This window comes from Bradyrhizobium sp. JR3.5, assembly GCF_054057015.1.
Map to the genome: position 1 here is coordinate 5,624,055 of NZ_JBSRYV010000002.1, position 57,671 is coordinate 5,681,725.

At 64.4% G+C, this 57,671-nt stretch carries 45 protein-coding genes and 7 pseudogenes (1 of these 52 only partly in view); 36 read left to right on the plus strand and 16 right to left on the minus strand.

The features are described 5' to 3' along the window. Positions 1–1,342, minus strand: a pseudogene (locus tag ACVWW1_RS43760) (ABC transporter substrate-binding protein); it reaches 258 nt to the left of the window's first position. Positions 1,343–1,740: 398 nt separating this feature from the next. On the opposite strand from ACVWW1_RS43760, the gene ACVWW1_RS43765 reads away from it, so the two are divergent. The 15 genes and pseudogenes from ACVWW1_RS43765 to ACVWW1_RS43835 all read left to right on the plus strand — a co-directional run bounded on the left by ACVWW1_RS43765 (position 1,741) and on the right by ACVWW1_RS43835 (position 19,434). Next, on the plus strand, positions 1,741–1,998 hold the full coding sequence (locus ACVWW1_RS43765) for a DUF6489 family protein (RefSeq protein WP_092125001.1): 258 nt from the start codon (positions 1,741–1,743) through the stop codon (positions 1,996–1,998). Then, positions 1,998–2,798, plus strand: a complete 801-nt coding sequence (locus ACVWW1_RS43770; RefSeq protein ID WP_207836235.1) for an alpha/beta fold hydrolase — start codon at positions 1,998–2,000, stop codon at positions 2,796–2,798. Before ACVWW1_RS43765 ends, ACVWW1_RS43770 begins: the two co-directional genes overlap by 1 nt. A 58-nt stretch (positions 2,799–2,856) precedes the next feature. After that, positions 2,857–4,408: pseudogene (locus tag ACVWW1_RS43775) on the plus strand (WS/DGAT/MGAT family O-acyltransferase). Between the two features lie 11 nt (positions 4,409–4,419). Continuing rightward, positions 4,420–5,415 (plus strand): alpha/beta fold hydrolase, encoded by a 996-nt coding sequence (locus ACVWW1_RS43780; RefSeq protein WP_456660164.1) that lies wholly within the window; start codon positions 4,420–4,422, stop codon positions 5,413–5,415. 133 nt (positions 5,416–5,548) lie between these two features. Continuing rightward, positions 5,549–8,783, plus strand: a pseudogene (locus ACVWW1_RS43785) (bifunctional cytochrome P450/NADPH--P450 reductase). Between the two features lie 45 nt (positions 8,784–8,828). Beyond that, positions 8,829–9,503 (plus strand): polyamine aminopropyltransferase, encoded by a 675-nt coding sequence (locus ACVWW1_RS43790; protein ID WP_176532695.1) that lies wholly within the window; start codon positions 8,829–8,831, stop codon positions 9,501–9,503. A 122-nt stretch (positions 9,504–9,625) separates the two neighbouring features. Beyond that, positions 9,626–10,513: a helix-turn-helix domain-containing protein gene (locus ACVWW1_RS43795; RefSeq protein WP_456660165.1), complete on the plus strand. Its 888-nt coding sequence runs from the start codon at positions 9,626–9,628 to the stop codon at positions 10,511–10,513. 175 nt (positions 10,514–10,688) lie between these two features. After that, complete coding sequence (locus tag ACVWW1_RS43800) at positions 10,689–11,810, plus strand: maleylacetate reductase (protein WP_456660811.1); 1,122 nt, start codon at positions 10,689–10,691, stop codon at positions 11,808–11,810. A 24-nt stretch (positions 11,811–11,834) separates the two neighbouring features. Beyond that, a complete protein-coding gene (locus ACVWW1_RS43805) occupies positions 11,835–12,737 on the plus strand; it encodes an intradiol ring-cleavage dioxygenase (protein WP_456660166.1) in 903 nt (300 codons plus the stop codon). A gap of 35 nt (positions 12,738–12,772) precedes the next feature. Further along, entirely contained in the window at positions 12,773–14,563 is a 1,791-nt protein-coding gene (locus tag ACVWW1_RS43810) for an FAD-dependent oxidoreductase (RefSeq protein ID WP_456660167.1), read from the plus strand. Between the two features lie 108 nt (positions 14,564–14,671). After that, positions 14,672–15,974 (plus strand): annotated as a pseudogene (locus ACVWW1_RS43815) (ABC transporter substrate-binding protein). An 80-nt stretch (positions 15,975–16,054) separates the two neighbouring features. Next, positions 16,055–16,768 carry an ABC transporter ATP-binding protein gene (locus ACVWW1_RS43820; RefSeq protein ID WP_456660812.1) on the plus strand — a complete coding sequence of 238 codons (714 nt, stop codon included), beginning with the start codon at positions 16,055–16,057 and terminating at the stop codon, positions 16,766–16,768. Then, positions 16,765–17,469, plus strand: a complete 705-nt coding sequence (locus ACVWW1_RS43825) for an ABC transporter ATP-binding protein (protein WP_456660168.1) — start codon at positions 16,765–16,767, stop codon at positions 17,467–17,469. Before ACVWW1_RS43820 ends, ACVWW1_RS43825 begins: the two co-directional genes overlap by 4 nt. 7 nt (positions 17,470–17,476) lie before the next feature. Further along, positions 17,477–18,343, plus strand: coding sequence for a branched-chain amino acid ABC transporter permease (locus tag ACVWW1_RS43830; protein ID WP_456660169.1), 867 nt, complete (start codon positions 17,477–17,479; stop codon positions 18,341–18,343). Further along, positions 18,340–19,434, plus strand: a complete 1,095-nt coding sequence (locus ACVWW1_RS43835) for a branched-chain amino acid ABC transporter permease (protein WP_456660170.1) — start codon at positions 18,340–18,342, stop codon at positions 19,432–19,434. The genes ACVWW1_RS43830 and ACVWW1_RS43835 overlap by 4 nt, the downstream gene beginning before the upstream one ends. A 153-nt stretch (positions 19,435–19,587) precedes the next feature. Here ACVWW1_RS43835 and ACVWW1_RS43840 read toward each other — a convergent pair whose 3' ends face one another. Both ACVWW1_RS43840 and ACVWW1_RS43845 read right to left on the minus strand, forming a co-directional pair. Continuing rightward, complete coding sequence (locus ACVWW1_RS43840) at positions 19,588–20,052, minus strand: nuclear transport factor 2 family protein (protein ID WP_456660171.1); 465 nt, start codon at positions 20,050–20,052, stop codon at positions 19,588–19,590. A gap of 220 nt (positions 20,053–20,272) precedes the next feature. Continuing rightward, positions 20,273–21,193, minus strand: a complete 921-nt coding sequence (locus ACVWW1_RS43845) for an alpha/beta fold hydrolase (RefSeq protein ID WP_456660172.1) — start codon at positions 21,191–21,193, stop codon at positions 20,273–20,275. A gap of 181 nt (positions 21,194–21,374) precedes the next feature. On the opposite strand from ACVWW1_RS43845, the gene ACVWW1_RS43850 reads away from it, so the two are divergent. The 16 genes and pseudogenes from ACVWW1_RS43850 (at position 21,375) to ACVWW1_RS43925 (ending at position 36,226) form a co-directional block, all read left to right on the plus strand. Beyond that, positions 21,375–21,758, plus strand: a complete 384-nt coding sequence (locus ACVWW1_RS43850) for a hypothetical protein (protein WP_207836260.1) — start codon at positions 21,375–21,377, stop codon at positions 21,756–21,758. After that, positions 21,755–22,838 (plus strand): annotated as a pseudogene (locus ACVWW1_RS43855) (PHA/PHB synthase family protein). Before ACVWW1_RS43850 ends, ACVWW1_RS43855 begins: the two are co-directional and overlap by 4 nt. A gap of 26 nt (positions 22,839–22,864) precedes the next feature. Beyond that, positions 22,865–23,461 carry a GNAT family N-acetyltransferase gene (locus tag ACVWW1_RS43860; protein WP_176532683.1) on the plus strand — a complete coding sequence of 199 codons (597 nt, stop codon included), beginning with the start codon at positions 22,865–22,867 and terminating at the stop codon, positions 23,459–23,461. Positions 23,462–23,642: 181 nt separating this feature from the next. Then, positions 23,643–24,119: a phasin gene (locus ACVWW1_RS43865; protein WP_176532682.1), complete on the plus strand. Its 477-nt coding sequence runs from the start codon at positions 23,643–23,645 to the stop codon at positions 24,117–24,119. Between the two features lie 220 nt (positions 24,120–24,339). Then, positions 24,340–25,623, plus strand: coding sequence for a DUF445 domain-containing protein (locus tag ACVWW1_RS43870; RefSeq protein ID WP_456660173.1), 1,284 nt, complete (start codon positions 24,340–24,342; stop codon positions 25,621–25,623). A gap of 203 nt (positions 25,624–25,826) precedes the next feature. Further along, positions 25,827–26,597 carry an esterase/lipase family protein gene (locus ACVWW1_RS43875; RefSeq protein ID WP_456660174.1) on the plus strand — a complete coding sequence of 257 codons (771 nt, stop codon included), beginning with the start codon at positions 25,827–25,829 and terminating at the stop codon, positions 26,595–26,597. 215 nt (positions 26,598–26,812) lie between these two features. After that, on the plus strand, positions 26,813–27,682 hold the full coding sequence (paaX, locus tag ACVWW1_RS43880; protein WP_456660175.1) for a phenylacetic acid degradation operon negative regulatory protein PaaX: 870 nt from the start codon (positions 26,813–26,815) through the stop codon (positions 27,680–27,682). 76 nt (positions 27,683–27,758) lie between these two features. Then, a complete protein-coding gene (gene paaA / locus ACVWW1_RS43885; RefSeq protein ID WP_456660176.1) occupies positions 27,759–28,751 on the plus strand; it encodes a 1,2-phenylacetyl-CoA epoxidase subunit PaaA in 993 nt (330 codons plus the stop codon). Positions 28,752–28,764: 13 nt separating this feature from the next. After that, on the plus strand, positions 28,765–29,052 hold the full coding sequence (gene paaB, locus ACVWW1_RS43890; RefSeq protein ID WP_024579339.1) for a 1,2-phenylacetyl-CoA epoxidase subunit PaaB: 288 nt from the start codon (positions 28,765–28,767) through the stop codon (positions 29,050–29,052). A 143-nt stretch (positions 29,053–29,195) separates the two neighbouring features. Next, positions 29,196–29,972 carry a 1,2-phenylacetyl-CoA epoxidase subunit PaaC gene (gene paaC / locus ACVWW1_RS43895; RefSeq protein ID WP_456660177.1) on the plus strand — a complete coding sequence of 259 codons (777 nt, stop codon included), beginning with the start codon at positions 29,196–29,198 and terminating at the stop codon, positions 29,970–29,972. Continuing rightward, a complete protein-coding gene (paaD, locus tag ACVWW1_RS43900) occupies positions 29,966–30,469 on the plus strand; it encodes a 1,2-phenylacetyl-CoA epoxidase subunit PaaD (protein WP_342710428.1) in 504 nt (167 codons plus the stop codon). Before paaC ends, paaD begins: the two co-directional genes overlap by 7 nt. Before the next feature lie 2 nt (positions 30,470–30,471). Further along, positions 30,472–31,548, plus strand: coding sequence for a 1,2-phenylacetyl-CoA epoxidase subunit PaaE (gene paaE, locus ACVWW1_RS43905; RefSeq protein ID WP_456660178.1), 1,077 nt, complete (start codon positions 30,472–30,474; stop codon positions 31,546–31,548). A gap of 94 nt (positions 31,549–31,642) precedes the next feature. Next, a complete protein-coding gene (paaI, locus tag ACVWW1_RS43910; protein ID WP_456660179.1) occupies positions 31,643–32,113 on the plus strand; it encodes a hydroxyphenylacetyl-CoA thioesterase PaaI in 471 nt (156 codons plus the stop codon). A 19-nt stretch (positions 32,114–32,132) separates the two neighbouring features. Next, complete coding sequence (gene paaK, locus ACVWW1_RS43915) at positions 32,133–33,464, plus strand: phenylacetate--CoA ligase PaaK (protein ID WP_456660180.1); 1,332 nt, start codon at positions 32,133–32,135, stop codon at positions 33,462–33,464. Between the two features lie 35 nt (positions 33,465–33,499). Further along, a complete protein-coding gene (iaaH, locus tag ACVWW1_RS43920; protein ID WP_456660181.1) occupies positions 33,500–34,930 on the plus strand; it encodes an indoleacetamide hydrolase in 1,431 nt (476 codons plus the stop codon). A 240-nt stretch (positions 34,931–35,170) separates the two neighbouring features. Further along, on the plus strand, positions 35,171–36,226 hold the full coding sequence (locus ACVWW1_RS43925; RefSeq protein WP_456660182.1) for a YeeE/YedE family protein: 1,056 nt from the start codon (positions 35,171–35,173) through the stop codon (positions 36,224–36,226). A 142-nt stretch (positions 36,227–36,368) separates the two neighbouring features. Here ACVWW1_RS43925 and ACVWW1_RS43930 read toward each other — a convergent pair. The 3 genes and pseudogenes from ACVWW1_RS43930 to opgC all read right to left on the minus strand — a co-directional run bounded on the left by ACVWW1_RS43930 (position 36,369) and on the right by opgC (position 39,923). Further along, positions 36,369–37,719, minus strand: a pseudogene (locus tag ACVWW1_RS43930) (IS701 family transposase). A 449-nt stretch (positions 37,720–38,168) separates the two neighbouring features. Then, entirely contained in the window at positions 38,169–38,387 is a 219-nt protein-coding gene (locus tag ACVWW1_RS43935) for a hypothetical protein (RefSeq protein WP_456660183.1), read from the minus strand. Between the two features lie 30 nt (positions 38,388–38,417). Further along, a complete protein-coding gene (opgC, locus tag ACVWW1_RS43940; RefSeq protein WP_456660184.1) occupies positions 38,418–39,923 on the minus strand; it encodes an OpgC domain-containing protein in 1,506 nt (501 codons plus the stop codon). Positions 39,924–40,374: 451 nt separating this feature from the next. Here opgC and ACVWW1_RS43945 point away from each other — a divergent pair, with 451 nt between their 5' ends. After that, positions 40,375–41,037 carry a response regulator gene (locus ACVWW1_RS43945; protein ID WP_456660185.1) on the plus strand — a complete coding sequence of 221 codons (663 nt, stop codon included), beginning with the start codon at positions 40,375–40,377 and terminating at the stop codon, positions 41,035–41,037. Here ACVWW1_RS43945 and ACVWW1_RS43950 read toward each other — a convergent pair. Both ACVWW1_RS43950 and ACVWW1_RS43955 read right to left on the minus strand, forming a co-directional pair. Then, positions 41,032–43,152 (minus strand): MASE1 domain-containing protein, encoded by a 2,121-nt coding sequence (locus ACVWW1_RS43950; RefSeq protein WP_456660186.1) that lies wholly within the window; start codon positions 43,150–43,152, stop codon positions 41,032–41,034. The genes ACVWW1_RS43945 and ACVWW1_RS43950 overlap by 6 nt on opposite strands. A 474-nt stretch (positions 43,153–43,626) precedes the next feature. Continuing rightward, positions 43,627–44,535: a DMT family transporter gene (locus tag ACVWW1_RS43955; RefSeq protein WP_456660187.1), complete on the minus strand. Its 909-nt coding sequence runs from the start codon at positions 44,533–44,535 to the stop codon at positions 43,627–43,629. Positions 44,536–44,616: 81 nt separating this feature from the next. Between ACVWW1_RS43955 and pdxR the strand changes: the two genes are divergently transcribed. Further along, the gene (pdxR, locus tag ACVWW1_RS43960) at positions 44,617–46,074 is read left to right on the plus strand and encodes a MocR-like pyridoxine biosynthesis transcription factor PdxR (RefSeq protein ID WP_456660188.1); all 1,458 of its coding nucleotides are present in this window, start codon (positions 44,617–44,619) and stop codon (positions 46,072–46,074) included. 211 nt (positions 46,075–46,285) lie between these two features. Here pdxR and ACVWW1_RS43965 read toward each other — a convergent pair whose 3' ends face one another. From ACVWW1_RS43965 to ACVWW1_RS43985, 5 genes are all read right to left on the minus strand, one after another. Further along, on the minus strand, positions 46,286–47,506 hold the full coding sequence (locus ACVWW1_RS43965; RefSeq protein WP_456660189.1) for a bifunctional alpha/beta hydrolase/OsmC family protein: 1,221 nt from the start codon (positions 47,504–47,506) through the stop codon (positions 46,286–46,288). Between the two features lie 161 nt (positions 47,507–47,667). Then, the gene (locus ACVWW1_RS43970; RefSeq protein ID WP_456660190.1) at positions 47,668–48,330 is read right to left on the minus strand and encodes a sulfite oxidase-like oxidoreductase; all 663 of its coding nucleotides are present in this window, start codon (positions 48,328–48,330) and stop codon (positions 47,668–47,670) included. Positions 48,331–48,343: 13 nt separating this feature from the next. Next, positions 48,344–49,666 (minus strand): MFS transporter, encoded by a 1,323-nt coding sequence (locus ACVWW1_RS43975; RefSeq protein WP_456660191.1) that lies wholly within the window; start codon positions 49,664–49,666, stop codon positions 48,344–48,346. Between the two features lie 85 nt (positions 49,667–49,751). Then, entirely contained in the window at positions 49,752–50,978 is a 1,227-nt protein-coding gene (locus tag ACVWW1_RS43980) for a cytochrome P450 (RefSeq protein WP_456660192.1), read from the minus strand. Between the two features lie 74 nt (positions 50,979–51,052). Beyond that, positions 51,053–51,259, minus strand: a complete 207-nt coding sequence (locus ACVWW1_RS43985) for a ferredoxin (RefSeq protein ID WP_456660193.1) — start codon at positions 51,257–51,259, stop codon at positions 51,053–51,055. Between the two features lie 176 nt (positions 51,260–51,435). Between ACVWW1_RS43985 and ACVWW1_RS43990 the strand changes: the two genes are divergently transcribed. Beyond that, positions 51,436–52,068: a TetR/AcrR family transcriptional regulator gene (locus ACVWW1_RS43990; protein ID WP_092125037.1), complete on the plus strand. Its 633-nt coding sequence runs from the start codon at positions 51,436–51,438 to the stop codon at positions 52,066–52,068. A 6-nt stretch (positions 52,069–52,074) separates the two neighbouring features. Here ACVWW1_RS43990 and ACVWW1_RS43995 read toward each other — a convergent pair whose 3' ends face one another. Beyond that, positions 52,075–53,496 (minus strand): amidase, encoded by a 1,422-nt coding sequence (locus tag ACVWW1_RS43995; RefSeq protein ID WP_456660194.1) that lies wholly within the window; start codon positions 53,494–53,496, stop codon positions 52,075–52,077. 88 nt (positions 53,497–53,584) lie between these two features. Here ACVWW1_RS43995 and ACVWW1_RS44000 point away from each other — a divergent pair, with 88 nt between their 5' ends. Next, positions 53,585–54,439, plus strand: coding sequence for an alpha/beta hydrolase (locus ACVWW1_RS44000; RefSeq protein WP_456660195.1), 855 nt, complete (start codon positions 53,585–53,587; stop codon positions 54,437–54,439). Positions 54,440–54,545: 106 nt separating this feature from the next. On the opposite strand, the pseudogene ACVWW1_RS44005 reads toward ACVWW1_RS44000, so the two are convergent. Beyond that, positions 54,546–55,323 (minus strand): annotated as a pseudogene (locus ACVWW1_RS44005) (SDR family oxidoreductase). 169 nt (positions 55,324–55,492) lie between these two features. Between ACVWW1_RS44005 and ACVWW1_RS44010 the strand changes: the two are divergent. Beyond that, the gene (locus ACVWW1_RS44010; protein WP_456660196.1) at positions 55,493–56,572 is read left to right on the plus strand and encodes a tartrate dehydrogenase; all 1,080 of its coding nucleotides are present in this window, start codon (positions 55,493–55,495) and stop codon (positions 56,570–56,572) included. Positions 56,573–56,739: 167 nt separating this feature from the next. On the opposite strand, the gene ACVWW1_RS44015 is transcribed toward ACVWW1_RS44010, so the two are convergent. Beyond that, positions 56,740–57,651, minus strand: coding sequence for an NAD(P)-dependent oxidoreductase (locus ACVWW1_RS44015; protein ID WP_456660197.1), 912 nt, complete (start codon positions 57,649–57,651; stop codon positions 56,740–56,742). Between the last annotated feature and the right edge of the window lie 20 nt (positions 57,652–57,671).

Here is a 57,671-nt window from a genome sequence, read left to right on the forward strand (position 1 = left end):
GTCCTTCGGATCGTCGCGGCAGCCGAGGATGTCGTGCAGCACGTTGTGGGAATCCGATGTCGCAGGCGTCCAGCCCAGCATGAACAACGAGGTCTGGTAGCCGCCGGGCTTCAGCACCTTGGCGAAATACTGTGCCTTCGGCTGCGCCAGCAGGTTCACCTTGACGCCGATGCGGGCCAGCATGCCGACCACCGCCTGGCAGATCGCAGCGTCGTTGACGTAGCGGTCGTTCGGGCAATCCATCGTGACTTCGAAGCCGTTCGGATAGCCGGCCTCGGCCAGCAGCTTCTTGGCGCCATCGGGATCGAGCTTCGGCCGGGTGAACTCCTTCGACAGCGGATAGAGTTCGGGCGCGATCATCAGCGTCGAGGGCGTCGACATGCCGCGCATGACGCGGGTCTTGATCAGATCGACGTCGATCGTCTTGTAGAAGGCTTCGCGGACCTTGATGTCCTTGAACGGATTCTTGCCCTTGACGTTGGAGTACAGCAGCTCGTCGCGCGCCATGTCCATGCCGATGAAGATAGTGCGGATCTCCGGCGCGGTCATGACGGTGGCGACGCCGCTGGAATTGACGCGCTGGATGTCCTGCAGCGGAACCGGCTCGATGACATCGACCTCGCCCGAGAGCAGCGCCGCAACGCGGGTGGCGTCGGAGCCGATCGGGGTGAATGATGATCTCCTGGAGATTATGCTCGGGCTTGCGCCAATAGCCTGGAAACGCCTTGAACACGGTCTTCACGCCGGGCTGGTGGCTCTCGATCGTGAAGGGGCCGGTGCCGTTCTCGTGCAGCGCCGCGTAGCTCGGCGTGGTCGCGGAGGCAGGCGTCGGTGCGACGGCGTTGTTCTCCTCGCACCACTTCTTGTCCATGATGTACCAGCTATCCCACTGTGAGGTCAGGATGGGATTGGGCGAGTCCAGCGTCACGTCGACCGTGTAGTCGTCGACCTTGGTGAACTTGGCGTCGGCCGGGACGTTGCTGAGGAAATTGGAGCCCTTGGCGCGGACGCGGTCGGCGGAGAACAGCACGTCGTCGGCGGTGAAGGGATCGCCATTGTGGAATTTCACGCCTTTGCGCAGGTGGAAGCGCCATTTGGTCGGGCTCAGCGTCTCCCAGCTTTCCGCCAGCGCCGGAATGATCTTGAGGTCCTTGTCGCGCGCGGTGAGGCCTTCGTAGACGTGGGCGTGGTGCGCGATCGTCGTGGTTTCCTTCAGCGTGTACGGATCCAGCGACTTCAGCTCGCCCTGATTGGCATATTTCAATGTCTGCGCCGATGCCGGCAAGGCAAGGGCGACCAGCGCGACGGCAGTCGCCGCAAACAAACTCCAACGTACCGACATGTGATCCCGCGTCCCCGTTTTTGTCCGCCGGCTGCTTTGTCCGGCTGGTATTATTGATGCATGTTGCCAGAGTTTACCGGCCGCGCAAGCGCGATTTGCCAAAGGGTAATCGGTTCGCGCGGGTGCAGCGCAATGAATGCGCTGGGAGAGTAGGCGGTTGGCGCGGGCGCGTGACATTCGACTTTCGGAGTGCTGCTTGCCGGTCACACGAATGATCGCTCGCGAGCCCGGCTGACGCCGGTCGCTCCAAACGGTTTGGAGCCGTCGTTCCAAACGGTTTGGTTGACCATAACCGATGATTGAGGCCGACTATCCATCGGGGCAGGTACGGCTCGCTTGCGTGACCGACCCCGTCCCGGCGATACTGAGGCGGGCCAGGCGCATTTGAGGAGGCGGATATGAAGGTCAACGTCGAGATAGATTGTACGCCCCTTGAAGCGCGGCAGTTCTTCGGCCTGCCGGACGTGGCACCGATGCAGAACGCGGTGATGGACAGGCTGCAACAGCAGATGCTGTCGAACATCGACAAGGTTTCGCCGGAAGCGTTGCTGCAAAGCTGGTTCACCTTCGATCCCAAGCTCGCCGAGCGCTTCCAGGACATGTTCGTGGCGATGGCCGGCTTCGGCGGCGGCGCGGGCAAGAAGGACAAGAAATAATGGCGGCCGCGAAACGGAGCGTCGATGCGACCGAACGCCGGTTGCGTCCGCCCAGCCTGTTCCTGATGCTGGCGGAAGCGCGCGGCGTGCTCGAGCTGAATTCGAGCCTGCTGCTGTCGCCCCTGCTGATGCAGGCGTCGAAGGGCGACGGTCATCCGGTGCTGGCGCTGCCCGGCTTCCTCGCCAGCGACCTTTCGATGGCGCCGATGCGGCGCTATCTGAAGGAGCTCGGCTATGACGCCTACGCCTGGAACATGGGCCGCAATTTCGGCGGGATCTCCAGCAGGCGAAGTGCGCTGCGCGACCTGCTGAAGCGGGTCCATGAGGCGTCGGGGCGCAAGGTCTCGATCATCGGCTGGAGCCTCGGCGGCGTCTATGCGCGCGACCTGGCGTCGCAGATGCCCGAGCTGGTGCGCTCCATCATCACGCTGGGCAGCCCGTTCGCCGACGATATCCGCGCCACCAACGCGACCCGGCTGTACGAGCTGCTGTCCGGCGAGGGGGTGGACGATATTCCCGAGATTCGCGCGGCGATCGCCGGCGACATGCCGGTGCCGGCAACCTCGATCTATTCCCGCACCGACGGCATCGTGAATTGGCGGACCTCACGGGTACGGCCGTCGGCGACCGCCGAGAACATCGAGGTGCATTTGGCCAGCCATCTCGGCCTCGGCGTCAACCCCGCGGCGCTGTGGGCGATCGCCGACCGGCTGGCACAGCCGGAAGGGGAGTTCCGGCATTTTGACCGCTCGGGCCCCTTTGCCATTGCCTATGGGCCGGCAGAACAGGCACTATCCTAACCAGACGACGAGAAGCGCCGCCAAGGCGCCCGCGTGAGTTGGCTCTCGGGAGGAGACCATGAGCGACGCCAAAAAGCTGTCCTCGCTGGACGCATCGTTTCTGTATCTGGAAACGCCGGAAATGCCGATGCATGTCGGCAGCATGGCGATCTTCCGGCTGCCCGACGGCTACAAGGGCGACTTCTTCGAGGAGTTCAAGGCGATGATCGCCTCGCGGCTGCACATCGCGCCGATCCTCAAGGCGCGCCTGCAGAAGGCGCCGCTCGACATCGATCACCCGTCCTGGGTCGAGGACGACCAGTTCGACATCGACCGCCACATCTTTCGCGCCAGCCTGCCTGCGCCGCACGACCGCGCGACGCTGGAGCGCATCGTCCGGCTGGATGCACGCCAAGCTGTTGAACCGCGCCCGCCCGCTCTGGGAGTTCTACGTCTTCGAGGGCATGAAGGACAACGAGATCGGGCTCTATTCCAAGATGCACCACGCCTGCATCGACGGTGGCGCCGGCGCGGCGCTGACCAGCATGATCTACGACCTCACGCCGGTGCCGCGGCAGATCGATCCGCCGAGTGCCAAAAAGGTCGCGCAGGAGCCGCGCGACATCGCGGCCAATTTGATCGACGCCTATCAGCAGCTCTGGACACAGCCGTTCGAGGCGGCCGCCGCCGCGCAAAAGAGCCTGGAACTGCCGCGCTCCGGCAAGAGCGACCTCGGCTCGATCCTGTTCGACAACGCCATGTTCCAGATCGAGAGCGCGGTGAAGTTCGCGGGCTCCATGCCGACCGTGCTCAAGAGCCTGTCCGACGTGGTCGCCAAGATCGCCGATCCCAGGTCGCGCGAGAGTCTGCAAGCGATGTCCTCGCCGCCGACCATCCTCAACAAGGCGATCTCGTCGGAGCGCAGCTTTGCCGGCACCTCGATCTCGCTGTCGCGCGCCAAGGCGCTGGCGAAAGCATCGGGCGGCAAGCTCAACGACGTCGTGCTGGCGCTCGCCTCGGGCGTGGTGCGGCGCTATCTGATCAGCCAGGGCGCGCTGCCGAACAAGTCGCTGACGGCAGGCGTGCCGATCTCGCTGCGCGAGGAAGGCAACGCCGAATCCAACAACCAGGTGTTCGGCATGATCTGCTCGATCGCGACCGACGTCGAGGACCCGAAGAAGCGGCTCGAAACCATCATCGCGCAATCCACCAAGTCCAAGGAGATGTCGCATCCGCTGCGCGCCCTGGTGCCGCAGGTCTCCAATATCTCGCTGCTCGGCGCGCCGATTCTGGTACAGGTCATGGCGCTGCTCTACAGCCGATCCGACCTGTCCAATGTGCTGCCGCCAGCCACCAACATCACGGTGTCGAACGTGCCGGGTCCGCGGCAGACGCTGTACGCGGCTGGCGCAGAGCTGCTGCACATCTTCCCGGTCTCGATCTCGACCCACGGGATCGCGCTCAACATCACCGTGCAGAGCTACCGAGATCAGCTTGATTTCGGCTTCATCGTCGGTGCCAACATCATTCCGCATGTGCAGGTGATGTGCGACATGCTGCCGCTCGAATTCGATGCACTTGAGGCGGCGTTCGCGCCGCCGCCTGCCGACATCAAGGGCGCGGCCGAATAGGAATCCTGTCAATGATCGAAATGCCACCGCTGCAGTTCGCCGAGACCAACGGCATCCGCATGGGGTTCTACGAAGCAGGCCCCAGGACCGACGCGCCGCCCGTGGTGCTGTGCCACGGCTGGCCTGAACTGGCGTTCTCCTGGCGCCATCAGATCAAGGCGCTGGGCGAGGCCGGCATCCGGGTGATCGCCCCGGATCAGCGCGGCTATGGCGCGACCGATCGGCCGGAGCCGGTTGAGGCCTACGACATGGAGCACCTGACCGGCGATCTCGTCGGCCTGCTCGACCATCTCAAGATCGACAAGGCGATCTTCGTCGGTCACGACTGGGGCGGCTTTGTCGTCTGGCAGATGCCGCTTAGGCATCCGTCGCGGGTCGCCGGCGTCGTCGGCGTCAACACGCCGCATTTGAACCGCGCGCCGATGGACCCGATCGCGCTGTTCCGCCAGCGTTTCGGCGACCAGATGTACATCGTCCAGTTCCAGGATCCGGCGCGCGAGCCCGACCGCATCTTCGGCAGCCGCGTGGAGCAGACCTTCGATGCCTTCATGCGCAAGCCGGCGGCGCGCCCGCCGGGCACGCCGGAGGAACAGCCGATCGCCGGCGTCGGCGCCTCGGCGCGGCTGAACCTGGCGTTCCCGCAGATGATCGCGAACTACGACGCCAAGCACGATCCGCGGACGCCGATCCTGTCGGCGGAGGAGAAGAAGGTGTTCGTCGACACCTTCAGCAAGACCGGGTTCACCGGCGGCATCAACTGGTATCGCAACTTCACCCGCAACTGGGAACGTTCGGCCGGGCTGGACCATCACGTGCGCGTGCCGTCGCTGATGATCATGGCCGAGAACGACGCGGTGCTGCCGCCGTCTGCCGCCGATGGCATGGAGAAGCTGGTGCCGGACCTCGAAAAATATCTGGTCCACGACAGCGGCCATTGGACACAGCAGGAAAAGCCGGACGAGGTCAGCGCCAAGCTGATCGAGTGGCGTAAGCGAAAATTCGGCTAGGCGTCATCCTGAGGTGCGCGCCGGCTTCGGCGCGCCTCGAAGGATGAGAGGGACTGGAGCAAGCGGCCATCCTTCGAGACGCGCGCGGTGCGCGCTCCTCAGGATGACGACGTAGTGAGGGGGCACTTCCGATATGGCGTCCGGCAACAGACTGAGTCCGATTCCGCATCCGCCGACGAAGCCGGTGGTCGGCAACATGCTGTCGCTGGACTCGACCGCGCCGGTGCAGCATCTGGTGAAGCTCTCCAAGGAGCTCGGGCCGATCTTCTGGCTCGACATGATGGGCGCGCCGATCGTGATCGTCTCCGGTCACGATCTGGTCGACGAGCTCTCCGACGAGAAGCGCTTCGACAAGGCGGTGCGCGGCTCGCTGCGCCGGGTGCGTGCGGTCGGCGGCGACGGGCTGTTCACCGCCGACACCAAGGAGCCGAACTGGAGCAAGGCGCACAACATCCTGATGCAGCCGTTCGGCAACCGCGCCATGCAGTCGTATCACCCGAGCATGGTCGATATCGCCGAGCAGCTGGTCAAGAAATGGGAGCGCCTCAACGCCGACGAGGAGATCGAGGTCGTCCACGACATGACGGCGCTGACCCTCGACACCATCGGGCTGTGCGGCTTCGACTACCGCTTCAATTCGTTCTACCGCCGCGACTACCACCCGTTCGTGGAATCGCTGGTGCGCTCGCTCGAGACCATCATGATGACCCGCGGCCTGCCGCTCGAGGGTCTGTGGATGCAGAAGCGGCGCAAGACGCTCGCCGACGACGTCGCCTTCATGAACAAGATGGTCGACGAGATCATCGCCGAACGTCGCGGCAATACCGACGTGACCAGCGACAAGAAGGACATGCTGGCCGCGATGATGACCGGCGTCGATCGTGCCACCGGCGAGCAGCTCGACGACGTCAACATCCGCTATCAGATCAACACCTTCCTGATCGCCGGCCACGAGACCACCAGCGGCCTGCTGTCGTGCACGATCTATGCGCTGTTGAAGCATCCCGAGGTGCTGAAGAAGGCCTATGAGGAGGTCGATCGCGTCCTTGGTCCCGACGTCGACGCGAGACCGACCTATCAGCAGGTGACGCAGCTCACCTACGTCACCCAATGCCTGAAGGAAGCGTTGCGGCTGTGGCCGCCGGCGCCGGCCTACGGCATCGCGCCGCTCAACGACGAGACGATCGGCGGCAAGTACAAGCTCAAGAAGAACACCTTCATCACCATCCTTGTGATGGCGCTGCACCGCGATCCCTCGGTCTGGGGCCCGAACCCCGATGTGTTCGATCCAGAGAATTTCAGCCGCGAGGCGGAGGCCAAGCGCCCGATCAACGCCTGGAAGCCGTTCGGCAACGGGCAGCGCGCCTGCATCGGCCGCGGTTTTGCCATGCACGAGGCGGCGCTCGCGATCGGCATGATCCTGCAGCGCTTCAGACTGCTCGACGTGCATCGCTACCAGATGCACCTGAAGGAGACGCTGACCGTCAAGCCCGACGGCTTCAGGATCAAGGTGCGGCCGCGCGACGACAAGGATCGCGGCGCGTTCGCCGGCAGCACGGGCGCCGTTGCGGTCGCGCCGAAGGCACCGCGCGCGCCGACCACGCGCCCCGGTCACAACACGCCGATGCTGGTGCTCTACGGCTCCAACCTCGGCTCGGCCGAGGAGCTGGCGACCCGCATGGCGGATCTGTCGGAGATCAACGGCTTCGCCACCCGGCTTGGTCCGCTGGACGACTATGTCGGCAAGCTGCCGGAGGAGGGGCGGCGTCCTGATCATCTGCGCCTCCTACAACGGCGCGGCGCCCGACAATGCGACGCAATTCGTCAAATGGCTGGAAGGCGACCTGCCGAAGGATGCCTTCGCCAAGGTGCGCTACGCGGTATTCGGCTGCGGCAACAGCGATTGGGCCGCGACCTACCAGTCGGTGCCGCGCTTCATCGACGAGCAGCTGACCAAGCACGGCGCGCGCGCCGTCTATCCGCGCGGCGAGGGCGATGCGCGCAGCGATCTCGACGGCCAGTTCCAGAAATGGTTCCCGGAGGCCGCGAAGGTCGCGACCAAGGAATTCGGCATCGACTGGAATTTCACCCGCACCGCCGAGGACGAGCCGCTCTACGCGATCGAGCCGGTGGCGCAGGGCGCGGTCAACACCATCGTGACGCAGGGTGGCGCGGTGCCGATGAAGGTGCTCGCCAACAACGAGCTGCAGACCAAGGAAGGTGCCCATCCGTCGGAACGCTCGACCCGGCATATCGAGGTCGAGCTGCCGGCCAGCCTGAAATATCGCGTCGGCGATCATCTCAGCGTGGTGCCGCGCAACGATCCGACCCTGGTCGATTCCGTTGCGCGCCGGTTCGGCTTCCTGCCGGCCGACCAGATCCGTCTGCAGGTGTCGGAAGGCCGCCGCGCGCAGCTGCCGGTCGGCAACGCCGTGTCGGTCGGGCGGCTGCTCACCGAGTTCGTCGAGTTGCAGCAGGTCGCGACCCGCAAGCAGATCCAGATCATGGCCGAGCACACCCGATGCCCGGTGACCAAGCCGAAGCTGATGGCCTATGTCGGCGACGATGAGGCTTCCGCCGGGCGCTATCGCGCCGAGGTGCTGGCCAGGCGCAAATCGGTGTTCGACCTGCTCGAGGAATATCCGGCCTGCGAGCTGCCGTTCCACCTTTACCTCGAAATGCTGTCGCTGCTGGCACCGCGCTATTACTCGATCTCGTCGTCTCCGGCCGGCGAGGCGCAGCGCTGCAGCGTCACCGTCGGCGTCGTCGAGGCGCCCGCGAGCTCTGGCCGCGGCATCTACAAGGGCGTCTGCTCGAACTATCTGGCGCGCCGCCGCGCCGGCGACACCATCCATGCCACGATCAAGGAGACCAAGGCCGGCTTCCGCCTGCCCGACGACAACGCCGTGCCGATCATCATGATCGGGCCGGGCACCGGGCTCGCACCGTTCCGCGGCTTCCTGCAGGAGCGCGCCGCGCGCAAGGCAAAAGGCGCGACGCTGGGCCCTGCGATGCTGTTCTTCGGCTGCCGCCATCCGGAGCAGGACTTCATCTATGCGGACGAGCTGAAGGCGTTCGCCGCCGATGGCGTCGGTGAACTCCACACCGCCTTCTCGCGCGCCGACGGGCCGAAGACCTATGTGCAGCAGCTCGTCGCCGGGCAGAAGGATCGGGTCTGGGCACTGATCGAGAAGGGCGCGATCGTCTATGTCTGCGGCGATGGCGGCAAGATGGAGCCTGACGTCAAGGCGACCCTGATGTCGATCTATCGCGACCGCACCGGTGCCGACACTGGCGCCGCCGCGCGCTGGATCGAGGAGATGGGAACCAGGAACCGCTACGTGCTCGACGTCTGGGCCGGAGGCTAGCCGCGCGCCTTCGGCAAGCGTGCCGGCCATGCTACAAGCCGCCGCATGATTCCCTGGGAAAAGATCGATACCGCGCGCATTCCTGGCACCGAAGGTGAATTGCGCCTGATGCGGCGCGGCCGCGAGTTCTCGATCATGCTCGGCACTAACGAGCTGATGAACAGCCGTCTGTCGGGCTCGGAAGCCGCGCTGGCGACGCTCGCCGCAAAGAAGATCGAGAAGGTCGCACGGCCGCGTTTTCTCATCGGCGGCCTCGGCATGGGCTTCACGCTGCGGGCGGCGCTCACCGTGCTTGGACCCGAGGCGGAAATCGTGGTGGCCGAGCTGGTGCCGGCAGTAGTCGCTTGGGCGAGGGGCCCGATGGCCGAGATCTTCGGCGACAGCCTGAACGATCCGCGCGTGAGCGTGCAGGAGGTCGATGTCGCCGATGTGATCGAGCGCAATCCGCGCACCTACGATGCCATTCTCCTCGATGTCGATAACGGCCCGGAAGGCCTGACCCGCAAGGCCAATGACGCGCTGTATGACATCTCAGGACTCAAGATCGCCCACACGGCGCTGCAGCGCGGCGGCGTGCTCGCCGTCTGGTCGTCCGGTCCGAACGCCAAGTTCCCGAAATCGCTGTCCCGCGCCGGGTTCGCCGTCAACGAAGTCGCCGTCCGCGCCACCGGCCAAGGCCGCGGCGTGCGCCACGTGATCTGGATCGCGGTCAAGGAGTAGCAGGCGCCGCTATTGCGACGCAGCAAGACCTCCAGAAGCGCCGTTCGGTTCGATTGTGTTGAAAATCGAGGGCCGTTGGGTTTCACTCGCGGCACCGAAGCCTCGAGCCCTTGGTCTGTCGGATGCAGGCGACGTCGAATTTTGGGGTGCAGGAGACGCACGGGATCCTGGACCGTTTCCAGGCCGAATTCCGCGGCTCGAGCGAAGGGCTCGGCTGGTCGTCCGCGTATGCCTCGGTCCAGCGTGAGCGGCCGTTTGACGGGCACTTCCACGCGCTCTCCGACAATCTGATGGTGTTGCACCGGGGTGGCCCGGTCGACATCACCTATGTGATGGACGGCAAGTCGGTTGCCCGGCAGATCCCGCGCGGAGGGGTGTTCTTCCTGCCGGCCGGGCACGCCAGCAACGTGGTGCTGCGCGAGGCGCTGGAATCCACCCACATCTATCTGCGCTCCGATCTGTTCGCGGGCCGGGACGGGGCGGCGAGCCTGATCGGTGGGCTCTCGCCGATGCTCGGCGATCAGGATGCCGTGCTGGAGCATCTCGCCGCGGCGATCGGCGACACCATCACCAGCGGCCTGCCGGCCTCGTCGCTGTTCGTCGACCCGATCGCGCAGGCGATCGCCAACCGCTTCGTCGCTATCAATTTCCACAAGCCGAGCGTTGAGGCCGGCAAGCATCCGAACCTGCTGAGCGTCAGGCAGATGGCGCGCATCCGCGAATTCGTCGACGCCAATCTCGATAGCGATATCCGGCTCGACCAACTGGCGGAGCTGTGCGGCCGCAGCACCGAATATTTCGTGCGCCTGTTCAAGGCGACCAGCGGCGTCTCGCCCTACCAATACGTGCTCAATCTGCGCATCGAGCGCGCCAGGGCGCTGCTTGCCGACGAGACGCAGAGCCTCGCCGACATCGCGCTGGCCTGCGGTTTCTCCCATCAGGAGCATTTTACGCGCATGTTCCGCCGCTTCACCGGCGTGACGCCGGGGCGATACCGGCGCAGCCATTAGCGGGCGGCTCGGACGGGCGGGGGCGCTAGCGCCAAGCCTGCGGATGATTTTTCCGGTTTCGTGCAGATTTTCTCCGGTTTCGTGCAGGCGCGCCGTGGCCGCCCGCCGCTAGCTTTCTCCCAACAAGACGAGATTGCCGGTTCGCCGGCTTGGGAGAAATGCCATGAGTGTCGCGATGCCGGATGCCGGAGGCGCATCCATTGCGTCCGTTGCGGCGGCCGGTGATGCCGGCCAGGGCACCTTTGCCTATTGCTCGCAGCAATATCGCGTGGTGTTCGGCACCGGCACCTCGGCGCGGCTTGGCGAGGAGAGCGAGCGCCTTGGCATCAAGCGGGCGCTGGTGCTGACCACGAGCGAGCAGCAGGACCTCGGGCGCCGGCTCGGCGCAGGCCTCCGCGACAGGCTTGCCGGACTGTTTGCAGGCGCACGCATGCATACGCCGGTCGAGGTCACCAATGAAGCGCTTCGCATGGTGGAGTCCAGCGACATCGATGGGCTGGTCGCGATCGGCGGCGGCTCGACGGTCGGGCTCGGCAAGGCACTGTCGCTGCGCACCGGGCTGCCGCATATCGCGATGCCGACCACTTATGCCGGTTCGGAGATGACGCCGATCCTTGGCGAAACCAGCAACGGCATCAAGACCACGCAGCATTCCCAGGATCTGGTGCCGGACACTGTCATCTACGACGTCGATCTCACCGTCAGCCTGCCGCCGCACATCTCCGCCGCCAGCGGCTTGAACGCAATCGCGCATGCCGTCGAGGCGCTTTATGCGCCTGATGCCAACCCGCTGACCTCGCTGATGGCGGAGGACGGCATCGCCGCGCTCGCCCGCGCATTGCCGCGCATCATGACGGCACCGGCCGATCCCGGCGCCCGCCGCGACGCGCTCTACGGCGCGTGGCTATGCGGCGTCTGCCTCGGTGCCGTCGGGATGTCGCTGCACCACAAGCTCTGCCACGTGCTGGGCGGCATGTTCAATCTGCCGCATGCCGAAACCCACGCAATCGTGCTGCCCCACGCGGCCGCCTACAACGCCGCCGCGGCGCCGGAGGCGATGACCCGTGTCGCACGAGCGTTGCACAGCGCCAATGCGCCGCAGGGCCTGTTTGACCTTGCCCGGCAACTCGAGCTGCCGCGCGCGCTTTCCGACATCGGGATGCCCGAGGAGGGCATCGCGCGCGCTGCCGAGATGGCGGTGCGCAACCCCTATGCCAACCCCAGACCGATCGATCGCGCCCCGATCGAGCAGTTGATCGCGGCAGCCTGGCGCGGCGACGCGCCCATCCAGCACTGACATCTCAAGATCAAGGACAACACGATGGCCAATTTCAACGAGCATGACCTCACCGACGAGGTGATCAGCAGCTTCGCCAATACGCCGAACAAGCGGCTGAAATTCCTCATCGAGGAGACGGTCAAGTCGCTGCATGATCTGGTGCGCCGCACCGAGCTCACGTTCGAGGAATGGAATCAGGCGATCGAATTCCTGACCCGCACCGGCCAGACCTGCACGCCGCTGCGCCAGGAGTTCATCCTGCTCTCCGACGTGCTCGGCGTCTCGATGCTGGTCGACGCGGTCAATCACCGCGAGCGCGAGGGCGCCACCGAGACCACGGTGCTCGGCCCGTTCTATGTCGGCGAGCACCGCGTCACACCGCACGGCGCCAGCATCTCGGAGGGCATCGACGGTGAAGTGATGTTCGTGCAGAGCCGCGTCACCGACCTAGCCGGAAAACCACTCGCCGGTGCCGAGATCGACGTCTGGCACGCCGACGACGACGGCTTCTACGATTCGCAGAAGGCGGACTATGCGGCTCATGGCCCATCGCTGCGCGCGCGCTTCGTCACCGATGCCGACGGCCGCTTCTCCTTCCGCACTATCCTGCCGTGCAGCTATCCGATCCCGACCGATGGCCCGGTCGGCGATCTCATCACCGCCACGCAACGCCATCCGATGCGGCCGGCGCACGTGCATTTCCTGGTCAAGGCCGAGGGCTATGAGCCGCTGATCACCCACGTCTTCCTCGATGGCGACGAATATCTGCGCAGCGACGTGGTGTTCGGCGTCAAGGACGAACTCATTGCGCGCGTCGAGCCGCGCAACGAACCGGCGTTGCCGAACGACGAGCGGGTTTCCGGCCGATGGCATCTGATGACTTACGACTTCCAGATGAAGCCAGGCGCGGGCCTGGTGCCGAAGCCCATGATGGCCGCGGAATGACGATCGCAACCAACAAGACGACCAAGGAGAGGACCATGACCAGCAAACCGATCGAGACCGACGTCCTTGTCGTCGGCAGTGGCCCGGCCGGCGCGACGGCGGCGGCGCTGCTCGGCATGTATGGCGTCAAGCACATCCTGGTGACGAAATATGGCTGGCTGGCCGATACGCCGCGCGCCCACATCACCAACCAGCGCGCGATGGAGGTGCTGCGCGATCTCGGCCTCGAGGAGAAGGCCGTCGCGCAGGCCGTGCCGCAGCATCTGATGGCCAACAACGTGTTCTGCGAGAGCCTCGCCGGCGAGGAGTTCGGCCGGCTGTATTCCTGGGGCAACCATCCCTCGCGCAAGGCTGATTACGATCTCGCCAGTCCCGCGCGCATCTGCGACCTGCCGCAGAATTTCCTCGAGCCGATCCTGATCGAGGCCGCCGGCCAGCGCGGCACCTCGCTGTGCTTCAACACCGAGTTCGTCGACCTGGTGCAGGATGCCGACGGCGTCACGGCGACCGTGAAGGATCGCCTGTCCGGTGAGACCTATCAGATCCGCGCCAAATATCTGATCGGCGCCGATGGTGGCCGCAGCCGGGTCGCCGAAGTGATCGGACTGCCGATGGAGGGCCAGATGGGCCGCGCCGGCAGCATGAACATCATCGTGCAGGCCGACTTGAGCAAGTACGTCGCGCATCGGCCGAGCGTGCTGTACTGGGTGCTGCAGCCCGGTGCCGAGATCGGCGGCATCGGTGCCGGCCTGATCCGAATGGTGCGGCCATGGAATGAGTGGCTGATCATCTGGGGCTACGATATGGAGCAGGGCGAGCGCAAGCTCAGCAATGACGAGGCGATCTCGATCGTGCGCAATCTCGTCGGCGACGAGACCCTCGAGGTCAAGGTGCGCTCCACCTCGACCTGGACCGTGAACGAGATGTATGCCGGCCACTATTCGTCCGGTCGCGTGTTCTGCGTCGGCGACGCCGTGCACCGCCATCCGCCGACCAACGGCCTCGGCTCCAACACCTCGATCCAGGATTCCTTCAATCTGTGCTGGAAGCTGAAACTGGTGCTCGAGGGTCACGCGGCGCCGTCGCTGCTGCAAACCTATTCGGCCGAGCGCCAGCCGGTCGGCAAGCAGATCGTGACCCGCGCCAACAAGAGCATCGGCGACTTCCCGCCGATCTTCGAGGCGGTGGGCCTCGTTGCTTCGACCGACCCGGTCGAGGCGCGCAAGGCGATCGCTGCGCGCAAGGCACCGACCGCCGAGGGCAAGGCGCGTCGCAAGAAGCTCTATGAGGCGATCGCCAACAAGAGCTACGAGTTCAACTGCCACGGCGTCGAGATGAACCAGCGCTACGGCTCGACCGCCGTGGTGTCCGATGGCACGCCGATGCCCGCCTTCGCTCGCGATCACGAGCTGTATTATCAGGCCACCACCTGGCCCGGCGCGCATTTGCCGCATGTCTGGGTCGAGCATCAGGGCGAGCGGAAGTCGACGCTCGATCTCACCGGCAAGGGCCGCTTCACGCTGCTCACCGGGATCGGCGGCGATGGCTGGAAGGCGGCCGCCGCCGCTGTCGAGAAGGCCTACGGCCTGCCGCTCGATGTGGTGACGATCGGCCCGCAAGGCTGCGATGCGCTCGACATCTATGCCGACTGGTATCGCCAGAGCGAGGTGGACGAGGATGGCTGCGTGCTGGTGCGCCCCGACATGTATGTCGCCTGGCGCGCCAGGGAGGCGGCGGGGAATGCCTCCGATGTGCTGCTCGACGTGTTCGGCCAGATCCTCGGCCGCAGCGCAAGGGCGCAAACGAAGTCCGTCGCCGCCGCGTGATGCGGCGCGACGCCGGCAATTCTTTTCAGAACGAAATGAACGGCAGCCGGCGTGCAACCGGCTCGCCACAAGGAGGGGAAAATGAGCAAAGACCATTTGAACGTCACCATGTCTTTCGATCGCCGCCGCGTGCTGCAAGGCATCGCCGGCGGTTTCGCCGCCGCAGGCGCGACCACGTTGTTCTCACCGGCCGTCCGGGCCGCCAACAAGCCGATCAAGATCGGCTATGTCTCGCCGAAGAGCGGACCACTCGCTGCCTTCGCCGAAGCCGACGATTTCGTGCTCGGCGAATTCCGGAAATTCATCAAGGATGGCGTCAAGGTCGGATCGCAGACCTATCCGGTCGAGGTGGTGACCAAGGACAGCCAGTCGAATCCGAACCGCGCCGCTGAGGTCGCCAAGGAGCTGATCACCCGCGACAATGTCAGCCTGATCGTGGTCGGCGCGACGCCGGAGACCAACAACCCGGTGGCGACGCAGTGCGAGCTCGAACAGGTGCCATGCATCTCCACCGTCGCACCATGGCAGACCAATTTCATCGGCCGGCAGGCCAATCCCGGCGACCCCAAGAGTTGGAAGCCGTTCGACTACACTTTCCATTATTTCTGGGGCCTCGAGGACGTGATCGGCGTCTTCACCAGCATGTGGAGCCAGGTCGCGACCAACAAATCGGTCGGCGCGCTGTTCCCGAACGATGCCGACGGCAATGCCTGGGGCGACACCACGATCGGCTTCCCGCCTGTCATGGCCAAGCAGGGTTTCAAGCTCACCGATCCCGGCCGCTTCCAGAATCTCACCGATGATTTCAGCTCGCAGATTGCCGCCTTCCGTGGCGCCGATGCCGAGATCATCACGGGCGTGATCATCCCGCCCGACTTCACCACGTTCTGGAATCAGGCGCGGCAGAAGGGGCTGAAGCCGAAGGTCGTGTCGGTCGCCAAGGCGTTGCTGTTCCCCGCGTCGGTGCAGGCGCTGGGCAAGGGCGGCAACAACATCTCGACCGAGGTCTGGTGGACGCCGACGCATCCCTACAAGTCGAGCCTCAGCGGCGTCAGCGCGGCCGATCTTGCCAAGGGATATGAGCAGGCCTCCGGCAAGCAGTGGACGCCAGCCGATCGGCTTCGTGCATTCGCTGTTCGAGGTCGCGATCGACGCGATCAAGCGCTCCGGCGATCCGGACGATGGCGCGGCGCTCGCGAAAGCGATCGGCGCCACCAAGCTCGATACGATCGTGGGCCAGGTCGCGTTCGGCTCCAGCGCGGTGCCGCCATTCGCTGCGAAGAACATCGCCAAGACACCGCTGGTCGGCGGCCAGTGGCGGCTCAATGGCGACAAGTACGACATGGTGATCACGGACAACAAGCTGGCGCCGCAGATCCCGCTCGGCGGCGACATGCAGGCGCTGAGCTAGCGCAAGCACGTCATCGAAGGCAGCAGATGCGTGGCGCTGCCACGCATCTTCTCGCCGCCGCAATCATCCAGTGGGCCACCATGCTCGAACTCCATGCCATCTCGAAAAGGTTCGGCGCCATCGTCGTTGCCGACGCGATCGACCTGACGCTCGTGTCCGGCGAGGCGCTGGGCGTGATCGGGCCGAACGGTGCCGGCAAATCGACGCTGTTCAACCTGATCACCGGGCTGCTGCGGCCGGATGCCGGCCGCGTCGTCCTCGATGGCGTCGACATCACGGCTCTCGCTCCCGAGGCACGCTGCCGCGCCGGCATCGGGCGCTCGTTTCAGATCCCGCAGCCGTTCGACCACCTCTCGGTGTTCGAGAACCTTGCGGTCGCGGCCTTGTTCGGTGGCGGCCTCTCGGACGCCGATGCGGTCCAGCATTGCGGCCGCATGCTTGATCTGACCGGCCTCGAAGCCAAGGCCAACCGGCTCGCCGGCAGCCTGCCGCTGCTCGATCGCAAGCGGCTGGAGCTGGCGCGGGCGCTCGCCACCAAGCCGCGCACGCTGCTGCTCGACGAGATCGCAGGCGGTCTCACCGATGCCGAATGTCACGAACTGGTCGAGACCATCCGCACCATCCACGCCGAAGGTGTCGGCATCATCTGGATCGAGCATGTGGTGCACGCGCTGCTCGCGGTGGTACAGCGGCTGGTGGTGCTGAACTTCGGCAAGGTGGTCGCGCAAGGCGCACCAGTCGAGGTGATGCGGTCGCGCGAGGTCGAGACCATCTACATGGGAGTGCCGGCATGACCGCGCTGCTCAACGTCACGGCGCTCGATGCGTTCTATGGCGACTTCCAGGCGCTGTTCGGCATCGACTTCGAGCTGAGCGAAGGCGAGGCAGTCGCGGTGATCGGCGCCAACGGCGCCGGCAAATCGACCATGTTGAAGTCGCTGGCCGGGCTCGTGAAGAACCGGTCCGATGCCATCCGCCTCGGCGGTCGGGCGATCGGCGATGCGTCCGCCGCCCGCATCGTGCGGCTCGGCCTTGCGCTGGTCCCCGAGGGCCGCCAGCTGTTTCCTTCGCTCAGCGTCGAGGAGAACCTGCTGATCGGCGCCTACGGCGGTGAACGAACAACTCCCTGGGATCTCGCCGCGGTCTACCGGATGTTCCCGGTGCTGAAGGAGCGGCGGCGGGGCGCCGTCACGGCGCTGTCGGGCGGTCAGCAGCAGATGGTGGCGATCGGCCGCGCGCTGATGTCGAACCCGCAGGTTCTGCTGTGCGACGAGATCAGCCTCGGCCTCGCGCCGATCGTGGTGGAGGACATCTACCGCATGCTGCCGCAGATTCGTTCGGGCGGCACCGCGGTCGTGCTGGTCGAGCAGGACATCGCCCGCGCGCTGCGGGCCGCCGATCGCTTCTATTGCCTGCAGGAAGGTCGCGTCACGCTGAGCGGGCGGCCGAAGGATGTGGATCAGGACACGATCCGCGCGGCCTATTTCGGAGCATGAGGGAGCCATGAGCGGGTTCGATACCATCATCGAGGGCGTGCTGCTCGGCGGCGTCTATGCGCTGTTCGCGCTCGGCCTGTCGCTGATCTTCGGCATCATGCGGCTCGTCAATCTGGCGCATGGCGACCTGATCCTGCTCGCGGCCTATCTGGTGCTCAGCGCGACCACGGCGCTCGGCCTGCCGTTTGCGGCCGCAGCCCTCTTGGTCGTCGTGACGATGTTCGTGCTCGGCTTCGTGCTGCAGCGGCTGGTGCTGGAGCGCGTGCTCGGCGACGACATTCTGCCGCCGCTGCTGGTCACCTTCGGCCTGTCGATCGTGATCCAGAACGGGTTGCTGCTCGGCTACGGCGCGGACAGTCGGCGGTTGCAGGCGGGCGCGTTCGAATCCTCGTCGGTGACGCTGGCCCCCGGCCTGAGTGTCGGGCTGGCGCCGCTCACGGCGCTGGTGACGGCGATCGCCGCCGTCGCGCTGCTGCAGCTCATTTTCTACCGCACCTCGCTCGGCCGCGCCTTCCGCGCCACCGCCGACAATCCCGCGATCGCGCAATTGATGGGAGTCAATGAGCGCAATGTCTACGCCATTGCGGTCGGGCTGTCGCTCGCGGTGTCGGTGATTGCCGCTGTCGTGTTCGGCATCCGCGCCAGCTTCGATCCGTCGATCGGCCCGGCGCGGCTGCTCTATGCGTTCGAGGCCGTGATCATCGGCGGTCTCGGCAGTCTGTGGGGGACGCTGGCGGGCGGCATCGTGCTCGGGCTGGCGCAGGCGATCGGGGGGCGGATCAATCCGGAGTGGCAGATCCTGGCTGGCCATCTCGCCTTCCTTGCCGTGCTCATGGTGCGGCCGCGCGGTCTGTTTCCGGCGAGGCGGACATGAGCGTCGAAAGCATCCATGTCCCGGCAAGCCGGGAGCAACGTCCGGCGGATCTGCCGGTCTGGCAAACTCGGGTCGGCACACGCTTATCGCGCGGAGCTGCCGTCGTCGGCATCGCGCTGGTGGTGGTGCTTGCCGCGCTGCCCACGATTGCTTCGCGCAATTTGATCCAGGATCTGATCTTCGTCCTCACCATGCTGACACTGGCACAGCTCTGGAACGTGCTGGCCGGGTGGGGCGGGCTGGTGTCGGTCGGGCAGCAGGCGTTTGTCGGGCTCGGCGCCTATGCGCTGTTTGGCGGCATCGTGCTGGCCGGGCTCGACCCCGTTGCGGCGATCCCGCTGGCCGGGCTGTTCGCGGCGCTGATCGCGGCGGTGCTCGGCCCGTTGCTGTTCCGGCTGGAGGGACCGTATTTCGCGATCGGCAGCTGGGTGGCCGCTGAAGCGCTGCGGCTGATCTGCGCCCAGTTAAAGTCGCTCGGCGGCGGCACCGGGATGTCGATCTCGCCGAGCGAACTGTCGCAAATGGTCGGGCTGAAGGCGGTGCAGGCGCTGCTCGGATTGCGGCCGGCGGCCGCGCGCGATGTGCTGGTCTACTGGCTGGCGCTGCTGCTCTCCGTGCTGGTCACGCTCGGCATCTACGCCTTCATCCGCTCGCGCCATGGCCTCGCGCTGGCGGCAAGCCGCGACAACGCAGCGGCCGCGCGCAGCGTCGGCGTCCGCACCGCGCGGATTCGCCATGCGCTGTGGATCGCGGTCGCCTTCGCCACCGGCATGGTCGGCGCGGTGGTCTATCTGCAGAAGGCGCGCATCTCGCCTGACGCGGCCTTCAGCGTCACCGACTGGACCGCCTACGTCATCTTCATCGTCGTGATCGGCGGCGTGCGCACCATCGAAGGCCCGATGGTCGGCGTGCTCCTGCTGTGGGGCCTCCTCACCTGGCTCGCCCAGTATGGCAGCCTGTATCTGGTCGTGCTCGGCACGCTCGCTATCCTGATCATGCTGTTCATGCCAAGGGGCGTGTGGGGCGCGGCAGCGCGACGCTGGCAGGTGCAGCTATTCCCGACACAGCGTTGGCTCGGCCGCAGCCGCTAGAGCAAGATGATGTCAGGTTGAATCGGTCTTGCGGCGGACTGGCTCACCTCCCCCGCAAGCGGGAGAGGGAGCGAACCGCCTTCGCGGTGCTATTCGACCTAATCTCATCGCGCTCTAGCGCCGAAGATCCCGGCCGCTCTCTGAGGTCCGTTCTCAGAACATCGTGTTGCTGTTCGCCGGATTCTCCGGAACCGGCTGCACCACGTCCCAGTGTTCGACGATCTTGCCGTCCTCGAGCTTGAAGATGTCGATAATCGCATTGCCGCGGGTGCCAGGCTCGCGCACCGCGTGGACGTGCAGGATCACGTAGTCGCCGTCGACGAACGAACGCTTGATCTCGCTGTGCGAGTTCGGAAACTTCTCGCGCAGGAAGGCAATGAATTTGCGGAAGCCGTCGGGGCCGTCGGCCGCGCCGGGATTGTGCTGTACATAGCGGTTGCCGACATAGGCGAGCGCCGCGTCGGCGTCCTTCTGGTTCAGCCCCTTCTCGTAGAAGGCCAGCACCGCCTTGCGGTTGGCTTCCTGCTGCGCGTCGCTGGCGGCCGCCGTCGCGGCGGAAGATGCGAGCGCGAGGAAGAGAGCGGCGACGGCTGTCCGCGGCCGGAGAAGGGTCTTCATCTGGTGACTCCCGGTGGTTGATGGCGCGCGACCCGCGCAGTGCATCGCGCTGTCTACAGCCTCCGCGCGCCAGCCGGAAGAACGCACCCCTGGCTCACATGGTCACCGGAAGATACCCAGAGCCCCGTTCCGATTGAACCGGAACGGGACTCTGGATTCTTGTTTTGACGCGTTTTCTTGACGCGAACCGGTATCCACTTCGCTCGAAAACGCTCTAGCCTCACGCCGCCTTCACCGCAGCCCCATGCGCGTGCTTGTCGATGGCGTCGATGATCTGCGGCCACATCGGGATCGGCAGCGCATGGCCCATGCCCTCGATCATCAGGAGCTTTGCGCCGGGGATCGAGACCGCGGTGTCCTTGCCGCCTTCGGGATGCACCAGCGGATCGACGGTGCCGTGGATCACCAGCGTCGGCGCCTTGACGCTGCGCAGGCGCTCCTTGCGGCTGCCCGAGGCGAGGATGGCGCGGAGCTGGCGGCCGACGCCCTCCGGATTGAGGCCGCGCTCAAAGGTGCGCAGCGCGCGTTCCGGATCAAGTGCCTCATCTTCCGGGAACGAGCCGTTGCGCAGCACCTTCCAGGTCTGGCCGAAGCGCACGAAGTACTCCTCCTTGCTCTTCGGCGGCGGCGCCATCAGCACCGCGGTCGCCTCGCGGGTCGGCCCCGGCACCTTTGGATTGCCGGTGGTCGACATGATCGAGGTCAGCGAGCGCACGCGCTCGGGGAAGGTGATCGCACCTTCCTGCGCGATCATGCCGCCCATCGAGGCGCCGACAAGGTGCGCGGTGCGGATGCCGAGCGCATCCATCAATCCGATCGTGTCCCGCGCCATGTCGGCCAGCCGGTAAGGCGCTGCGACCGGAATCTTCAGGAAGCGCAGCTTCAGCAGTTCAAGTGCGGTCAGCCGCTTGCCGCCGCTCATGCAGGAGGACTTGCCGATATCCCGGTTGTCGAACCGGATCACGCGAAAACCGCGCGCAGCAAGCTGGCGACAGAATTCGTCGTCCCAATGGATCATCTGGGCGCCGAGGCCCATGATCAAAAGCAGCGGCTCCGCATTCGCATCGCCAAAAATCTCGTAGCAGATCTCTATGCCATTGGCGCGGGTTAGTTGCGGCAACTGATGGGCGAGCGTGGTCACGTGCGTCCTCTCCTGGATTCGCGGTCAGGAACCTGCATGCTGCCACGGTTTGACGCAGCGCAGAAGAGCTTCGACGTCGCCGGGCGCGCCGCACTGTTGACCGATCAGCGGCAACAGTGTCGTATGGCACAAACAAACGGAAGCGCGACAAGCGCTCGGAATTGACGTGGAGGAGGGCCTCATGGCCGACAAGGGCAACGACCCTGCCGTGATCTGGCAGGCGATGATTGGCGAGATGGAGAAGGGGTTCAACTCCTTCGGCAACCAGTTGATGAGCTCGCCTGAATTCTCCAAGGTAATGAATCAGGCCGGCAGCGCCGCGGCGGGCGCGCAGAAGCAGCTCGGCGAGATGATGGAGAAATATCTGCTGGCGATGAACCTGCCGAGCCGCGCCCAGCTCGTCGGCATGGCCGAGCGCCTGCAGTCGATGGAGACCCAGCTCAACGAGATCAAGACGCTGCTGCAGCAGGTGCACCACAATTCGCTGGCGCCGGACGACGGCTACGGCGCGACGCCACGGCCGCCGCGCACCAAGCGCCCGCCATCCGAGGGAGACAGCAAATGAATGCTCCCACCGGGTTTGATTTCGCCTCGATCTCCGAACGGGTACAGTCCGAGGTGCAGCGTGCGATCCAGCGCAGCATCAAGGGCGTCGAGTATTTCTCCAGCTCCGGCCCCGAGCTCGGCTCGACGCCGAAGGACGTGCTGTATTCGCGCGGCACCATGAACCTCTATCATTACCGGCCGCAGGCCAGTGAGGTCTATCGCGTGCCGGTCCTGATCGTGATGGCGACCACCAACCGCGGCTACATCCTCGACCTGGTGCCGGGGCAGAGCTTCATCGAGTTCCTGCTGAAGCGCGGCTTCGACGTCTACATGCTGGACTGGACCGCGCCGAAGCCCGAGGAGAAATCGCTGCGCATGGAGGACTACGTCCTCGACTTCATTCCGGAATCGATCCGCCGAGTGCAGCAGGACTCCGGTGAAAAGGAAGTCTCCGTGATCGGCTATTGCTTCGGCGGCGTATTGTCGCTGCTCTATGGCTCGATCTTCAACGACGGGCCGATGAAGAATTTGATCTGCTTCACCACGCCGATCGATTTCCGCGAGATGAAGCTGTTCTCGAATTTCGCCGACCGCCGCTACTTCGACGTCGACCGCCTGATCGACAGCACCGGCAACATGCCGCCCGAACTGATCCTGCAATCGTTCGACATGCTGCGGCCGGCCGCGCGCGTCGTCGGCCAGATCCAGCTCTGGGACAACATCTGGAACGACGAGTTCGTCAAGTCGTACCGGATGTTCGACCGCTGGGCGACCGACACGCTGCCGCTCGCCGGCGAATATTTCCGCGCCATCACCAAGGACCTGATGTGGGACAACAAGCTCTTCAACGACACCATGACGGTCGGCGGCCGCGCGGCCAAACTCGCCGACATCAAGGTGCCGATCCTGCATGCGGTCGCGGAGCACGACCCACATCGTGCCGTATGACGCGGCAAAGCACCTGATCACCAAGATCGGCTCCGAGGACAAGGAGGAGGTGATGCTGAAAGGCGGTCACGTCTCGCTGGTCGCCGGCGCCAATGCAATCAAGCGGCTGTGGCCGAAACTGGACTCCTGGTTGAGCAGGAGATCGACCTAAGAAGGGTCGACTTAAGAGAGATCGACATGACCGAACAACGTTCCTATCCGCGCCACGTCAAGACCGAGGCCGGCGACATCGAGTTCCGGCTGATGAAGCGGGCCGACGAGGCCGCGGTGCTGGCCTTCGCGCAGAAACTGCCGACGCATGACCTGCTGTTCCTGCCGCGCAACATCAGCCAGCCGAAGGTGCTGTCGGCCTGGATCAACGAGATCGAGCGCGGCGACATCACGAGCCTGCTTGCGATCAAGGACGGCAAGGTGGTGGGCTGCGGCACCCTGGTGCGCGATCCGCACTCCTGGTCGCCGCACGTCGGCGAGATCCGGATGGTGGTGTCGCTCGACGTGCGCGGGCAGGGCGTCGGCCGGGCCCTGTCGCAGGAGACCTTCGCCATCGCGCTCGGCGCCGGGCTGGAGAAGTTCTCGGTGCAGATGACGGTCGACCAGCGGGCGGCGATCGCGCTGTTCGAAAGCCTCGGCTTCAAGGCGGAGGCCCTGCTGCGCGACCATGTCCGCGACGTCGAGGGCAAGACCCACGACATCGTCGTGCTCGGGCACAACGTGGCTCAAGTCCGGGCGCAGATGGAAGCATACGGGGTGTCCGAGGCAGTTGGCGGTAATTAGGAACCGTAAATCGCTGGTTCCTTAGGCAATCTGCCGGATCTTCATGCTGTTCACAGGTTCGTGATATCGCGCTGCAACATTGATGTTGCGGTGCATCATGAATTGTGACACAACAGCCTTGCCCCGGGCCAATCCGGACGGGGTGAGCCCATAGCTCAAACCTGAGGATGGAGAGACCCCAATGACCACCGAAACCAATTCCGTGCTGAACAGCGTCAAGGAAGCCTTCGCGCCCGTCACCGAGGCGTTCACCAAGCTCCAGAACATGGAAGTTCCGGAAGCCGCCCGTGAGTTCGTGAAGAAGCAGGCCGAGGCCGCCAAGACCCGCGCCGCCGACGCGTATGCCGGCTCCGAGAAGGTGACCAACGTGATCGAGACCGCGGTTGCCGGTTCGGTGACCGAAGCCGCCAAGATCAGCCGCAACATCCAGCAGGCGCTCTACCAGGACGCCGAGGCGTTCTTCGCCGGTATCGACAAGCTCGCTTCCGCCAAGTCGCTGAGCGAAGCCGCCCAGATCCAGTCGGACATGGTCCGTGCGCGTGGCGAACTGTTCGTCTCGCGGGCGAAGGCCACCACCGAGTATCTCGGCAAGCTCGTCACCGACGGTGCGAAGACCGCGCAGGACAACTTCGCCAAGGTCTACAGCAAGACCGCCTGATCGCGCTTGCATTGACCACTGCCCTTTTCGAAGGCCCGCCATTTTGCGGGCCTTCTTTTTTGCGGTGCTTCTCATACCTCATTGGTGTCGCGCCTGCCGTCATTGCGAGGAGCGACAGCGACGAAGCAATCCACCTCTCCGCGAGCGGCGAAATGGATTGCTTCGCTTCGCTCGCAATGACGGCTAGTGTGCGGCCAGTGCGAGAGCTTGCTCTATCCCCATGACCCTTCCTGCCGCCCTCATCGCAACGCCCGTCGATGCCGAACGCGCGGCCGAGCTGCGGCGTGTGAAGTGGCTGGCGACCGGCGTGCTGGCGGCCACCCTCATCATCTTCATCGCCTCGAAGGCGCTGCTTGCGGTGCATCCCGCCTTCGGCTTCATCGCGGCATTCGCCGAGGCCGCGACCATCGGCGGCCTCGCCGACTGGTATGCCGTCGTCGCGCTGTTCAAGCGGCCGCTGGGGCTGCCGATCCCGCACACCGCGATCATCCAGAGCAATCAGGAGCGCATCGCCGAGAAGCTCGGCGAATTCATCGAGAACAATTTTCTGGAAGCCGGGCCGGTCGAGGCCAAGCTGCGCGAGATCGATTTCGCCAGCTTCATCGCCGATTGGCTGCGCGACCGCAAGCGTTCCGAGGATCTCGCCCGCTTCGTGCTGCGGATGCTGCCCGAAGCGTTTGCGGCGACCGAGAGCTCGGGCTTGATGCAATTCATCAGCCGCCGCGTCACGACGCAGGTGCTCTCGATCGATCTTGCGCCGCTTGCGGCCGGCGCGCTGCGCGGCTTCGTGCAGGAGGGCAAGCATGGCGGCCTGCTCGACGACATCCTGCGCGTGTTGCACCAGACGCTGACGCAGCAGGAGACCATGGCCGTGATCCGCGACAAGGTCCGCGCCGAGATGCCTACGCTCTTAAGGCTCTATCGCGCCGACAAATTCGTGGTGAACCGGATCATCGCCTCGGCCACGAAATTCTTCGAGGAAGTGCGCAACGATCCGCAACATCCGTTCCGCGGCGAGTTCGACCGCATGCTGTTGTCGTTCGTCGACAGGCTCGGCAGCGACAAGGCGTTTGCCGATCGCATCGACGGTCTCAAGCGCGCTCTGATGGCGCGGCCGGAGCTGGCCAATCTCGGGCGCACGATCTGGGCCAACGTCAAGGATTTCATCGACCGCAGCGCCTCGGGCGAGTCGCAGGTGCTGCAGCATCAGCTGGCACGGATGTTCGTCGAGGCCGGCGACGCGCTCGATGGCGACGTCGAGCTGCGCGCTGAAATCAACCAGGGCCTGGTCGCGATCCTGCGCACGGTCGTTGCCGAACAGAAGAGCGGTGTCTCGACCTTCATCGCCGACCAGATGAAGAGCTGGGACATGGAGCAATTGATATCCCTGATCGAGGTCAATGTCGGCAAGGACCTGCAATACATCCGCTTCAACGGCTCGCTGATCGGCGGACTTGCCGGGCTTGCACTTTACACGCTGGAATATGTGCTGCGGCTGCTGTGACCGATTGGGCACGGGCGCCACATTACTTGTGGCAAGTGTGACCTGGGCCGCTTGCACGAAAGTGATCGGTTCCCTAGCTTTTCAAGGTTGATTGTTGCGTTGCGGAACGATTCCGCCGGGTTTGCGTCAATCCTGTTGACCCATCCCTGTGATTCCATTGCCGGCTGCCGAGACGTCAGGGGCCGTGCCGAAGAGGAGTTGAAATGTCCGTTGCTGCGCAGATGCTACGTCCGCCGTCCAGGACACTGATGTTTCTGGAAGGCCGCGCCATTCACGAGCTCGGTGCCTTTCTTGGTGCATTGCCGCTGCTGAGCCTCGCGCCGCGCGGCGATGGGCATCCGGTGCTGGTGCTGCCCGGGCTGATCGCCTCCGACATGTCGACGCGCCCGCTGCGCGACTTCCTCAAGAGCAAGGGCTATGCCGTCAGCGGCTGGCGCCAGGGCCGCAACCTCGGGCTTCGCTCCGGCGTGCAGGACGGGATGGTCGATCTGCTGCAGGAGATGAACGAGACCAGCGGCCGCACGGTCTCGGTGATCGGCTGGAGCCTCGGCGGTCTCTATGCGCGCCAGCTCGCCAAGATGATGCCTGAGCGCGTGCGCCAGGTGATCACCCTCGGCAGCCCGTTTGCCGCGGGCCCGAAGTCGACCAACGCCTGGCGCGTCTACGAGATGGCCAGCGGGCGCCGTGCCGACGAAGAGGACCAGCGTTTCGGCGGCTCGCTCGCCAGCGCGCCGCCGGTGCCGACCACCGCGATCTTCAGCCGCACCGACGGCGTCTGCGCCTGGCAGGGTTGCCGCGAGCGGGCCTCGTCGATGACCGACAGCATCGAGGTCGAGAGCAGCCATTGCGGCATGGGCCATCATCCGGCCGTCGTCTATGCGGTCGCCGATCGCCTCGCGCAGAAGGACGGCGAGTGGGCGCCGTTCGATCGCAGCGGCTGGCGCAGCTTCGTCTATCCGGATCCCAATCGATAGGCGTTGCGAAGCTCTCTGTTCACCTCGCCCCGCTTGCGGGGAGAGGTCGGATCGCATCGCAGATGCGAACCGGGTGAGGGGGAGTCTCCACGCACTCACGTCTATCCATTTTGCGGAGGCAGCCCCTCACCCCAACCCTCTCCCCGCAACAGCGGGGCGAGGGGGCTCAAGCGGCCGCATTGTCGTGAATCGACAAAACGCGCTATGCGTTGGGCATGCCACAGCCGCTTGCCCGCATCGTCGATCAGCTGAAGCGCGAGCCGTCGCGCACCGGCTCGATCATCATCACCGTGTTCGGCGATTCCATCGTGCCGCGCGGCGGCTCGGTGTGGCTCGGCACGCTGCTCGAATTCTTCAAGTCGCTCGACATCGACGGCAATGTGGTGCGCACCGCGATGTCGCGGCTCGCCGCCGACGGCTGGCTCGAGCGCAACAAGGTCGGCCGCAACAGTTTTTATCGCTTGAATGCGAAGGGCCGGCAGACCTTCGACACCGCAACCAGGCACATCTACGATCCGCCGCCGTCGGACTGGACCGGCCGCTTCGAGCTGCTGTTGATCGGCAATGCCGAGGATCGCGATGCCGCGCGCGAGGCGTTGAAGAATGCCGGCTTCGGCAGCCCGCTGCCGGGCGTGTGGGTCGCGCCGTCGGGCGTGCCGATCCCCGGCGAGGCATCGCGCGCGATCCGTCTGGAAGTCTCCGCGGAGGATGACAGCGGGCGCAGGCTGCTCAGCGAGAGCTGGCCGCTCGATCGCACCGCGGACGCCTATCTGAAGTTCATGAAGACGTTCGAGCCGCTGCACGGCTGGATCATCAGAGGCGAGAAGCTGACCGATGCCGACGCCTTCACCGCGCGCATCCTGCTGATCCATCACTACCGCCGGGTCGTGCTGCGCGATCCGCTGCTGCCGTATCAGCTGCTGCCGAAGGACTGGCCGGGCAGGGCGGCCCGGAAACTCTGCGGCGAGATCTATCGCGGGCTGCTTCCGCCGTCGGAACAATGGCTTGACGACCATGCAACCAACGAGGACGGGCCGCTGCCGAAGCCCAACGGGGCCGTGGAGCGTCGTTTCGAGGGCGTCTGAACATATTACAGAAATATATTGCATTTAGAAATTTGTGTTATATATTCCTGCCCAACAACACACCGGGAGGTCGGCCATGTATACGCAGGCGCTCAATTCATCCGACGGCGACGATCGCGGCGTCGAGGATGTCGCCCGTGCCAGTCAGTTCCAGGCCCGCATCGATGCCGACGAGCGGATCGAGCCGAACGACTGGATGCCCGCGGCCTATCGCAAGACGCTGACCCGGCAGATTTCCCAGCACGCCCATTCCGAAATCGTCGGCATGCTGCCGGAAGGCAACTGGATCACCCGTGCGCCGTCGCTGCGCCGCAAGGCCGCGCTGCTCGCCAAGGTGCAGGACGAATGTGGCCACGGGCTCTATCTCTACGCCGCCGCCGAGACGCTCGGCACCTCGCGCGAGGAGCTCGTCGACGCGATGCTCTCGGGCAAGGCGAAATACTCATCGATCTTCAATTATCCGACCCTGACCTGGGCCGACATCGGCACCGTCGGCTGGCTGGTCGACGGCGCCGCGATCATGAACCAGATCCCGTTGTGCCGGTGCTCCTACGGTCCCTATGCGCGCGCGATGATCCGCGTCTGCAAGGAAGAGTCATTCCACCAGCGCCAGGGTTTTGAGATCATGGTGACGCTGTGCCGCGGCACCGCGGAGCAGAAGGCGATGGCGCAGAACGCGCTCGATCGCTGGTGGTGGCCGGTGCTGATGATGTTCGGCCCGCCGGACCAGGTCAGCCAGCACAGCGACACCTCGACGAAGTGGAAGATCAAGCGCTTCTCCAACGACGAGCTGCGCCAGAAATTCATCGACGCCACCGTGCCGCAGGCCGAGTTCCTCGGGCTGACGATTCCCGATCCCGACATGAAGCAGAACGAGAACGGCAATTGGGTGCACAGCCCGATCGACTGGGACGAGTTCAAGCAGGTGCTCGCCGGCAACGGCCCCTGCAACCGCGATCGCCTCGCCGCGCGCCGCAAGGCGCATGACGAAGGCGCCTGGGTCCGCGAGGCAGCGATGGCCTATGCCGAGAAGCGCAAGAGCCGCCAGCTCGCGCAAGCCGCAGAATAAGGGAGCGCTAGAGATGGCCACGCCGAACGTTCCGCTCTGGGAAGTCTTCATCCGCAGCCGCAACGGCCTAGCGCACAAGCATGTCGGCTCGCTGCATGCGGCGGACTCGACGCTGGCGCTGCAGGCTGCGCGCGATATCTACACCCGCCGCGGCGAGGGGCTGTCGATCTGGGTGGTGCCCTCGAACGCGATCACCGCGTCCGACCCGTCCGAGAAGGGCATGATGTTCGAGCCGGCGGAATCCAAGATCTACCGCCACCCGACCTTCTACGACGTGCCCGACGAAGTCGGACATATGTGACTTTCGCCCGTCATGGTGAGGAGGCGCGCAGCGTCGTCTCGAACCATGACGCCCCGATGGTAACCGCGGCCATCCTTCGAGACGCCTGCTGCGCAGGCTCCCCAGGATGACGTCGAGCAGTGGATGCAGGTGGAATAGGGAACATGGCAACCGCCAATATCGCAGTCTCCGAAACGCCGCTGGTGCTCTATGCGCTGCGCCGCGCCGACGATGCGCTGATCCTCGGTCATCGGCTATCCGAATGGTGCGGCCATGCGCCCGCGCTGGAAGAGGACATGGCGCTCGCCAATATGGGTCTCGACCTGCTCGGCCAGGCCCGCGAGCTCTACACGTATGCGGCCAAGGTCGAAGGCAAGGACAACGACGAGGACAAGTTCGCCTATCTGCGCGACGTCAGGCAGTACCGCAATCTGCTGCTGGTCGAACAGCCGAACGGCGACTTTGCCCGCACCATGGTGCGGCAGTTCTTCTACGCGGCATTCGCCGATCCCTATTGGCGCGCGATGATGGCCTCGTCCGATCCGACGCTCGCCGCTATCGCGGCGAAGTCGGAGAAGGAGAGCGCCTATCATTTGCGGCATTCGTCGGAATGGATCGTCCGTCTCGGCGACGGCACCGAGGAGAGCCACCGCCGCGTGCAGGATGCGATCGACGATCTCTGGGCCTATACCGGCGAGATGTTCGCGGTCGACGACAGCGAGCGCGGCCTGATCGAGGCCGGCATCGCGATCGATGCTGCGGCGCTCAAGCCGCGCTGGCTGAAGACGGTCACCGGCATCGTCAACGAGGCGACGCTGTCGCTGCCATCAGGCAACTGGATGCAGCAGGGCGGCCGCACCGGCAGCCACAGCGAGCATCTCGGCCATCTCCTCAGCGAGCTGCAATCGATGCAGCGGACCTTTCCGGAGGCAACATGGTGACGGTGGCGCTCAGCGATGCAGATCTGCGCCGGCGCGCCTGGAGCGCGGCTGCGCAGGTGGTCGATCCCGAAATCCCGGTGCTGACCATCGCCGATCTCGGCGTGCTGCGCGATGTCGCGGTCCACGACGGCCATGTCGAGGTCGCGATCACGCCGACCTATTCCGGCTGTCCCGCGATGAACATGATCGCGCTCGAGATCGAGCTTGCGCTGGAACGCGAGGGCATTCACCAGCCGAAGGTCCGCACCGTGCTGTCGCCGGCGTGGACCACCGACTGGATGAGCGAGGACGGCCGACGCAAGCTCAGGGAATACGGCATCGCGCCGCCGCTGCCAGGCTCCTCGCGCCGCGCGCTGTTCGGCGAGCAGGCGGTCGCGTGCCCGCAATGCGGGTCAGGCGATACCGAACTGCTGTCCGAGTTCGGCTCGACCTCCTGCAAGGCGCTGTGGCGTTGCAAGAGCTGCCGTGAACCCTTCGACTACTTCAAGTGTCATTGACCATGTCGACCCCGCGATTCCACCGTCTGTCCGTCAGCGATCTGCGCCGCGAGGCGTCGGATGCCATCTCGATGACCTTTGCGATCCCCGACGATCTGCAAGGCGACTACCGCTTCACGCCGGGCCAGTATCTGACGCTGCGTACCACGATGGACGGCGAGGAAGTCCGCCGTTCCTACTCGATCTGCTCCGGCCCCGACGACGGCGAATTGCGCATCGCGGTGAAGAAGGTCGATGGCGGCGCCTTCTCGAACTGGGCCGCCGACGAGCTGAAGGCCGGCGACGAGCTCGACGTGATGACGCCGACCGGCCGTTTCGGCGTCGCGCATGCGCCCGGCGAGGCGCGGACCTATGTCGGCTTCGCCGCCGGCAGCGGCATCACGCCGATCCTCTCGATCATCAAGGGCGTGCTGGCGCGCGAGCCGGACAGCCGCTTCTTCCTGTTCTACGGCAACCGCTCGACCGAGGGCATGTTGTTCCGCGAGGCGCTGGAGGAGCTGAAGGACCGCTTCATGCAGCGGCTCTCGGTGTTCCACGTCATCTCGGGTGAAGAGCAGGACATTCCGATCCTGCACGGCCGGCTCGACGGCGAGAAGGTGCGGGTGCTGCTGCGCTCGCTGGTGCCGGCCTCGACCGTCGATCATGTCTTCGTCTGCGGCCCGGCCGCAATGAGCGAGACCATCGAGGCGACCTGCCGCGAAATCGGCATCGCCGCAGAGCGCATCCATGTCGAGCGCTTCGTGTCGGAATTCGGCGGCAAGCCGCGCGCGAAGGTGGTCGTGCCGGCCGGCGCGCCGCCGAAGGCGATCGCCGGACTGATCATCGACGGCAAGCGCCGCGAGGTCCCGGTGGCCGAGGGCGAATCGATCCTCGATGCCGCGCTGCGCGCCGGCATGGATTTGCCGTTCGCCTGCAAGGGCGGCATGTGCTCGACCTGCCGCGCCAAGCTCGTCGAAGGCGTGGCACCGATGGATCTGAACTATTCGCTGGAGCCGTGGGAGCTGAAGGCGGGGTTCATCCTCACCTGCCAGGCCAAGCCGTGCTCCGGCAAGGTCGTGGTCGACTACGACCACGTCTAATTCTTTCTGCGCGTTGACACCCCCGGTGTCGCGCCCAACACTAATTTGACGCCAAGAAGCCCGTTGCAACGGGCCCGCAGACAGGGAGTTCAATGTGAACGTGAAGGCCACGCTATCGCCCGAGGACATGACGCAGGAAGATTTGGCCCGCGCCTGCGCGGATGCGATGTGGAAGGAAGACGACGCCAGCAAGGGCCTCGGCATGGAGCTGGTCGAGATCAAGCCGGGGCAGGCGGTGATGGCGATGACGGTGCAGCCGCACATGGTCAACGGCCAGCGCATCTGCCATGGCGGCTACATCTTCACGCTCGCTGACTCAGCCTTCGCTTTTGCCTGCAACAGCCGCAACGATCGCGCGGTGGCGGCGCAGGGCAACGTCACCTTCATCCGGCCCGGCAAGCTCGGCGACCGTCTGGTGGCGACCGCGCGCGAGATCTCGCGCAGCGGCCGCTCGGGAATTTACGACGTGCGCGTCACCGCCGGCGACAGCGTGATCGCCGAGTTTCGTGGGCATTCGCGCGTGATACAAGGCAGCTGGCTGCCGGACACGGACATCAAGGCATAAGGCTTCAGGGGAAACGTCGATGGCAACGGCAAAGCTCAAGGTCAAGGACGGCGGTTATCACGCCGAGCTCGATGCGGCCGAACGCGCCTCGCGCGACGAGATCATGGCGCTGCAGACCAGGCGGCTGGCCTGGTCGCTCAAGCACGCCTATGACAATGTCGCGCACTACAGGAAGGCGTTCGACGCGGCGGGCGTGCACCCGTCCGATTTCAAGCAGCTTTCCGATCTCGCAAGATTTCCCTTCACGGTGAAGACGGATCTGCGCGACAATTATCCCTTCAACATGTTCGCGGTGCCGCGCGAACAACTGGTGCGCGTCCATGCTTCCTCCGGCACGACCGGCAAGCCGATCGTGGTCGGCTACACCAGGGCCGACATCGATACTTGGGCGGACGTGATGGCGCGCTCGATCCGCGCCGCCGGCGGCCGCACCGGCATGTTGATGCACAATGCCTATGGCTATGGCCTGTTCACCGGCGGTCTCGGCGCGCATTACGGCGCCGAGCGGCTCGGCTGCACCGTGATCCCGATCTCCGGCGGCATGACCGAGCGGCAGGTACAGCTCATCAATGATTTCCGGCCCGACATCATCACGGTGACGCCGAGCTACATGCTGGCGATCCTCGACGAGTTCAAGCGGCAGGGGCTCGACCCGCGCAAGTCGTCGCTGAAGTTCGGCATCTTCGGCGCCGAGCCCTGGACCAATGCGATGCGCGTCGAGATCGAGCAGGCCTTCGACATGGATGCGACAGATATCTACGGCCTGTCGGAGGTGATCGGCCCCGGTGTCGCGCAGGAATGCGTGGAGACCAAGGACGGCCTGCACATCTGGGAGGATCACTTCTATCCTGAAGTGATCGATCCCCTGACCGGCAATGTGCTGCCCGACGGCGAGAAGGGCGAACTGGTGTTCACCTCGCTGACCAAGGAAGCCTTCCCGATCATCCGCTACCGGACCCGCGACCTGACGCGGCTGTTGCCCGGCACGGCGCGGCCCGGCATGCGGCGGATGGAGAAGGTGACCGGCCGCTCCGACGACATGATCATCCTGCGCGGCGTCAACGTGTTCCCGACCCAGATCGAGGAAGCGCTGCTGGCGACCGACTGGTGCGGCGGCCATTTCGTCATCGAGCTGACCCGCGAGGGCCGCATGGACGAGATGACGGTGCTCGCCGAAGCCCGGCCCGAGAGCTGGGACGGCGAGGGGCTGACCGCGCATGCCCAGAAGGTTTCCGCTTTCATCAAGAACACGATCGGCATCTCCACCCGGGTCCGCGTCGTCGCGCCCGAGACGCTGGAGCGTTCGCTCGGCAAGGCGAAACGTGTTTACGACAAGCGGCCGAAAGAATAGCCTCTCGCCCGCAATCCAAGAGGGCGCGGGAATCCATGGCAGATACCAAAGAAGCGACCGCTGCGGAGATCGTGGCTGAAATCCGCGACGGCAAGGTGACGGCGGTCAGCGTCGTCGAGGCGGCGCTCGATCGTGCTGAGCGGCTCAAGCACCTCAACGCCTTCATCGTGCTGAACCGCGACGGCGCGCTGGCGGCGGCGCGCCAGGTCGATGCCGGCACGCGCACCGGTGTGCTCGCTGGGCTTCCGATCGTCGTGAAGGACAACATCAACACGTCAGACCTGCCGACATCGGGCGGCACTCCGGCGCTGCAACACGCGCGGCCTGCGCGCAATGCGCCGTCGCTGCAGAAGCTGCTCGATGCCGGTGCTGTGGTCATCGGCAAGACCAATCTGCACGAACTCGCCTTCGGCATCACCAGCACCAATCTTGCGCCGTTCGCGGGACCGGTGCGGAATCCCTACGACACCAACAGGATCCCGGGCGGCTCATCGGGCGGAACCTCGGCGGCGATCGCCGCGCGTATCGCCACCTGCGGCCTCGGATCGGACACCGGCGGCTCGACCCGCGTGCCCGCGGCGCTGACCGGGACCGTGGGCCTGCGGCCTTCGGTCGGCGATGGCGGCACCGAGCGGCGCTATCACGACGACAACCAGGTGGTTCCGATCAGCCATACCCGCGACACGGTCGGCCCGATGGGACGCACGGTCGCCGACGTCGCGCTGCTCGATGCCGTGATCACAGGCACGCCGCTGGCGTCAGCCATTCCGCTACACGGCGTGCGTCTCGGTATTCCCGCCTGTTTCTGGAGCGGCCTCGATCGCGATGTCGAGACCGTTGCCCGCGCAGCCTGTGCGCGGCTCACGGCGGCCGGCGCGGTGCTGGTCGATGTCGATATGCCTGATCTGTTCGAGCAGAACGGCAAGGTGTCCTTCGTGGTCGCGCTGCATGAACCGATCGCCGATATCCCGGCCTGGCTCAAGGCCTCCGGAATTGAAGGGATCACGTTGTCCGATATCGCGGCCGGCGTCGCCAGTCCCGACGTCGTCGGCGCGTTCGGCGCCATCACGGCGGACGCGTTCGGTGCCGCCTATGACGATGCGATCAAGGTGCAGCGGCCGGCGCTACAGGCGATCTATGCGGCGTATCTCAGGGACAACAAACTGGACGCCATCCTGTTTCCGACCACGATCGCGCCTGCGCCCGTCATCGACGAGAAGACCGGATCTGGCGAGATGTCGATCAATGGCGGCGAGCCGGCGCCGACCTTCGGCACCATGATCCGCAACACCGATCCCGGCAGCAATGCCGGCCTTCCCGGGCTGTCGCTCTATGCCGGCATGACGCCCGATGGCCTGCCGGTCGGGCTCGAGCTCGACGGTCCGGTCGGCAGCGATGCCAGATTGCTCGGGCTTGGCTTGTCGATCGAAGCGATCCTGGGCACGGCCCCACCACCGCAGCTCTGACCAGAGCGTTTTCGAGCGAAGTGGCTACCGGTTCGCGTGAAGAAAACGCGTCGAAACAAGAATCCAGAGCCCCGTTCCGATTCGATCGGAACGGGGCTCTAGGCCTCCCGCAACAAGCCCCTTGAATTGATCGACCAGTCGACTAGTCATGGCCTGAGGCCGCCTAGCCGCCACGATCCGCGCGTCTTGCGGCGCGCTGTTCGCTTCGCCCGCAGTGACGAAGGCAATTGAAGGATTGTCATGGACCCCGCCACGATCGTCATCCTCGCCGCCCTGGTCATCGGCCTGATCTACGGCTCGGTCGGGCTCGTCAGCGGCTTCTGCATGATGAGCGGCCTGCGCGGCTGGTGGGCGGACGGCGATGGCCGGCTGGTGCGCACCTACGCGCTGGCGATGGGGGTTGCGATCGCGGCCTCGCAGCTGCTGGCGGCGGCGGGCCTCGTCGATCTCGGCAAGTCGATCTATCTGCAACCGTCGTTCTCGGCGCCGATGATGTTCCTCGGCGGGCTCTTGTTCGGCTACGGCATGGTGCTGTCGAACGGCTGCGGCTCGCGGGCGCTGGTGCTGCTCGGCCGCGGCAATCTGCGTTCCTTCGTGGTCGTGATCGTGCTCGGCATCTTTGCCGAGATGACGCTGAAGGGCCTGATCGCGCCCATGCGCATCGCGATGGTGCAGGCCTCGCAGGCCACGGTATCAGCCAATTCGGCGCCGGTGCTGTTGGCAAGTATCGGCCTCGGCGCGGTGCCGGCGCGGCTGGTGGCGGCCTCGGTGCTATCAGCCGTCCTGATCATTTTCGCCTTTGCCCATGCGCCGTTCCGGAAATCGCCCGGCCAGATCGCGGCCGGCCTGATCGTCGGCCTGCTGGTGGCGGGCGGCTGGTACGCGACCGGTTATCTCGGCGCCGATGATTTCAATCCGGTGCCGGTAACCTCGCTCACCTTCATCGCGCCGATCGCCGACGCCCTGCAATATGTCATGCTGTCGACCGGCTCGACGCTCAATTTCGGCATCATCACTGTGTTCGGCGTGTTTGCCGGCAGCCTGGTCACGGCGATCGCCACCGGGCGCTTCCAGCTCGAAGGCTATCGCTCGCCGCAGCATATGCTGCGTTCGGCAGGCGGCGCCGCGCTGATGGGCGCGGGCGGCGTGATGGCATTCGGCTGCTCGGTCGGGCAGGGGCTGACCGGCCTGTCGACGCTGTCGCTGTCGTCCTTCATCGCAATCGCCGGCATCATGCTCGGGACCGGCGCCGGCCTGCGCGGCGCGCTGCGGGTCAGGCCGCTGGCAACGGCTTGAAGCTCTTGTTTGAGCGTGATCTCCGCGCAAAGCCATTCCGCGTTTGTCGCGACGGAAAACCGCTTCACGCTTTTCCGGATCATGGTCTAAAGTGTGATGAGATTAGCACTACTTTGGCAGAATCTATTTGCGCCAGTGTTTTTCAAGGATTTGTTTTCGGCAGTATGGACACCGCTGAGACGGCGGCCGAAGGATGAGATCGACGATGGCGTGACGTACGGCGGGCATGGTTGGCTGAGGCGGAGGTCCGTTGATTCTTTTTTTTCCGCCCCGCGTGTGCGAGGCGACGATGTTGCAGGAAGGCGTAGGCGATCATTGTCATCAGCGCGTGGCGATGAAGACCCTGCCATGATCGCCCCTCGAAGTGATCAAGTCCGAGCTCCTCCTTCAATTGCTGATGCGCCTGCTCACAAATCCATCTTGCTTTGATGGTGGCGGCCAGTGTGCGCAGATCCGTCGCGGCAGGGAGATTGGCAAGATAGTATTTCTTCTCCCCCGAGGCACGTTGCTCGCCAATGAGCCAAGCTTCGTCGCCCGGGAGATGCTGCTGACCCTTATCCCAAATCCGCTGAGGAGGGCCGTCGGCGGTGCGGACACGGAGAGCAGCAAATCGGGCTTTCAGCCGACCTTTCGTCCCGCTACGCCAGCTCACGGCTTTCCATTTGGCACTGGCCAGCATTTGTTCTGCCGCAATCGATAAGATATCGGGCACGTGGTGCTTTCGTGGTTTCCCGCGGACTTTGGTCATCGGCCAAATGAGCTTCACATCGACCGGATACACCTTCAGGTGTCGAGGAATGCCGACCGCCCAGGCCAGCCCGCGCTCCGTTAGCCCTTGTCGAAACGGTGCGCTAAGTCCGTATCCAGCATCCGCCAGCACACATCCAAAGTGCACGTTGGCTGCCATCGCCCGGTCGATCTCGGCCAAAGCAATTTCTGGCTTGGATCGTGGCGTTCGGTGTTCGACTGGCACGCGAGCGCGCTTCAAGCGAGACACGTCGCTTGTCCAACTATCAGGCAGAAAGAGGCGTAACGCGACCATCACTGGCACTTCACCGCGCGCAAGCGTCAAAGACACCAGCGTTTGGCAATTTGCCGTTTTGCCAAGAGCCGACGCGTATTGAGCCGCAACACCAACCGAGCGTTCGCCCTTCTTCGGCAGTGACGTGTCATCAATAACGAGCACTGCATCGCTACCGCCGACAAGTCGGTCCGCCTGGTTAAGCAACTCCGTCTCCAGCGGCGTCGCGTCCCAGACACCGTCCGCAATGAAATGGTGCAGCTGGTCGTAGTTGCCCGTGGCGAGGCGCTCCGCCATCGGCTGAACACTCTTGCGATCGCCAGGACCGATCAGTCCCGCAACATACAGAGGACACATCCGCTGCCGAGTCTTATGACCCAGCCGGTTCAAGAACGGCATCAGCCAGCGTTCAAGCTCGTCTTTCCCATACTGCCATGGTCAGCCCTCCAAGAGCCGACCACCCATGAATCATTGAAAAATTGATTCGGGAATCCTATAAAGCGCGGCAAAACCAACAATCTGCCAAAGTAGTGTTAGGCCGTGTGCCTATAAACCCGGCGGCGTCATGTGACTGGTGACTACGTCCGCTTTGCTCCTATAGCGGCCAAGTTCGTGCGGCAGCGCAGTACGTCGCGATGGGCCACCTCCGGACATCGTGGCGAAATATCCATTTCTAAGGAGCGTCGGGGCTCGTAGAATATAATTGCCGTTGAAGCAGGATGTCCCGAAGTCACCGTTCGGGACGAACGAGCAGTAGTAGTGCTGTCCCGAAATTTCCAACCGAGCGCCGACCGAGCAGCTGTTGGAATTGGCCGAGCGTATCGGCAGCCCGGCTCAAAATTAGGAAAGGAACCCTCGCAAAGTGTGTGCGCTGATTTCAGCTGACATTCGCAGCATGATTCGGTTTGCCGCGTACTAGGCTTAGGTCCGCTTGCCCACGCCAGTGGAAAGGGTCTCATGTGCACGCACCGGGGTGCAGGTCGTGAGTACGAGCGCAAACCGGCTGCACCGCCAGTCAGCGCCGAGCGCGGCGCTGGTGGGTGATGTCAGGTTGACCGACAGTAATGCCGCTACGCAGGCAAGGGTCACGTACGCCGCGATCAGCACCGCTCCCTTGTGGGTCTTTGGGTGGGAAATCATGGCTTTGGCTCCTGTACGATGGCCGGAAGATTAAGGGGCAGGCTCCACAGTCCTTGTGATCCAATTCACGTCCTGACCCACATTTTTCGTCGGTGGCCCGAAGGCGTGCGCGATTGTTGGCACTGGATCAGCGCTGCAGCCGGACTTGCGCACCGGAGCAAACAGCATCTTTAGTCGATCAACCTCGTCGGCACAGCCGAGTAGCGTGGGCGGAATGTCAACGCCGAGCGCCATGGCTGTCATGGGATTGATGACCAGCTCAAACCTGGTTGGCTGCTCGACGGCCTTCGCGAGCGGCTGCTGCCTCGGTTTGATCTTGATCAAATTCAGCAGCGTCGCCGCCACGATCATCACCAGGACGCCACCAACGCTGAGCGCAATCTGCATCGTCAGCCCCTCCGAGATGTCGAGCAGCGCCAGCTGGCTGGCGAGCGTCAGCAGTACGCCGAGGCAGTAGATTGGCAGCGAGTTCTGGCCGCAGCGAATGGCGCCACGCATCACCGGCGTCGTCAGCCCTCGCCAATCGCGAGGCACGAACGATACGAACAAAACCGCAAGGGCCAAGAAATGCAGCAGTCGCAAAGGGGCGAGATTCGATTTGTCCATCGGGTAAAGCAGAGCCTGCGGGACCAGCACTTCCAGCGATTTAATGCTCCCGCTCAACGCGGTGATGAGGCTGAACACCAGATAGAGAACGGCAGGCACAAGCGCGGCGCGTGAGGTCACCCACGGTCGGAATCTCTTGCCCTCGACGATCCACCACGCGCCAAGCACAAGCGGCAGCTGCCAGGCCAGCGGATTGAAGAACCAGTGGCCGTTCGGCCATGCCGGGATGGTCCAGCCGAAGACGTGCGCCAGCGCATAAAGCAGCAGCGACGCGCCGAGCGTTGCGTTCGGCGCTCGCAGCAGCAGCCACAGCAGCGGCGCGAACAAAAGGTGATAAAGCACGAAGAGCGGCAAGATGTCGGTGTTGACGGGGCGGTACTGCAGGATCGCCGCGTGCGCGAGCGTCGCGCCCGGCGCTTCCAACAGAATGCGCGTATTGCTCTCATCGGCAAGATGGCCGCTGCCTGCGAGGTGAACCATGATGGGGCAGGCGAGCGTGAGCAGCAGAAATGCGACATAAATATCCCAGCTTCGCCACAGCGTTCGGCCGATCACGCCGGTCCAGCCCCCGGTCTGCCGTGCCTTGCCGTAGGCCAGCGCGCAGGTCAAACCCGAAAGAAACATGAATACCTCCGCGGCATCGCTGAAGCCGTAGTTGCGCAGTGTCAGCCAGCTCCCGATATTGTTGGGGACATGGTCAAGAAAGATGCACCCGAGCGCGATGCCGCGGCAGGCATCAATGCGCAGATCACGGCCGTAGCCTTTCAGCTCCGGCAGCGCGGCTACCAATGGCTTCGAAGCGGCAGTTCGATCATGCATCTGATTGCCCCGTCCGGCGTGCGAGCGCGCCTCAAGAGGGACCGAATCTGAAAAACGGCCGGGGCGTGACAACGGCGCAGTCTCGAGTTGCTTCACGCCGAGCCCGGCCACGAACGCTATTGCGATAACGATCGTACGGCGGCGCTTGGTGGAACCTCCTCGCGCGCGAGGCTGTCCATTGACGATGGTAGTTCAACGGCACAGCGCGTAAATCAGCCGGAGGTCCACAGTGAGAGGTTCCTAGGTCCTACGATCAAGGTACCGTACAGATCTCGGCATCGATCACGGTTGCGCACCGGCGTAGGAGACTCTGAGCCCACAACCCTCGTGGTCCGCACTCGCTTTCTCGTTGCCTACTGTGAGGTGATTACAATTACAGCGCACAACGGCATTCGGCTCCTACCTTGAGTGCCTGATGGCGAACCGCTGGCTGGGCCAAGGATAGAGGATGGACGGTTTCGGGAGCCGGTCTTCCGCCGGCTTCTTCCTCGCCAAAGACCCGAAGGCGGGTGTATGATTTTTCATTTGGATCTCCGTGCAATGGAATGACGGAGAGCTTTTTATGAAGGTTCTTATTGTCGACGATCATGCATTAATTCGCGAGGCGCTGCACGCTGTCGTGAAACAACTGAAGCGAGAGGCCGTCATATTTGAAGCTTCGAACGGCCGTCAGGCCGTGCACATGGTCGAGGAACATCCCGACATCAACCTCATTTTGCTTGATATCAATTTACCTGATCGAGATGGCTTCGCTGTCCTCCGCGAACTGCGTGACCGCTATGCGACCATTGCTATCATCATTCTCTCGTCCTCGGATGATCAAGATACAGTCAAGCGGGCTTTCAGACTTGGCGCTCTGGGTTTCATCCCCAAGACTACCGAACGTGAGGTCATGTTGAACGCTATCAGGTTAGTGTTCTCCGGCGGAATTTACATTCCCTCGGAGATTCTTGAGGAAACAACGTCTCCGCGGCTTACAAATAAGCTAGCGACGCGCGACTCTCCCAAGGGTCTCGGGTTGACCGATCGGCAGATTGAAGTGCTTGCGCTCCTGATGAAGGGAAAAACCAACAAGACCATTGCCAGGACCCTCAATATGGCAGTGCCGACAGTGAAGAACCACATCACGGTCGTTCTCAAGGCGCTCAACGCAACGAGCCGCACCGAGGCGGTAATAAAAGTAGGAAAAATGGGTTGGGAATTGTCGCCGAAATCTGAGTCATAAAGCCGCCCCGGTGTCTCTCCTATCGTCATGATCCCTAAAGAACTCGTGCATGACAGCGCGGAGCCGCATTGGGTCTACAGGCTTGTGCAGCAAAATGTACCCTCTATCCTTGGCGTCACGTAGTGGTTCGGGTGCCGTATCGCCGCTGATGAGGATGGCTGGAATTGATGAGCCAAACACCGCATTAATTTGTTCAATTGCTCGGATCCCGGTCTTTCCGCTCGCAAGATGATAATCCGAGATTATGAGATCGGGGCGTTGTTGGCGCTCAGCAAGTCGGATAAGTGCACCTTCGTCGGATCCGGCGGTCAGGACGCAGTATCCCCATTTGCCAAGCAATCCGCCCGTTTCCTCCAGCACAATTGGAGCATCGGCAATAACAAGAATTACCCTGCCTTCGACCGCAAAGACTGCGGGGCGAGGTGAGTCGACGGGCTCGGTGGACGTGACGCGTTCATCGGCAATTGGAACCAGGATTGCGAATCGCGAACCTCGGCCCACGGTCGAAGCTAAGTCAATTTGGTGGTTGAGAAGCACGCGAAGCCTGTCGACAATAGCCAGGCCGAGCCCCAGGCCGCCGTACCGGTTCTTTTCTGGGCCAGGAAGTTGATAAAACTCGCCATAGATATTCTGCTTCTGATCCTCAGGAATGCCGGGACCGCTATCCCATACCTCGATACGCAATATTTCACCGCGGCGACGACATCCGACGATGATCCCACCCCGCAATGTATAGCGCACAGCGTTGGATACCAGATTGAGCAGTATGCGTTCGAGCAGCATCGCGTCGCTCCGCACCCAGGCGTCACTTCGCCTAACGCGTAGACGCAAGCCTTTTTCTCGCGTTGCCTGATCAAATCTAGTCTCAATTGTTTGCAACAGGCGCGCGATCGGAAATTTGGTAATTGTGGGTGTAAAGATTCCGGCATCGAGCCTGGAAATATCCAAGAGCGAATTGAACATTTCATCCATTTCTTTGCGCGTTGCATCGATCCGCTCGATCGTCTTTGCCATTTCCCACGATTTGAGCGGCGTGCGCAGCTGTGCAACGAACAGGCCTAGTGCATGTAATGGCTGCCGCAAATCATGGCTTGCCATGGCAAGAAAGCGCGATTTTGCTGCATTGGCGAGCTCCAGCTCTTGCGTACGCTCTGCGACCTTCCGTTCGAGTTCGATCTGCGAGCGGCGCAGACTTTCCTCCGCTTTCTTGCGGACCTCGACGTCGGCACTTAGTAACAAGCTTGGAACAGTAATACTGATCAAGAACATCAGCACAAGCAGGAATGAAACGTTGATATCCGCGGTCGTGAACGGGCCGCCGCCCGTGAGCGTCCCCCAAATCGTGATGCTCGCAAGCACCAGCGCAACTGTTGCGGTGTCACGTGGACCGCGGCGCAGCGCCGCCCACAACATTGGCAGGATCGCAAGAAAACCCAGTGGATTTCGGCTCGGCGTTTGCTCGATCAGGGGGCTGAAAGCAATGAGTCCAACAGCCGCCGCTGTTGCGAGGACGCCGACCGTCTCCAAAAATTCATTGCGGTTGAAAGCGTGGTAACGGCTTGATGCCCAAAGCACGATAACGGGGGCAATGACCAGCGCGCCGGTCGCATCTCCCAGCCACCATGTGACCCAGGCGTTCGCGAAATTCGTCCGATCGATGTACCCGGCGGTTGCCAGGCTGGTCAGTCCAATGCTGGCGCTGATCGGTGTTGCGATCAGGAAGCAAATCAGAGCGAACTTCGCGACGGAGTTTGGCGTCGAAAAAGTATTACATCCGCTCGACCATCGATTGATCAGGTAAGCGCCAACAACCGCTTCAAGAGAGTTACCGGTCGCAATCGCAATTGCGGTGGCAACCGAGCCGGCGGTCGTCGCATTGGCCATCGCCGCTGCCATGAAAATTGCGGGCGAAGTCCGATATCCCCACAACAGCACCGCCGCCAGCGCGACACCCGTCGGTGGCCAAATCGGCGTTGCATTGGGATGAATAGAGGCGAGAGCAAGGCCGCCTTTTGCCAAGGCGAAATAGGTCACTCCAATTGCGATCAGGCCGACGGCACCGCTAAAGCTTCGGCGGAACTTTATCTCCGGCGTCAGTGATCGTGGATCGGACATCGTCGACGCCTGGATCAGGCAGTTGGATCGTCCATCATGGCTGACCTTTTGATCTCCTTGATAAAGATCAAAGATCGCTACTTTTTACTACCGACAGACTGGAGCATCTAAGGTGCACCAACTTTTCGGAGCTAAGCGACCTGTCGCTGACTCTGATAGGAGTCAACGCCGCCCTCACAACCCCGGCGGCCACCGCTAATTGCCCCGTATAATCGCAATTCGGGTTCATTGAGGAAACTACCCATTTCGAGTTAGCCGAACGCGGAGCTGGGTAGTTAGCCTTTGCCCTGCGAAGTCTGAAAAGGGTCATTTTCGACGGTCTCAGCGGAGATTGTCGGCTGGCTGACGTCCGCTTCAACCCTGTAAGCGTCTAATCGGGGCCTGCCCGAAACGGCGTCGAAGGTTCACCTCTCCCCGATGGGAAGAGGTGGAACGAAACCGCCGCAAGCCGATTCAACCAAAACTCATTCCGCTTCAGGCGCGCGACGGCGCGTCGGCGAGCGAGCTCAGCGCAATGCCGCCGACGATCAGCGCCGCGGCAATGGCCAGCGAGAGGTCGATCGGCTCGCCGAGCAGCAGCGCCGCGGTCACGATGCCGACGATCGGCGTCGCGGTGGTGCCGAGCGAGGTCGTCAGCGCCGGCAGGCTCTTGTTGACCATCGACATCGCCCAATAGGCCAGCGCCGTGCCGATGAAGCCGGAATAGAGGAACAGCAGCACGAGGTGCGGCGACCATGTCACCGTGGGCACGCCCTCGGTGACCAGCGCCGTCGTGGTCAGCACCACCGTCGCGACCAGCACCTGCCACAGCAACAGCTGCAGCGGCGTCGCGATCCAGCGGTGTGAGCGGATATAGATGATGTTCGCGGCCCAGCAAATCGCGGCGATGATGATCATGCCGGCGCCGGCGATGACATGCAGATTGCTCCAGTCGAGCGATGCCGGGTTGAGGATCACGCAGAGCCCGGCGAGTCCCAACGCGACGCCGACGAGCTTGAGCGCGCCGAGCCGTTCGGTGCGCGCCGCGCCCGCGGCCAGCGCGACCCACAGCGGCGTGGTGTAGCCGAGCACGACGCCCTTGCTGGCCGGCAGATAGCGCAGGCCGGCGGCGACCAGGGTCGAGAAGAACGTCATGTGCAAGAGCGCGACGCTGAGCACGACCGGGACATCGGCGATCCGCGGAATGATCAAATTGCCGCTGGCGCGCAGGATCACCAGCAGGGCGATCAGGGCGACCCAGCTGCGGATCGATGCGGTCCACAGCGGCGGCACGGCCTCGACCAGCGATTTCGTCACCGACCAGTTGATGCCCCAGGCCAGCACCACGACGATGAACAAGGCAGCGGCTTTGGCAGGGGAGAGCGATGAGTTCACGGGCGGCATCCTTGCAGGCGATACCACTTGTGAATAGGATCGCGCTGGCTCTCTCGAAAGAGCCAGATTTGACAGATCAAAGGAGCCAGATTGATCCTCGCCGAATTGCTCGCGCTGAAGCGTGCCGATGATGCCGGGCTGACCGCGCAGCTGACGCAGCAGCTGCGTGGGCTGATGGCGAGCGGCCGGATCAGGAGCGGGGCCGTACTGCCGTCGAGCCGCACGCTTGCGGCCGAGCTCGACGTGTCGCGCAACACGGTCACGCATGCCTACGAGCAGCTCGCGGCCGAGGGGTATCTGCGCGTCGCCGCGCGGCGGCGGCCGGTGGTCACGGACGATATCGAGGCGCGCTTCGCCAGGGCGGTGCCGGCGCCACGGAGCGATGCCGACCGCAAGCCGCTGCTGTCGCCCTGGGCCTTGCAGCTCTCGGACACGGACTGGCCGCTGTCCTACCAGGCCGATTTCCGGCCGCTGCGTCCCGGGCTTGCGGATGCGCGCGAGTTTCCGCACGAGATCTGGGCACGCTGCCTGCGGCGCAGCGCGCTGCGCCGCCGCTTCAACGACCAGACCGTGATCAACCGGCCGAGCCTGCGCGAGGCCTTGCGCGATTACCTCGAAATCAGCCGCGGCGTGCGCGCCGAGGCCGATCAGATCCTGATCCTGCCGACGGCGCAGGCGGCGCTGACGCTGATCGCCGCGACCGCCATCGTGGCCGGCGACGCGGTGTGGACCGAAGATCCCGGCTATCCCGGCGCCGCGGCGGCGTTTCGCGCCGCCGGCGCCGACGTCGTCGGTGTCAGGCTCGATCAATGGGGCATGATGCGGACGCGCGAGGCGCGCGCGCCGAAGCTGATCTTCACCACGCCGTCGCATCAGCACCCGACCGGGCGCGTGATGCCGGTTGCGCGCCGCACCGAGCTGCTGGCGGCGGCCGAGCCCGGCAAGACCTGGATCGTCGAGGACGATTACGACGGCGAGTTTCACTATGACAGCCGGCCGATGCCGGCCCTGCAGGGGCTCGATCGCGAGGGACGCGTGCTCTATCTCGGCACCTTCGCCAAGGCGACGACCGCCGATATCCGCATCGGCTATCTGGTGGTGCCGCCGTCACTGGCACGGACGACGGAGATCGCGCAGCGCCATCTCGGACTGATGGCTTCCGTGCACGTCCAGGAAGCGCTGGCCGGCTTCATGGCCGACGGGTATTTCCTGGCGCATGTCCGGCGAATGCGGCGGATCTATCGCGCGCGCCGCGATCACCTCGCGGCGGCGCTGGCGCGGCAGCTCGAGTCGGTGCTGACAGCCGAAGTCCCGCCGGGCGGCATGCAGTTGATTGCCCGATTCAAGGATGGCGCCGCGGACCGGAGCGCCGTGACCCGCCTGGTCGCAGCCGGCGTCGAGGTGCGCGCGCTGTCGAGCCTTGCGCTGGAGCGGCCGCACGACCAGGGCCTGCTGCTCGGCTTCGCCGCGTGGCGCGAGAACGAGATCGGCGCCGCGGTCCGGATCATGGCGAATTGCCTGACCGGCAAGCGCGCGGCGCGTGGGTAGAGGGGCGCTCGCGGAATTTCGGAATAATAGAAGAATATCCCTGAGTTGCCCGACGTGTCAAGTAGCCTTGTCGAACGCAGGCGGCCGCCGGCAACCTTTGCATGGGGTTGTTTTCGATATTTTTCAGCGCACCCCTGCGACGGCCCGCAGGCGGGAGGGGGACGCAGCCGCCATGCTGCCACGGCTCGCCCCGTCTCGCTGCGTCGAGGGCTCAATCCGCCGCCTTGGTGACGATCCGGACCTCCGACGTCAGCGTCTTGTGCACCGGGCACTTGTCGGCGATCTCCATCAGCCGCTTGCGCTGATCGGCGTCGAGGTCGCCCTCGATCCTGATCACGCGGTCGATCTGGTCGAGCATGCCGTCGCGCGTCTCGCACTCCTCGCAATCCTTCGCATAAATCTTATTGTGCTGGAGCGTTACGGTGATGCGATCGACCGGCAGCGACTTGCGGTCGGCATACATTCGCATCGTCATCGAAGTGCAGGCGCCGAGACCCGTGAGCAGGAAATCGTAAGGCCCAGGGCCGGAATCCTGGCCGCCGACGGCAACCGGTTCGTCGGCCAGCATCCGATGCGGACCCGTGGTGACGGTCTGCTGGAATTTGCTGGCGCGGGTCTCCTGCACCACGACGTTGCGCGGCGCGCTGCCGGTGTCGGCTGCCGGCTGCGGCGCGAGGTCGATGTAGCGCTCGGCCCAGGCGCCGATCACGTCGGCGACATAGGCGGCATCCTGCTTGCCGCTCAGGAGGTGATCCGCGCCGGCAAGCGAGACGAAGCTCTTCGGGTGCTTGGCCGCAATGAAGATATTGGTGGCGTTGTCGATGCCGACAGTGTCGTCGGTCGGCGAGTGCATGACCAGCAGCGCCTTGTGTAGCTGCTTTACCTGCACCATCAGATTCTGCTCGGCGACGTCGTCGAGGAATTCGCGCTTGATGCGGAACGGGCGGCCGGCGAGCGAGACTTCGCCTTCACCCTGCGCGCGGATGTCCTCGATCCGGTCCCTGAAAAAGTGCGTGACATGGACGGGATCGGACGGCGCCGCAATGGTGGCGACCGCCTTCGCCTCGGGAATCCGGCCAGCGGCCGCGAGGATCGCGGCGCCGCCGAGGCTGTGGCCGATCAGGATCGCGGGCGCCTTGCGCGTCTCGCGCAAATGGTCGGCGGCGCGGACGAGATCGGCGACGTTCGACGTGAACGTCGAATTGGCGAAGTCGCCCTCGCTGGAGCCGAGGCCGGTGAAGTCGAACCGCAGCGTGGCGATGCCTTTGGCGGCGAGCGCAACCGCGATACGCTTGGCCGCCAGTACGTCCTTGCCGCAGGTGAAGCAGTGCGCGAACAGCGCATGGGCCTTGATCGGGCCGTCCGGCGTATCAAGCGCGGCGGCAAGCTGATGGCCGCCCACACCGGTGAATTGAAAGCGTTCATGCGGCATCATCGGCTCCCGGGATCATTCTTCACCTCTCCCATGGGGAGAGGTCGAATTCGAGCGTAGCGAGAAATTCGGGTGAGGGGTAACGCTCTATCGATAGACCTTAATCCCTCACCCGGCGCTTCGCGCCGACCTCTCCCTAAGGGAGAGGTGAAGGCGCGGGCCTAGTCGCCAGAATAGCGCTGTTCGGCCCAGGGATCACCGCGATTGTGATAGCCGCGCACCTCCCAGAAGCCGGGCGCATCGTCGGTCAAAAATTCGATGCGCTGCAGCCACTTCGCGCTTTTCCAGAAATACAGATGCGGCACGACCAGCCGCACCGGGCCGCCATGCTCCTGCTCCAGCGGCTTGCCCGACCAGCTATGGGCGAGCAGCGCGTCCTCGGCGGCAAAATCCTCGAGCGCCAGGTTTGTCGTATAGCCGTCATACGAATGCAGCGCGACGAACCGCGCGTCCTCGCGCGGCTGGCAGGCGGCGAGCAGGTCGCGGGTCGCAAGCCCCTCCCACTGATTGTCGTAGCGCGACCAGGTGGTGACGCAGTGGATGTCGGAGACGAATTGGGTCTGCGGCTGCGCCATGAATTGCGGCCAGGTCCAGTAGATCGTCTGCTCGACCGCGCCGTGGACGTCGAGCCGCCAGCGCTCCCGCGTCACGTTCGGCATCAGCCCGAGATCGAGCACCGGCCAGTCTGCCGTCAGATGCTGGCCCGGCGGCAGGCGCTGCTCCTCAGGGCGGGTGATCTTGCCGGTAAGGAACTTGCCCTCGCGCGCCCAGCGCTGCTTGCTGCGCGTCAGCTTGCTCTCGGGTGGCTCGGCGTCGTCGGTCATCGGCGTTGTGCCGTCATTCGTGGCGATGCATCGCGGAGTCGTGCTTGGTGTCGCGCATGGTCGAATAGATCAAGAGCGACAGGAAGATCATGCCGCTGAGATAATAGTAGAACCAGTCCTCATGTCCGATGCTCTTGAAATAGAGCGCGACCGCAGGCGCGGTGCCGCCGAAGATCGACACCGTGATGGCGTAGGGCAGGCCGACGCCGAGCGCGCGGACATTGGTCGGGAACAGCTCGGCCTTCACGATCGCATTGATCGAGGTGTAGCCGGCGACGAAGATCCAGGCGCCGCAGATCAGGAGGAAAGCGATGAAGGGCGACTTGGTCTCCTTCAGCGCGGTCAGGATCGGGATCGTCGCCAGCGTGCCGACGACGCCGAAGAAGATCAAGAGCGGCTTGCGGCCGATGCGGTCGGACAGCGCGCCATAGATCGGCTGCAAGAAGGTCGCGAAGATCAGCGAGCCGAAGATCACGAAGGTGGTCTGGTCTTCGGTGAGGCCGACCGACAGTTTCACGAAGGTCTGCATGTAGGTGGTGAAGGTGTAGAACGCCGCGGTGCCGCCGGCGGTGAGGCCGACCACCAGCAGCAGTTCGCGCGGATAGTTCAAGAGGCCGACGATCGAGCCGGTCGGCTTGGAGACCTTCCTGGCCTCCTCGAACGCCTCGGTCTCGTGCAGGCCGCGCCGCATCACCGCCGCGAAGATCGCGAGCATGGCGCCGATCACGAACGGAATCCGCCAGCCCCAGGCCTTCAGCTCGTCCGGCGTCAGGAACACCTTCTGCAGCAACAGCAGCACGATGATCGCGGTGAGCTGGCCGCCGATCAGAGTGACGTACTGGAAGCTCGAATAGAAGCCGCGATGCTTGGCGTCAGCGACCTCGCTGAGATAGGTGGCGCTGGCGCCGTACTCGCCGCCGAGGCTCAGGCCCTCGATGATGCGGGCGAGCGCCAGGATCGCCGGTGCGGCTATGCCGATGGTGGCATAGGTCGGCGTCACCGCGATGATCAGCGAGCCGAAGCACATGCAGACAACGGACAGTGTCAGCGACAGCCGTCGGCCATAGCGGTCGGCGATGTAGCCGAATAGCCAGCCGCCGAGCGGGCGCATCAGGAAGGTCGCGGCAAACAGCACGGCGGCATTGAGCTGCTGCACCACCGGATCGCTGTGCGGGAAGAACGCCGGCGCGAAATACAGTGCGAACGCGGTGTAGGCGTAGAAATCGTACCACTCGACGAGATTGCCGACCGAGCCGATGAAGATCGCCTTGACCCGCCGCTCGACGTCATGGATGTCGAGATGGTCGCTCGCGGATTGAGCGGTTTGTTCGGACATTGGCAGGCCTCCCCGGATTCTCTGGCGCGATTCCGGGGCAACCTATCTCATTTGCGTGGTGCGATGTAACTGCTGTCCTGTACCTTTAGGCGTTCTTGCCGAACAGAACGGGGAGTTGACGCGGGCCGCGCACCGTGCCTTCCGACCAGGTGACCATGCCGGCCGGGTCGAGGCGGAAATCCGGAATCCGCTTCAGCCACTCCTCGATCGCCACCTGCATCTCCATCCGCGCCAGGTTGGAACCGACGCAGCGGTGGATGCCGAGGCCGAAGGCGGCGTGACGGTTCTCCTTGCGGTCGATCACCACCTTGTCCGCATCGGGGAACATGGCGGGGTCACGGTTGGCCGCGGGGAAGGACAGCAGCACCATGTTGCCCGCCTTGACCGGGCAGCCGGAGATCGTGGTCTCCTTCATCACCTCGCGCGCCATCGTCACCGGCGAATAGGCGCGCAGGAACTCCTCGATCGCGGTCGGGATCAGCGCCGGCTCCGCGACAAGGCGTTCGCGATCGGCGGGCGTCTTGGCGAGGTGCCAGAGCGAGGAGCCGAGCGCGCTCCAGGTGGTGTCGATGCCGGCGATCAGAAGCAGCCGCAACGAGCCGAGCACGTGCTCGTCGGTCAGCGGCTGGCCGCCGGGGCCCTTGGCCCGCAGCAGCTGCGAGATCAGATCGTCGCCCGGCTCAAGCTTGCGCTGCTCGAGATGGGCCATGAAGTAGCCGGTCATCTCGCGCACGCCGTTCATCAGCTCGTCTTCGTTCCTGATGCCGAGCTCGAGGATCTGGTGGATCCACTTGATGAAGAGGTCGCCGTCCTTCTCGGGGATTCCCAGCATGTGGGCGATGGCGCGCACCGGGATGTGCTTGGTGTAGCGCGCCGCGGCGTCGCAATGGCCGTCGGCGATGAATTCGTCGATCAGCTCGTTGCAGATCGCGCGCACCCGCGGCTCCAGCCGCTTCATCGCATCCGGCGTGAAGGGCGGCAGCAGCACCTGCTTGGCGGGCTTGTGCTCCGGCGGATCGGAGGTGATCGGCGGCGCGCGGGCGGAGATCTCGGGGCGGACGTCGCGCACGATGACGCGGCGCGAAGAGAAGTGCTCGGTGTCGTAGGCGATCTCCTTCACCGCCTGATAGGTGGTCGGCATGTAGCAGCCGAGGAAGCGCTCGGTATGCACGACCGGCGAGGCCGCGCGCAGCGTCTCCCAGATCGGAAACGGGTCGTCGGTCCAGACCGGATCGGTATGGTCGAAATCATGGACCCAGTCGGTGACTGGGGGATGTTCGGGCAGATAGGTTGCGGACGGGGAATCGGACATCAGCTCGTTTCCTTCTCGTTCGATCAAAACGCTGGCCGGCTCAACGGGAGGCACCCAGCCATCCCTGTTGGCCGCTATTCCTCGGTGACTTCGATCGCAATTTCCGGGCAGTTGGCTTGCGCGAGCCAGGCCTTGTCCTCGAGCCCGGCCGGGACGGTCCCGTCGCCAACTTCATGGGCATTGCCGTATTCGTCGAGCTCGAACAGTTCGGGGGCGAGCGATTTGCAGCGGGCGTGACCCTGGCACTTGTCCTGGTCGACGCGGATTTTGAGCTTGGACATGCAAGCACTCTCCCTCGGCTCTGGCGCACAGTTGGGCGCGCCGGGTTCCTCATTTTAGTTTATGCAAGTTCCAGCTTGCTTGGGCGGCCGGCCTCTTAACCGGATCGCCAAGTTATAGCATATTACATTATCGTCGTGCTTGCGCGTCAAGCGAAAATTCAGCGATCATTGCCGCAATGGGACAAATCGTTCGTAAGCCGTTGAAAACCTACCACCATGGCGACCTCCGCGAAGCCCTGATTCAGGCCGCGTTACGCGAGGTCGAGCTCGGTGGCCCCGAAGCGATCAGCATCAAGGCGCTGGCCAGGCAGCTCGGCGTCTCGCAGCCGGCGCCGTACCGGCATTTCGCTGACCGCGAGGCGTTGCTTGAGGCGGTGACCGCGGAAGCATTCCGGCAGTTCAACGTGATCATGCGCGAGGCGATCGAGCAGCCCGGTAAGGGCTCGAAACTGTCGCGCTTCGCCCAGGCTGCGCTAGCCTTCGGGCTCGAGCGCCACGGCATCTACCGGTTGATGTTCGCGTCCAGAACCATGGCCTGCGCGCCCGTCGGCAGCGAGCTGCACGTCGCGGCGATGGAAACGCTGGCGCTGTTGATCGAGTCGTTCGAGGCGCCGGCCGTCGGGCTGTTGCGCGAGCGGCAGGCGCTGAAGATCTGGGCCGGGCTGCACGGCATCGTGATGCTCGCCGAACAGGGCCTGCTCACCGGCGAGGTCGGCCAGATCAGCCGCGAGGAACTGATGGACGAGATCGTCGAGCAGACCAAGCTCGCACTCACCGTCGCGCTGCATGCGACGGAAGAAAAAGCGTAGAACGCCTTATCTCGGCGATCGCGGATCGATCGGGGTGGTGCCGCGCACGCCCAGAATGTCCTCCAGCACTTTCGCGCCGGCCAGAAGCTGCGCCTCGGCGCGCGGCTTGGCCACCATCTGCAGACCGATCGGCAGGCCCGACGCGGTGAAGCCGCAGGGCAGCGACAGCGCCGGGCAGCAGGCCAGCGTGATTGCATAGACGATGCCGAGCCATTCGACGTAATTGTCGAATGTCTTGCCGTCGCATTCGGCGACATAGCGATTCTCGACCGGGAATGGCGGCACGATGGTCGCGGGCGCCAGCAGCAGGTCGTATCTCTCGAAGAATTCAAGCGCGCGCGCGGTCATCGCCACCCGCTGCGCTTCGGCGCGCTCGAGCTTTTCGACGGTGAGCTTCAGCCCTTCCTCGATGTTCCAGATCACTTCGGGCTTGAGCAGGTCGCGCTTGGTGCGCAGCAATTCGGCCTTGCTGATCGCGAAATCGAATGCGCGCAGCACGTGGAAGCATTCATGGGCCTCGCGGAAGTCGGGATGCGCCTCCTCGACGATCGCGCCGGCTTCCGCGAACCGCTCCGCCGCCTTGCGGGTCACCGCCTTGACCTCGGGATCAACAGGCGTGATGCCGAGATCGGGCGAGTAGGCGATGCGCTTCGGCTTCTGGTTCGAGCGCGCCGCGGACAGGAACGATGTCGGCAGCACCGGAAGCGACAGCGGATCGGCGGCGTGCTCGCCGCTCATCGCGTCGAGCAGCAGCGCGAGGTCCTCGACATTGCGCGCCATCGGCCCCTGCACGCCGAGCGTGCGGTCGACGCCGAATTTCGGGGTGTGCGCGACGCGGCCGATCGATGGCCGGAGGCCTACGACGCCGCAGAAGCTCGCCGGGTTGCGCAGGCTGCCACCCATGTCGGAGCCGTGCGCGAGCCACGCGGTGCCGCTCGCCAGTGCCGCCGCGGCGCCGCCGGAGGAGCCGGCGGCCGAGCGCGATGTGTCCCAGGGATTGCGGGTCGGGCCGAACACCTCGTTGAAAGTGTTGGCGCCGGCGCCGAATTCCGGGGTGTTCGACTTGGCGTAGATCACGCCGCCGTTCTGTTCGAGGCGCTCGACCAGGATGTCGGACTTGGTCGGGACGTTGTCCTTGAAGATCGGCGAGCCTAGCGTGGTCAGCACGCCGGAGACGGCGGTGAGGTCCTTGATCGGGACCGGAAGACCCGCGAGCAGGCCGCGCTCGCTGGCCGGCTTCTGCATCAGGGCCTTGGCCTGGCTGCGGGCGCGGTCGAAGCAGAGCGTTGGCAGCGCGTTGACCTTGCCGTCGACCTCGGCGATGCGCTTTTCCAGCACATCCAGCAGGTCGAGCGGCGTGACGTCGCCGGCTTTCAGTTTCGCGACGACGGCACACGCCGTTTCCTTCACCAAGCCCTGATCAGCCATGCGCCGTTGCTCCTATGTCTCCTGTTTGCTTGTGCTGTAGAACATTTCCTGCCGTCGTGGCAATGCGACGAGAACCGAAGGGGCAGGGATGGCAGCGTTGTTTTCCGCGCTGGACTGGCGCGCGATGAGCCAGCAGGAGCGGGACCTCGGGTTGAACAATGGCGTTGCCGTCAAGGGCAGCGCCGAGATCGCCTCTGGCTGGGAGCATCGCTCCGCGGCGCTGCGGCAGAAGCATCCCGACCGTCTCGACCTCCGGTATGGCCCGCGCGAACGCAACCGGATCGATTTCCTCAAAGCCCGCGATCGCGCGCCGACGTTGCTGTTCATCCACGGTGGCTATTGGCAGACCCGCGCCAAGGAGGTGTTCACGACCTTTGCCGAGGGGCCGATGGCGCACGGCATCAATGTGGCCCTGATCGGCTACACGCTGGCGCCGGATGCGACGCTCGACGACATCGTCGCCGAGATTCACGCAGGCATCGATTTTCTGGCCGGGCAGTTGCCCGCGCTCGGCGCCGCTGCCGAAGGTCTCGTCGTGTCGGGCTGGTCGGCCGGCGGCCATCTGACATCGATGGCGTTGTCGAACGCCCATGTCCGAGCCGGCATGGCGATCTCGGGCATCTATGACCTCGAGCCGATCCGGCATTCCTACCTCAACGAGAAGCTCAGGCTCGACGAAGCCGCCTCACGGCGCAATTCGCCGATGATGCAGCAAGGCGGCACGGCAAAGCCGCTGTCGCTGGTGGTCGGCAGCGCCGAACTGCCGCTGCTGCGCAAGCAGACCGCCGATTTCGCCGGCCATCGCGCCCGCTACGGCTTGCCGGTGACCTATGAGGAGATCGCCGGCGCCGACCACTTCTCGATCATGAACCAGATGCTGGCGCCGCAGGGGCGCATCACCACGCTGATCCGGCAGTTGTTTGAACGGACGGCGTCATCCTGAGGTGCGAGCGAAGCGAGCCTCGAAGGATGACGCAGCCCGTGGCCCATCCTTCGAGACGCCGCGCAAGGCGCGGCTCCTCAGGATGACGTCAAATAAGTGGCAAGGCCTAACCCCACCCCGACGTCAGCCCGCCATCCACCGTATAGATTACGCCCGACGTATAGCCTGCACGATCGGACGCCAGGAACGCCATCAGGTCGCCGATCTCGCGCGCATGCGCGGGGCGCGCCGAGCGGCAGGCCCTTCTGGAATTCCGTGTAGCGGCTCTCGTCGCCGAACTGGTTCTTGGCGCGGGTCTTGAGCAGCGTGACATGGCGGTCGGTGCCGACCGGGCCGGGGTTGATGCCGACGACGCGGATGTTGTCGGCGAGGCTCTTGCCGCCGAGCGCGCGGGTGAACGACATCAGCGCTGCATTGCCGGCGCTGCCGCAGATGTAATTGGCGTCGAACTTCTCGCCGGCCGCGCCGATATCGTTGACGATCACACCGCCGCCGCGCGCCTTCATCTGGGCATAGATCGCGCGCGTCAAATTGACATAGCCGAACACTTTGAGCTCCCAGGCGTGCCGCCAGGTCGCCTCGTCGATCTTGTCGACCGAGCCTCCCGGGATGTCGCCGGCATTGTTGACGAGGATGTCGATATCGGCCGCTTCCTTGGCCAATCGCGCTAGATCTTCCGATTTGCGCAGATCGACGACGCTGATCGCGGCATCGATCTGATGCGCCGAGCGGAGACGTTCGGCCAGCGCCTTCAATTGCTCGCCGTTGCGGGCGGCGAGCAGCAGATTGGCGCCTTCCTCGGCAAAGGCTTCGGCGGCGGCCGCGCCAATGCCCTTGGAGGCGCCGGTGATCAGGACACGCTTGCCGCGCAGATGCAGATCCATGGGATGTCTCGCTTTGGTATGAGGAACGAATGTCCGCGAAGTTGGTGGGGCAGGGTCGCGCCGCGGTCAACACTGCACTGCAGCGTTGCGCTCGCGCGAAGTTTGGTCCATTGCAGGACCATCAGGATAGGCGGCATTGCCGGCCGGGCAAATCACAAGGGTGTTCTCGATGAGCAGCGCAAAAAAGCAGTATCGGATTGCGGTCATTCCCGGTGACGGCATCGGCAAGGAAGTGATGCCGGAGGGCCTGCGCGTCATCGAGGCGGCGGCGAAGAAGCACGGCGTCGACGTGAAGTTCGACCATTTCGACTTCGCCTCCTGCGACTATTACGAGAAGCACGGCGAGATGATGCCGGCCGACTGGAAGGACCAGATCGGCAAGCATGACGCGATCTATTTCGGCGCGGTCGGCTGGCCGGCCAAGATCCCGGATCATGTTTCGCTGTGGGGTTCGCTGATCAAGTTCCGCCGCGAGTTCGACCAGTACGTCAACCTGCGCCCGGTGCGGCTGATGCCCGGGGTGCCGTCGCCGCTGGCGGGCCGCAAGCCCGGCGACATCGACTTCTGGGTGGTGCGCGAGAACACCGAAGGTGAATACTCCTCCGTCGGCGGCCGCATGTTCCCGGACACCGACCGCGAATTCGTGACCCAGCAGACGGTGATGACCCGCATTGGCGTCGACCGCATCCTGAAATTCGCATTCGATCTCGCGCAGTCGCGGCCGAAGAAGCATCTGACCTCGGCGACCAAGTCGAACGGCATCTCCATCACCATGCCCTATTGGGACGAGCGCGTGGAGGCGATGGCCAAGAAGTATCCCGGTGTGAAGTGGGACAAGTACCACATCGACATTCTCACCGCGAACTTCGTGCTGCATCCGGACTGGTTCGACGTCGTGGTCGGCTCCAATCTGTTCGGGGATATCCTCTCCGACCTCGGCCCGGCCTGCACCGGCACGATCGGCATCGCGCCGTCGGGCAACATCAATCCGGAAGGCGATTTCCCCTCGGTGTTCGAGCCGGTGCACGGCTCGGCGCCTGACATCGCGGGGCAGGGCATTGCCAACCCGATCGGCATGATCTGGTCGGGCGCGATGATGCTGGAGCACCTCGGCGAGAAGCAGGCGGCTAGCGCCATCGTCGGTGCGATCGAGCGCACGCTCGGCGAACGCACGCTGCGCACCCGCGACCTCGGCGGCAATGCCGACACGACGGCCTGCGGCAAGGCGGTGGCGGAGATGGTGGATTAGGCTGCGCTGTCAACCACGGGGTCGTCCTGGCGAAAGCCAGGACCCATTGCCCCGAATGCTCGTTGGCTTGATAGGTCTGACCACCGCCCTGCGCGATGACATAGGCCGGTGGTAATGGGTCCTGGATCGCGCTCGCTGCGCTCGCTTGTCCAGGACGACGTCGATAATTATTGCTTCACAATCCTGCGGCAATGCTCCCATGCCGCATGGATCAGGTTCTCGCTCGCCTCGGGCGTGCGGAAGGCGGAGTGCGCCGACAGCGTCACGTTCGGGATCCTGGTCAGCGGATGGTCCTTCGGCAGTGGCTCGATGTTGTAGACGTCGAGGCCGGCGTGGCGGATGTGGCCGGAGTTGAGCGCATCGATCATCGCCTGCTCGTCGACGATCGCGCCGCGCGCGGTGTTGATCAGCACCACGCCTTTCTTCATCTTCGCGATCTTGTCGCGCGTGATCAGGCCGCGGGTTTCGTCGTTCAGCAGCAGATGGAGCGAGACGACGTCGCTGTTGGCGAGCACTGTGTCTAGATCGACGAATTCGACGCCAGGGTGGCTCTTGGGCGATCGGTTCCAGGCGATCACCTTCATGCCGCTGCCGAGCGCGATGCGGGCGACCTCGGCGGCGATGCCGCCGAAGCCGACCAGGCCAAGCGTCTTGCCGGTGAGCTGCATGCCGTCTTCGCGCAGCCAGTTGCCGGCGCGCATCTCGCGGTCCATCTGCGCGATCACCCGCGCCGACGACCACATCAGCGCGATCGCGGACTCCGCGACCGCGGTGTCGCCATAGCCCTTGATCAGATGCACGGAGATGCCGAGCTCGGCCAGCTGTTCCGGGTTCATGTAGCTGCGCGCGCCGGTGCCGAGGAACACGACATGCTTCAGGCCGGCGCATTTCCTTGCGACGTCGGTCGGCAACGCGGTGTGATCGACGACCGCGATCTCGGCGCCGTCGAGCACGGCCGGATAGTCCTCGGACTTGATGTCGGGGTTGCGGTTGATCCGCATGCTGGGATCGCCTGACTTCTCCAATCGCTCCGTGATGACAGCGAGCGATTCATTGGCGTCGACAAACACTGCGCGCACGAAAGCCTCCATCGAAGGAT

Coding starts and splice junctions, on each gene's coding strand:
- ACVWW1_RS43870 (WP_456660173.1), top strand. CDS start 24,340: ATGACCCTTCCTGCCGCCCTCATCGCAACGCCCGTCGATGCCGAACGC.
- ACVWW1_RS43875 (WP_456660174.1), top strand. CDS start 25,827: ATGTCCGTTGCTGCGCAGATGCTACGTCCGCCGTCCAGGACACTGATG.
- ACVWW1_RS43765 (WP_092125001.1), top strand. CDS start 1,741: ATGAAGGTCAACGTCGAGATAGATTGTACGCCCCTTGAAGCGCGGCAG.
- ACVWW1_RS43970 (WP_456660190.1), bottom strand. CDS start 48,330: ATGACCGACGACGCCGAGCCACCCGAGAGCAAGCTGACGCGCAGCAAG.
- ACVWW1_RS43800 (WP_456660811.1), top strand. CDS start 10,689: ATGCCGGATGCCGGAGGCGCATCCATTGCGTCCGTTGCGGCGGCCGGT.
- ACVWW1_RS43925 (WP_456660182.1), top strand. CDS start 35,171: ATGGACCCCGCCACGATCGTCATCCTCGCCGCCCTGGTCATCGGCCTG.
- iaaH (WP_456660181.1), top strand. CDS start 33,500: ATGGCAGATACCAAAGAAGCGACCGCTGCGGAGATCGTGGCTGAAATC.
- ACVWW1_RS43850 (WP_207836260.1), top strand. CDS start 21,375: ATGGCCGACAAGGGCAACGACCCTGCCGTGATCTGGCAGGCGATGATT.
- paaC (WP_456660177.1), top strand. CDS start 29,196: ATGGCAACCGCCAATATCGCAGTCTCCGAAACGCCGCTGGTGCTCTAT.
- paaX (WP_456660175.1), top strand. CDS start 26,813: ATGCCACAGCCGCTTGCCCGCATCGTCGATCAGCTGAAGCGCGAGCCG.
- ACVWW1_RS43865 (WP_176532682.1), top strand. CDS start 23,643: ATGACCACCGAAACCAATTCCGTGCTGAACAGCGTCAAGGAAGCCTTC.
- ACVWW1_RS43935 (WP_456660183.1), bottom strand. CDS start 38,387: ATGATTTCCCACCCAAAGACCCACAAGGGAGCGGTGCTGATCGCGGCG.
- ACVWW1_RS43980 (WP_456660192.1), bottom strand. CDS start 50,978: ATGTCCGATTCCCCGTCCGCAACCTATCTGCCCGAACATCCCCCAGTC.
- paaK (WP_456660180.1), top strand. CDS start 32,133: ATGGCAACGGCAAAGCTCAAGGTCAAGGACGGCGGTTATCACGCCGAG.
- ACVWW1_RS43965 (WP_456660189.1), bottom strand. CDS start 47,506: ATGCCGCATGAACGCTTTCAATTCACCGGTGTGGGCGGCCATCAGCTT.
- ACVWW1_RS43945 (WP_456660185.1), top strand. CDS start 40,375: ATGAAGGTTCTTATTGTCGACGATCATGCATTAATTCGCGAGGCGCTG.
- ACVWW1_RS43770 (WP_207836235.1), top strand. CDS start 1,998: ATGGCGGCCGCGAAACGGAGCGTCGATGCGACCGAACGCCGGTTGCGT.
- ACVWW1_RS43995 (WP_456660194.1), bottom strand. CDS start 53,496: ATGGCTGATCAGGGCTTGGTGAAGGAAACGGCGTGTGCCGTCGTCGCG.
- ACVWW1_RS43790 (WP_176532695.1), top strand. CDS start 8,829: ATGATTCCCTGGGAAAAGATCGATACCGCGCGCATTCCTGGCACCGAA.
- ACVWW1_RS44000 (WP_456660195.1), top strand. CDS start 53,585: ATGGCAGCGTTGTTTTCCGCGCTGGACTGGCGCGCGATGAGCCAGCAG.
- ACVWW1_RS43840 (WP_456660171.1), bottom strand. CDS start 20,052: ATGAAGACCCTTCTCCGGCCGCGGACAGCCGTCGCCGCTCTCTTCCTC.
- ACVWW1_RS43990 (WP_092125037.1), top strand. CDS start 51,436: ATGGGACAAATCGTTCGTAAGCCGTTGAAAACCTACCACCATGGCGAC.
- ACVWW1_RS43985 (WP_456660193.1), bottom strand. CDS start 51,259: ATGTCCAAGCTCAAAATCCGCGTCGACCAGGACAAGTGCCAGGGTCAC.
- ACVWW1_RS43820 (WP_456660812.1), top strand. CDS start 16,055: ATGCTCGAACTCCATGCCATCTCGAAAAGGTTCGGCGCCATCGTCGTT.
- ACVWW1_RS43795 (WP_456660165.1), top strand. CDS start 9,626: ATGCAGGCGACGTCGAATTTTGGGGTGCAGGAGACGCACGGGATCCTG.
- ACVWW1_RS43835 (WP_456660170.1), top strand. CDS start 18,340: ATGAGCGTCGAAAGCATCCATGTCCCGGCAAGCCGGGAGCAACGTCCG.
- ACVWW1_RS43825 (WP_456660168.1), top strand. CDS start 16,765: ATGACCGCGCTGCTCAACGTCACGGCGCTCGATGCGTTCTATGGCGAC.
- paaA (WP_456660176.1), top strand. CDS start 27,759: ATGTATACGCAGGCGCTCAATTCATCCGACGGCGACGATCGCGGCGTC.
- paaE (WP_456660178.1), top strand. CDS start 30,472: ATGTCGACCCCGCGATTCCACCGTCTGTCCGTCAGCGATCTGCGCCGC.
- ACVWW1_RS44010 (WP_456660196.1), top strand. CDS start 55,493: ATGAGCAGCGCAAAAAAGCAGTATCGGATTGCGGTCATTCCCGGTGAC.
- ACVWW1_RS43805 (WP_456660166.1), top strand. CDS start 11,835: ATGGCCAATTTCAACGAGCATGACCTCACCGACGAGGTGATCAGCAGC.
- ACVWW1_RS43950 (WP_456660186.1), bottom strand. CDS start 43,152: ATGTCCGATCCACGATCACTGACGCCGGAGATAAAGTTCCGCCGAAGC.
- ACVWW1_RS43860 (WP_176532683.1), top strand. CDS start 22,865: ATGACCGAACAACGTTCCTATCCGCGCCACGTCAAGACCGAGGCCGGC.
- ACVWW1_RS43975 (WP_456660191.1), bottom strand. CDS start 49,666: ATGTCCGAACAAACCGCTCAATCCGCGAGCGACCATCTCGACATCCAT.
- paaD (WP_342710428.1), top strand. CDS start 29,966: ATGGTGACGGTGGCGCTCAGCGATGCAGATCTGCGCCGGCGCGCCTGG.
- ACVWW1_RS43780 (WP_456660164.1), top strand. CDS start 4,420: ATGATCGAAATGCCACCGCTGCAGTTCGCCGAGACCAACGGCATCCGC.
- ACVWW1_RS43830 (WP_456660169.1), top strand. CDS start 17,477: ATGAGCGGGTTCGATACCATCATCGAGGGCGTGCTGCTCGGCGGCGTC.
- ACVWW1_RS43810 (WP_456660167.1), top strand. CDS start 12,773: ATGACCAGCAAACCGATCGAGACCGACGTCCTTGTCGTCGGCAGTGGC.
- ACVWW1_RS43955 (WP_456660187.1), bottom strand. CDS start 44,535: ATGCCGCCCGTGAACTCATCGCTCTCCCCTGCCAAAGCCGCTGCCTTG.
- paaB (WP_024579339.1), top strand. CDS start 28,765: ATGGCCACGCCGAACGTTCCGCTCTGGGAAGTCTTCATCCGCAGCCGC.